Here is a 55,881-nt window from a genome sequence, read left to right on the forward strand (position 1 = left end):
ATCGCGGTGTCCGCGCTGGCGCTGGCCAACCAGTCGCAGCAGAGCGTACTGCAGCTGCTCCGCTGAGCCAGGCTCCGACCTCCAAGATTCAAGGCGGCGGGGGAAACCCTGCCGCCACCCTCGATCCCGGAGACGACCGTGCCGCGAAGGTCGTTGCTCGTCCGAACCGGCTCCGGCCTCCGGGTTAGCCGGGACGACGTCTGACCGAGTCAATTGCAAAACTCGGCCAATGGCCGACATGGCAAACAATTCTTGAAGAAAATCGTTCGTTTACGATCAATTAAGCTTTCTCGTTTATGACTGTATTGTCCTCGTTTGGACACCGAGTGGCTCCTGTCCACTCTGTTTGACGCCTCCCTGTTATCAACTTCAAAAGCCGCCGGAAACGGCGGCTCTTTTTTGTCCGCCGCATGAGCTGGAAACCATAAATCCGGTTGCCGCTGGACTCCCGTTCGCACAAGCGCAATGATTTGTTCATCATAAGCCGGCGCCTTTCAGAGCCGGCAGCGTATCAGTGGCGTGAGGGCGTTAACCATGGCGGACCGTTTGCAAAGCGAATCCGCGCTCGTTCAGTTCAGCGAGCGGCTCACCAATTCCGCGGCCTTTGGAACCCTGTTCCGGGAAGGCATGGACCTGGTCGAGGAGACCGCCGCCTATCTCGACGGTGACGGCCGCACCGAGGCCAAGGCGCTCGAACGTTCCGTCAGCCTTACTTACGCGACCGAAAGCATGCGGCTCACCACCCGCCTGATGCAGCTTGCGTCATGGCTGCTGCTGCACCGCGCGGTCAAGGAAGGCGAGATGACGCTGTCCCAAGCCAACCGCGAAAAGACCAAGGTCAAGCTGACGGCGGCCGATCCCGGCCCGGAAGACATGACCGCGAAACTGCCGCAGCAATTGCAGGATTTGATCACGCGCTCGATGAACCTGCAGTCGCGGGTGCGCCGGCTCGATGTCACCATCCACGCAACCCCGGCCGAACGCGCCCCGATCGGCAATCCCCTGGTGCCGCAGCTCAACCGGCTCAAGGCCGCGTTCGAGCAGTAAGTTCGTCTTTCGTCATTGCGAGCGAAGCGAAGCAATCCATCGGCCACAGGCAAGAATGGATTGCTTCGTCGCTTTCGCTCCTCGCAATGACGGCAAATACAACAAAAAACGCCCCGGAAAACCGGGGCGTTTTGTATTTCTGGGCCGAAAAAGGCGGGGCTAAAACCCTCAGTCCTTCTTGAGGAAGCCCGAAAACTTCTTCTGGAAGCGCGACACGCGGCCACCGCGGTCGAGCAGCTGCTGCGAGCCGCCGGTCCAGGCCGGATGCGACTTGGAGTCGATGTCGAGGTTGAGCTTGTCGCCTTCCTTGCCCCAAGTGGAGCGGGTCAGGTACTCGGTCCCGTCGGTCATTACGACCGTAATCGTATGATAATTCGGGTGAATTTCGGCTTTCATGGCATATCCTTTGGCGCGCCGGCGCCCGGCTCTAATGTCAGGAGATACGGGATTTGGCGGCTCTATAACGTAAGCGGCCGGCCAAAACAAGCTACGTATATGACCTGATTGGGAATCTCCCGCATTTGCCAGCGGGGGCCGCGGGGCCTATCTGAGGGCGGCAAAACGGGTCGGATTTCATGAGCGCAGCGGAACAGCTTGAAGACGTCGGTGGGGCCAAACCGCCGCGGCGGGATGCGCTGCTCGAGGAGGAGGCCTTCATCGAAGCCCGGCTGACCGAGTCACCGGCCAAAACCGGCGCCCGGCTGCGTCCGCTGCTGGCGCTGGCGCCCTATGTCGCGCGCTACCGGGGACGGGCTTTTCTCGCCTTTATCTCGCTCACGGTCGCGGCGATCACCACCCTGGTGGTGCCGGTGGCGGCGAGGCGCATGATCGACTTCGGCTTCAGCCCCGAAGGCATCGCCCTGATCAACAGCTATTTCAGCGTCATGATCGCCGTGGTCGCGGTGCTGGCCGGCGCCAGCGCCTCGCGGTTCTATCTGGTGATGACGATCGGCGAGCGCATCGTCGCCGATCTCAGGCGCGATGTGTTCGCGCATCTGATCTCGCTGTCGCCGGCGTTCTTCGATTCCGCCCGCTCGGGCGAACTGGTGTCGCGGCTGACCGCCGATACCACCCAGATCAAGTCCGCGGTCGGCGCCTCGGTATCGATCGCGCTGCGCAATGTGATGCTGTTCATCGGCGCCGCCACCATGATGGTGATCACCAGCCCGAAACTGTCCGGTTTCGTGCTGCTGGCGATCCCGGTCATCGTGATCCCGCTGGTGGCGTTCGGGCGCTGGGTGCGGCGGCTGTCGCGCAACGCCCAGGATACGCTGGCGGATGCGACGTCGTACGCGTCCGAACTGCTCGGGGCGATCCGGACGGTACAGGCCTTTACCGGCGAGCGGCTGGCCAATGCGCGGTTCGGCGGCGAGGTCGAGCAGGCCTATGAGGCGGCCCGGACATCGACCCGGGCACGCTCGATCCTCACGCTGATCATCATCTTCATCGTGTTCTCCAGCGTCGTCGCGATCCTGTGGGTCGGTTCGCATGATGTGCTGACCGGCGCGATCACGCCCGGCCGGCTCGGCCAGTTCGTGTTGTATGCAGCCTTCGCCGCCAGCGCGCTCGGACAGCTCAGCGAGGTTTGGGGTGAAGTTTCCGCCGCTTCCGGCGCCGCCGAACGGCTGTTCGAGATCCTGCGGGTCAAGTCGCAGATCATGGCGCCGCCGCGGCCGGTCGCATTGCCGGTGCCGGCGCGCGGCGACGTCGGGTTCGACAATGTCAGCTTCGCCTATCCGACCCGGCCCGACGTGCTGGCGGTCGACGGCGTCACCCTGTCGGTCCGCGCCGGCGAAAAGGTCGCAATCGTCGGGCCCTCAGGTGCCGGCAAGAGCACGCTGTTTCATCTGCTGCTGCGGTTCTACGATCCGGCAAGCGGCACGATCTCACTCGACGGCGTGGCGATCGGGTCAACCGATCCCGGCGAATTGCGCGCGCGCATGGCGCTGGTGCCGCAGGACTCGGTGGTGTTCGCGGCGACCGCGCGCGAAAACATCCGCTTCGGCCGGCCCGATGCCAGCGATGCCGAGGTCGAGCGCGCCGCGGACCTCGCCCATGCCTCCGAATTCCTGCGCCGGCTGCCCGGCGGCTTCGAGACCCAGCTCGGCGAGCGCGGCGTGACGCTCTCGGGCGGCCAGCGCCAGCGTATCGCGATCGCGCGCGCGATCCTGCGCGATGCGCCGCTGTTGCTGCTCGATGAAGCAACCTCGGCGCTTGATGCTGAAAGCGAAACCCTGGTGCAGACCGCGCTGGAGGAATTGATGCGTCACCGCACCACGCTGGTGATCGCGCACCGGCTTGCCACCGTATTGTCCTGCGACCGCATCATGGTGATGGACCAGGGCCGCATCGTCGAACAGGGCACGCATGCCGAGCTGGTCGCCGCCAACGGGCTCTACGCCCGGTTGGCGCGGCTGCAGTTCGAGGGGATTTGATACTCCGCTCGTCATGCCCGGACTTGATCCGGGCATCCATCCTCTGCACAAAATGTTTTTCAAAGTGATGGATTGCCGGGAGCGCAGACAAGTTTACGTAGTCTGCGCCAGGCAGACTACTAAGCCCGGCAATGACGATTGGCCGTCACGGCCGCCATGCCATCTTCAGGATCAGCCGTTTTGACGACGGGTTCACATCCTCGCCGTCATGTATAAATCCGTTGCGCTGATAGAAGCGGATCGCGCGGTCATTGTCGGCGTTGACCTTCAGCGTGACGCCGCCGGGCGACAGCCGCTTGGCTTCGTCGACGAGCGCGGTGGCGAGTGGAGAGCCCCAGTGATCGGGGCTGACCACGAGCTGGTCGAGATAGCCTTGGCTGTCGATGGTGACGAAGCCGATTTGCACCTCTGCCTGTTCCGCGACGATGATATCGGCGTTCGGTACCAGCTCGTTGCGCCAGCGCTCGCGCCACCATGTCACCCGGGCGGCGAAGTCGATCGAGGGATAGGCCAACTGCCAGGTCCGCAGCCACAGCTCGATCGCGGCGTCCTCGTCCTCGGCGCGGTAGGGGCGTAAGTGAAACGCTGCCGTCACTAGCGTTCCGTCAGCTTCAGCTCGATGCGGCGGTTGCGCTTGTAGGCCTCTTCGGTCGGCGCCGTATCCAGCGGCTGGAATTCCGCAAAGCCGGCCGCGACCAGGCGCTGTGCGGGCACGCCGAGCGAGACCAGGTATTGCACCACCGAGATGGCGCGCGCCGACGACAATTCCCAGTTCGACTTGAACAAGGGGCTGTTGATCGGCCGCACGTCGGTGTGGCCGTCGACCCGCAGCACCCAGGCGATTTCGCTCGGGATCTGCTTGTCGAGATCAATCAAAGCGGTGGCGAGCTTGTCGAGCTCGGCCTTGCCTTCGGGCAACAGCAGCGCCTGTCCGGTATCGAAGAACACTTCCGACTGGAACACGAAGCGGTCGCCCACAATGCGGATATCGGGCCGGTTGCCGAGAATGGCGCGCAGGCGGCCGAAGAATTCCGAACGGTAGCGCGACAGTTCCTGCACCCGCTGCGCCAGCGCCACGTTCAACCGCGATCCCAGATCGGCAATGCGGCCCTGGGATTCCTTGTCGCGTTTCTCGGAAGCGTCGAGCGCCTCTTCGAGGGCTGCAAGCTGGCGCCGTAGCGCGCTGATCTGCTGGTTCAGCACCTCGATCTGCGCCAGCGCCCGCGACGAAACCGTTTTTTCGGAGTCGAGCGCCTTGTTGAGTTCGGCCGCACGGCCTTCGGCGTTGCTGCCGGCGCCGGCGAGCCCGTCATAGAGTCCCTTGATGCGGTCGCGCTCGGCTTCCACCGAGGCCAGCCCGGCGCGCGCCTGCGAGAGCTGGTCATTGAGGTTGAGCCCGGAGAGTTTTTCCAGCGACAGCAGGTCGTTCAACTGCGCGATCTTGGCATTGAGCTGCTCCAGCGCCTTGTCCTTGCCGGTGACTTCCTGCGACAGGAAGAACTGCACCACCAGGAACACCGACAACAGGAACACGATCGACAGCACCAGCGTCGACAGCGCGTCGACGAATCCCGGCCAGTAGTTGAATCCGGTTTCGTTGCGGCGACTGCGGGCGAGGGCCATTCAGTGTTCTCCGGTACTTTCGTGTCCCGGACGCGGTGCAGCGTGCAACGCTGCTCCGCAGAGCCGGGACCTATCGCGATGGGCCCCGGCTCCGCAGCGCATCACTTCCGTGCTGCGCTGCGTCCGGGGCACGAAACCTTGTCTAGCTCTTCTCGGGCTGCCTTGCGATCCGCTCCAGCAGTTTCTTGATCTCGCGGTTCTGCTCGCCCTGGCCGTCGGCCCATTCGCGGATCATCTGCTGCTCGGTGCGCATATGCGCGACCAGGCCCTGAATGGCTTCGGCGAGGTTGGCCATCGCCGCCGTGGTGCTGCGGCCGCCGCCGCCTTCCTCGACCACCGCGCGCAGGCGCTCCATCGCGTGCTGCAATTCGCCGCTGACGCCGGCGGGGGCGCCTTCGCCGGAATATTCGCGCACGGTGGAGGCGAGCCAGTCCTCGAGATCGGTGTAGAAGCGATTCTGCGCCTGGCTCGACTGCAGGTCGAGAAAGCCCAGGATCAGCGAGCCGGCGAGGCCGAACAGCGAGGACGAGAACGAAATGCCCATGCCGCCGAGCGGCGCGGCGAGTCCCTCTTTCAGGGTATCGAACAGGGCGCCGGCGTCGCCGCCGACCTTCAGCCCGTCGATCACCTTGCCGACGGAGCCGACGGTCTCGATCAGGCCCCAGAAGGTGCCGAGCAGGCCGAGAAACACCAGCAAGCCCGTCATGTAGCGCGAAATATCGCGGGCCTCGTCGAGCCGGGTGGCGATCGAATCCAGCAAATGCCGCATGGTCTGCTGCGAGATCGACATCCGCCCGGTGCGTTCGCCGCCGAGGATCGCCGCCATCGGCGCCAGCAGCGTCGGGCGCTGCTCGACCGCGAGGCCGGGATCGGCAATGCGGAAATTATTGACCCAGGCGACTTCCGGATAGAGCCGGATCACCTGCCGGAACGACAGGATGATGCCGATCAGGAGCACCGCGCCGATCAGCGCGTTGAGGCCGGGGTTGGCAAAGAAGGCGGTGACGATCTGCTTGTAGAGCACGACCATGACCAGTGCGCACAGCACCAGGAACACCAGCATCCGCACCAGAAAAATCCGAGGTGAGGACAATTTGCTCAGTTCGATCTCCATTTCGGAGCGGGAGGGGGAGCCTGAGGGCATTGCGGGTGTCATCCGTTGCGAAAAGCCGCGCGTGGGCGCCAATATGGCACAGCGGGCGAGAGAAAAAAGATCGAAAGGCCTGATTTCGGGAGAGGATCACGAAACTTCACGCTGAACCCGGCTTGGTCGGCAGCGTATTTTGGACGGGTTCAACTTCCAACCGCGATATTTGGGATTTTGCATGACGGTCCTGTATTTCGGAGCGCTGGCGGCCACCGTATGAAGGCGGCGGCGTAGCCCGGGTGAAGCGAAGCGAAACCCGGGGCCAATGTGGCATTGATGCGTCCCCGGATTGCGCTGCGCTCCATCCGGGCTACGAATTCGATTCGCATTTTGGCACCTCGCAATCCTGCAGCGTGCTGCCTTCCCGCGCACGAAAGCGGCGCGTTCCTCATCAGCGGTTTTGAATTTCATTCGCACCCGCTGGGATGGAACCCGCTCACAATCCGGTGAGTCGGCAAAAGATGCTGTTCGTTTAAGGCGATAGCCTTGTGTGACATTGGGCCGCCACGAAACGTGTTGCATCGCAGCAGGCGTCTCCTATCCTGACCCCATCAACAGTGTTTCGTGGTCGTGACGACGCCCGCGAATTTGCATTCGCGTTTCAACTCGAATTTTGGGGTGCCCTTTGTCTATGTCTGGATTTCGCGCGCGATCGGCCGGCATTGCCTTGATGCTCGCTGCCATGGCGCCGTTGTTGGCCGGTTGCGACGAACCGAATGTCGCCGCCGCCGCACAACCTACCGAGCCGGACGTCAGCATCGTCACCGTCAAGCCGCAGGCCCGCGCCATGGTGCGCGAACTGCCGGGACGCATCGCGCCGACGCGGGTGTCCGACGTGCGTCCGCGGGTGTCCGGCATTGTCGTACAGCGGCTGTTCAACCAGGGCAGCGAGGTCAAAGCCGGCGATACGCTCTACAAGATCGATCCGCGGCCGTTCGAGGTCGAGGTGCAGTCGACCGAGGCGGCGCTGGCGCGCGCCAAGGCCACGCTCGAGCAGGCCACCCAGCATGCCAACCGCATCGCCACGCTGACTAGCCAGCGCGCCGCGCCCGAAGCCAAGAACGAGGAAGCGATTGCGAGCCTGCGTCAGGCCGAAGCCGACGTGGCCGGCCGCAAGGCCGACGTCGCGCGCGCCAGACTCAATCTCGATTATGCGACCATCCGCGCGCCGATCGACGGCATCGTCGGTGCGGCCCTGGTCAGCGAAGGCGCGCTGGTCGTGCAGAACGAGACCGCGAGCCTTGCGACCATCCAGCAGCTCGACCCGATCTATGCCGATTTCACCCAGTCGGTGACCGAGCTCAATCATCTGCGCCGCGCGCTCGAGAGCGGCGAACTCGATCGTATCTCGCAGGATGCCGTGAAGGTCCGCCTCGTGCTCGACGACGGCGCGCTCTATCCGCAGGTCGGCAAATTGCTGTTCTCGGATGCCAAGGTCGATGCCCATACCGGGCAGGTGACGCTGCGCGGCGAGTTTCCCAATCCGAAGCGCGAATTGCTGCCCGGCATGTATGTCCGCGTGCAGATCGAGCAGGGCATCGACAGCGACGCCATCGCGGTACCGCAGCAGGCGATCCAGCGCAACGTCGGCGGCGGCAGCGAAGTGTTCGTGGTCAAGGACGACAATCTGGTCGCGGTGCAGCCGGTGCGCACCGGTTCGATCCAGGACGGCCATTGGCTCGTCACCGAAGGCCTGAAGGCCGGCGACCGCGTCGTGGTCGAGGGTTTTCAGAAGTTCGCCGCCGGCGACAAGGTCCGGCCGCAGGCCTGGGCCGAAGCGGACGCGTCCGCCGACGTGGCGCGGGACGCCAAGCTTGCCGCGCAAGCGCTGCGGTAAATTCCAATGCCGAGTTTCTTCATCGACAGGCCGATCTTCGCCTGGGTGGTTGCGCTGTTCATCTGCCTGATCGGCGCGATCTCGATTCCGCTGCTGGCGGTGGCGCAATATCCGATCATCGCGCCGCCCTCGATCTCGATCTCGACCAGCTATCCCGGCGCGTCGCCGGAAAACCTCTACAACAGCGTCACCCGGCTGATCGAAGAGGAGCTCAACGGCGCCTCCGGCATCCTCAATTTCGAATCCACCAGCGACTCGCTGGGACAGGTCGAGATAACAGCCAACTTCGTCCCGGGCACCGAGACCGGTGCGGCGTCGGTGGAAGTGCAGAACCGCCTCAAGCGCGTCGAGGCGCGGCTGCCGCGCGCGGTGATCCAGCAGGGTATCCTGGTCGAGGAGGCCTCCAGCGCCGTGCTGCAGATCATCACGCTGCGCTCGACGGACGGCAGCCTCGACGAGATCGGCCTCGGCGATTTCATGATCCGCAACGTGCTCGGCGAAATCAGGCGCATTCCCGGCGTCGGCCGCGCCACGCTGTATTCGACCGAACGTTCGCTGAGGATCTGGGTCGATCCCGCCAAGCTGGTCGGTTACGGGCTCACTGCCGACGACGTCAACAAGGCGATCACGGCGCAGAACGCGCAAGTAGCCTCCGGCAGCGTCGGCGCCGAGCCGAGCACGGAGGATCAGAAGATTTCGGCGCTGGTGCTGGTCAAGGGACAACTGTCGTCGCCGGACGAATTCGGTGCCATCATCCTGCGCGCCAACGCCGACGGTTCGACGGTGCGGCTGCGCGACGTCGCCCGCATTGAGATCGGCGGACTGAGCTACCAGTTCAACACCCGCCTCAACGGCAAGCCGACCGCGGGCCTCTCGGTGCTGCTGTCGCCGACCGGCAACGCGCTGGCGACCGCGAGCGCGGTGGAAGCGAAGATGAAGGAGCTGTCGCGCTTCTTCCCGGCCAATATCGCCTATGAGATTCCCTACAACATCACGCCCGTGGTGAAAGCCTCGATCGAGAAGGTGTTGTCGACGCTGGTCGAAGCGGTGGTGCTGGTGTTCATCGTGATGTTCCTGTTCCTGCAGAACATCCGCTACACCATCATTCCGACCATCGTGGTGCCGGTGGCGCTGCTCGGCACCTGCGCGACGCTTTTGGTTGCCGGTTACTCCATCAATATGCTGACCATGTTCGGCATGGTGCTGGCGGTGGGTATTCTCGTCGACGACGCCATCGTCGTGGTCGAGAACGTCGAGCGCATCATGGCGGAGGAAGGCCTGCCGCCGAAGGAAGCCACCCGCAAGGCGATGTCGCAGATCTCGGGCGCCATCATCGGCATCACGCTGGTGCTGGTCGCGGTGTTCGTGCCGATGGCGTTCTTCCCGGGATCGGTGGGCATCATCTACCGCCAGTTCTCGGTGACGATGGTGGCGGCGATTGCGTTCTCCGCGCTGCTGGCGATGTCGCTGACCCCCGCCCTGTGCGCGACCCTGCTGAAGCCGGTCACGTCAGGCCACGGCCACGCGAAGAAGGGCGTGTTCGGCTGGTTCAACCGCATGCTCGACTCCAGCCGCGACGGCTATTCCCGCACCGTGAAGGCTTCGCTGAAGCGCACCGGCCGGCTGATGCTGATCTATGCCGCGCTGCTGATCGGATTGGGCTGGGCCTTCATTCGCCTGCCCGGCGGCTTCCTGCCGATCGACGACCAGGGTTTTATTACCACCGACGTGCAGACGCCGTCTGACTCCTCCTACGCCCGCACGGAAGCCGCGGTCGAGAAGGTGGAAACTTATCTTAAAGGTCGCGCCGGCGTCGAGAACGTGACGTTCCTGACCGGCTTCAGCTTCCTCGGACAAGGCGTCAACACCGCGCAGGCGTTCATCTCGCTGAAGGACTGGTCGGACCGGCCGGCCGGCGATTCGGCGGCGTCGATCGTCGCCGACATCAACCGCGACCTGTCGTCGATCCGCGACGCCAAGATCACGGCGCTGCAGCCGCCGCCGATCGACAATCTCGGCAATTCCTCCGGCTTCTCGTTCCGCCTGCAGGACCGCGGCCAGAAGGGCTATCCGGCGCTGACGGCGGCGGCCGACCGGCTGATCGCGGAGGCCAATGCGAGCCCGGTTCTGCAGAAGGTTTATATCGAAGGCCTGCCGCCGGCGCCGCAGGTCAACCTCACCATCGACCGCGAAAAGGCCGGCGCGTTCGGCGTCACCTTCGAGGACATCAACAGCACCATTTCGACCAATCTCGGTTCGAATTACGTCAACGATTTCCCAAACCGCGGCCGCATGCAGCGCGTGATCGTGCAGGCCGACCGCGCCAGCCGCATGAACGCCGACGATATCCTCAATTACAACGTCAAGAACAGCCGCGGCCAACTGGTGCCGTTCTCCGCGTTTGCCACCGTCGAGTGGCAGAAGGGGCCGACGCAGATCGGGGGCTTCAATTTCTATCCCGCGGTGCGCATCAGCGGCGAGGCCAAACCTGGCTACACCTCCGGTGATGCGATTGCCGAGATGGAGCGGCTCGCGGGAAAACTGCCGCGCGGCTTCGGCTTCGAATGGACCGGGCAGTCGCTGCAGGAAAAACTGTCGGGCTCGCAGGCGCCGTTCCTGCTCGGGCTGTCGGCGCTGGTGGTGTTCCTGTGTCTCGCCGCGCTCTATGAAAGCTGGACCATTCCGCTGGCGGTGCTGCTGGCGGTGCCGCTCGGCATCTGCGGCGCGGTGCTGGCGGCGTCGCTGCGCGGCCTGCCCAACGACGTCTATTTCACCGTCGGCCTCATCACCATCATTGGCCTGGCTGCCAAGGACGCCATCCTGATCATCGAATTCGCCAAGGATCTGCGCGCGCAAGGCAAGCCGCTGGTCGAGGCGACGGTGGAGGCGTGCACCTTGCGTTTCCGCCCGATCCTGATGACGGGCCTAGCCTTCGTGTGCGGCGTGCTGCCGATGGTGATCGCGCAAGGCGCCGGCGGCGCCAGCCAGCAGGCGCTCGGCACCAGCGTCATGGGCGGCATGATCGCGGTGGTGATCCTGGCGCTGTTGATGGTGCCGGTGTTCTTTGTCAGCGTGCAGCGCGTGCTGGCGGGGGACCGGGAGAAGGTGGCGAAAGCGGAGCCGGAGGGTCAGCCGGCGCAAGGCATCCAATAGCTTGTCATTGCCGGGCTTGACCCGGCAATCCATCCAAAAAGACTCTTATGAAGATTGATGGATGCCCGGATCAAGTCCGGGCATGACAACACCTACGGTGTTGTCACTTCCCCAGCCCCTTAATAATCTTCACCAGTTCGCCGTGGATGTACTCATTGCCGCAGATCACGTGGCCGGTCTTGAGCGGGTCGCTGGCGCCATCGACGCAACTGACGGTGCCGCCGGCTTCGCGGACCATGATCTGGCCGGCCGCCATGTCCCAGGGCTGCAGGTTGCGCTCCCAATAGCCGTCGAGACGGCCGGCGGCGACGAAGGCCATGTCGAGCGAGGCGGCGCCGAAGCGGCGGAAGCCGGCGACCTTGCTCTGCAGCGCGGCCATTTCGCGGAGCGCCAGTTCGTGGTCGCCGCGCCCGATATGCGGCAGGCCGCAGGCGATCACGCATTCATTGAGCTGGCGGCGTCCGGCGACGCGCAGCCGCTGGTCGTTGAGGAACGCGCCCTTGCCGCGTTCGGCGATGTAGAGCTCGTCGTTGGCGGGGTTGTAGATCACGCCGGCGATGATGACGCCCTCGCGCTGCAGGCCGATCGAGATCGCGAATTGCGGGATGCCGTGCAGGAAATTGGTGGTGCCGTCCAGGGGATCGACGATCCAGATATGGCTCTTGTCGGCGCCTTCGCGGTTGCCGCCTTCCTCGCCGATGAAGCCGTAGCCCGGCCGCGCCTTGGCGAGATCCTTGTAAAGCACTTCCTCGGCGCGCTTGTCGGCGAGGCTGACGAAGTTCGCCGGCCCCTTCAGCGACACCTGCAGATGTTCGATCTCGCCGAGGTCGCGCTTCAGGCCACGGCCGGCATTGCGCGCGGCTTTCACCATGACGTTGATAAGGGCTGAATGCAGCATGATGCGAGGCTTGTCGGTTGAGAGGAAACGGGCCGTGGCCGTGGGAAGTCAGGGACTGGGTGCCCTGCTGATGTGCCGCCGTCAAGGCGTCATTTACCGGTGTTGCCGATCCATTTGCGCGCGGCCCCCTGGGCCTTGGCGCGATCCTCGGCGCTGAGGCCCGCCAGCGCCTCGTCCAGTTCCGGATCGCCTTTCCCGGCGGTTTTGGCGACAATGTGCCATTTCAGGCCTTCGATCTTGTCCACCGGCGCGCCCTGGCCGTTCACCAGCACGCGGGCGAGGCGGTTCTGCGCGATCGGGCTGTTCTGCCGTGCGGCCTTGCGCAACAGCGCCACGGCGGCGGACTGGTTCTGCGGCGTGCCGGTGCCGTTGAACATCGCGATGGCATATTCGACCTCGGCGTCGACATTATCGGCCAGCGACGCCGCCTGCAGCAGGCGCACCGCCTTGTCGATGTCCTTCGGCACGCCGGTGCCCTCCTTGTAGAAGGTCGCGAGCGCGTATTGCGCTTCCGGGTTGCCGGCATCGGCGGCAACGCGCAGCAGTTCGGCGGAACGCCTGAGGTCCTGCGGCAGGGTCTGGCCGTCGATATAGAGCAGCGCCAGGTTATAGGCCGCCTTGGGCTCGCCGAGCTTGGCCGAGGAGGCCAGCAGCCTGACGGCCTGCTCGCGGTCGACCTTGCCGCCGCGGCCGGAGAGTTTCATCATCGCGAGCGCGAACATGCCCTCGCGGTCCCCCGCATCGGCCGCGCGCTGATACCATTCGGCCGCCTTGGCATAGTCGCGCTTGACGCCCATGGCGTTGGCGTAGAGCTCGCCGAGCATCGTCATCGCCTTCGGATCGTTGTTAAATTGGGCGCGCGTGGTGGCGAGATCGAATGCGGTCTTGTAGAGGCCGCGCTGATAGGCGCCGTAGACGAGGTCGACATTGGGATCGTCGAATGTCGCGGTCGGCGAAGGCGTGGGTGTCGGCGTCGCCGCCGGTTTGGCCGTCGCGGCTGGTTTCTTTGCCGCGGAAGTCGCCTTCGGCTTCGGTGCTTGTGTCGGCTTTTCCTTCTTCGCGGCAGGCGTGGTCGCCGACGGCTGGGCTGCGGGCGGCGTCAGCGAGATCTGCGCGGACGCCGTCGTCGCCACCATCGCAAGGCCCGCAACAATCGATATCGGACGCAGGAAGTTCATGTCCGGCGTTATCCCTGTCCGGTCATTTCTTTTCCAGGCGGTTGTTTCCCAAGCGCTGCGGCATGCGCCTGTTTGATCGCCTGCTCGACATCGGCCAGCGCCGCCTTGGCGCCACGCGGATCGGCCCAGATGAAATCGCCGACCAGGACAAAATCGGCGCCGGCGGATGCGAATTCGGCAGCCTCTTCGCGCGAGACGGCAAAGCCGACACAGGGCGGTTCGAACAGTTCTTCCCACCATTGTAGGCGCTCGGCAATCGCCTCGACCGAGGGCCGCTGTCCATGGCTGTCGGGCTCGCCGAACAGCACGTAGTCGGCGCCGGCTTCGCCCGCGGCCATCGAATCGTGCCGCGTCGCGAGCCCGCCGACGCCGGCGATGCGGTCGGGCTTCAGCGACGGCATCGCGTCTTCCATCGCCGCGATCCCGTTCAGATGCGCGCCGTCGGCGCCGGCCCGCGCCACCAGCTCGACATGACCCTCCAGCAGCAGCGCCGCGCCGCTGTCCTGCACGGCGGGCGCCAGCGCCTTGATGCGCGAGATCATGGTTTTCTGGTCGGTCTCGCGAAGCCGCAGCAGCACCGCGGCGACATCGGCGCCGGCAAGCAGGCCCGGCAGGCTTGCCGCCAGTTGTGACGGATCGTCCAGTTCGGGCGTCGCGAGATAGAGCCGCGGCGCCGGGCGCGGCGGAGGAGGTTTGCTGGCCAAGTCTATGCCGCCTTCTGTTCGAGGTCGGGCTTCCATTCGCCCTTGCTCGCGAGCGCATTCATCCGTGCGCGATGGACGAACGCCTGCTGGCCCGCGGCCACGTTTGCAGCCTTGCCTGCCCAGGCCTGCTGCGGCGCTGCCTGCAGCGCGCGGCCGTAGGAGAAGGTGAGCCGCCACGGCAGGCCGCCGATCCGGTTCATGGCGTCGAGATGCGCGGTGGCTTCCTGGTCGGACTGCCCGCCGGAAAGGAAGGCAATGCCGGGAACGGCGGCCGGCACGCAAGCCTTCAGCAGCCGGATAGTCTTCTGAGCGACCTCTTCGACGGAGGCTTGCGTGGAACTCTTCTTGCCGGAAATGGCCATATTGGGTTTGAGGATCATGCCTTCCAGCGCGACGCGCTGAACGCGCATTTCCTGAAAGGTCTTGTTGAGCACACGCTCGGTCACCTCATAGCAGCGGTCGATATCGTGATCGCCGTCCATCAGCACTTCCGGTTCGACGATCGGCACGATCTGGGCGGCCTGGCACAACGCCGCGTAGCGTGCGAGCGCGTGCGCGTTGACGGAAATGGCTGTCATTGTCGGAATGGTTTTTCCGATGTCGATCACGGCGCGCCATTTGGCGAACCGCGCGCCGCGTTCGTAATATTTCTTCAGGCGTTCGGCGAGCTTATCGAGGCCCGCGGTGACCAACTCGCCCGGGCAATTCGGCAAGGGTTGGGTTCCCTCGTCGACCTTGATCCCGGGAATGGCGCCGGCCTGTTCGATCAGCTTGATCAGCGGCGTGCCGTCCCTGGCGTTCTGCCAGATCGTTTCGTCATAGAGGATGACGCCGGAGATGTACCGGCTCATCGCCTCCTGCGAGCGAAACAGCATTTCACGATAGTCCCGGCGGGTTTCCTCGGTCGATTCGACCTTGATGGCGTCGAAGCGCTTCTTGATCGTGCCGGAGGATTCGTCGGCGGCGAGTATGCCCTTGCCCGGCGTTACCATGGCAAGAGCGACCGTGTTGAGGTCGGCGAGATTCATCGGGACGTTCTCCAGAGCATGCCTTGCAAACCAAAATGGGCGGTTCTCGGGCAACGGCCGAGAAAAGCTTCGCTCAGGGGCAGGCTGCTCGCGGAGATCAGCGTGATATCACGCCACCTTCGGATCGAGCTCGCCCTTGGCGTAACGCTTGGCCATGTCGGCCGTGGTCATCACCTTCTTGATCTTGCTCGCCTGACCCGCGGTGTTGAATTCCTGCAGCCGCTGCTTGCACAGCTTGGTCATCGCTTCCATCGCCGGCTTGAGATACTTGCGCGGGTCGAATTCTTCCGGATTGTCCTTCAGCACTTTACGGATCTGGCCGGTCATCGCCATACGGTTGTCGGTGTCGATGTTGATCTTGCGGACGCCGTGCTTGATGCCGCGCTGGATTTCGGAAACCGGCACGCCCCAGGTCGGCTTCATCTTGCCGCCGTTGGCGTTGATGATCTCCTGCAGGTCCTGCGGCACCGAGGACGAACCATGCATCACCAGATGCGTGTTCGGCAGCTTGCGATGGATCTCCTCGATCACGTTCATGGCGAGGATGTCGCCGTCGGGCTTGCGCGTGAACTTGTAGGCGCCGTGCGAGGTGCCCATCGCGATCGCGAGTGCGTCGACCTTGGTCTCCCTGACGAACTTCACGGCCTCGTCGGGGTTGGTCAGCAACTGGTCGTGCGACAATTTGCCTTCGGCGCCGTGGCCGTCTTCCTTGTCGCCCATGCCGGTTTCCAGCGAGCCGAGCACGCCGAGTTCGCCTTCCACCGAAATGCCGCCGAGATGAGCCATGTCGGTGACGGTCTTGGTGACGCCGACATTGTAGCTCCAGTCGGCCGGGCTCTTGCCGTCGGCCTTCAGCGAGCCGTCCATCATCACGGAGGTAAAGCCGGCCTGGATCGCGGTCATGCAGGTGTCGGGGCCGTTGCCGTGATCGAGATGCACGCAGACCGGGATCTGCGGATAGATTTCGGTGACCGCGTCCATCATGTGTTTGAGCATGATGTCGTTGGCATAGGAGCGCGCGCCGCGCGAGGCCTGGATGATGACGGGGGCATCGAGGCTGGAGGCGGCCTCCATGATGGCCAGCGCCTGCTCCATATTGTTGATGTTGAAGGCCGGCACGCCGTAATCATGCTCCGCCGCGTGGTCGAGCAATTGACGCAACGTAATCCGAGCCATCCGTATTCTCCGTTGTCTTAGCGGCGCCCTGGGCGCCGGATCCCATATGAGCTTAGCGCAGTTTTAGAACTTCGACACCGGGCAGAGGTTTCCCCTCCATCCATTCGAGAAACGCGCCGCCCGCGGTCGAAACATAGCTGAAATCATGGGCAACGCCGGCCTGGTTGAGGGCCGCGACGGTATCGCCGCCGCCGGCGACCGAAACCAGCTTTTTGGCTTTGGTCCGCTCCGCCGCATGCCTGGCCGACACCATGGTGCCGCGGTCGAATGGCGTCATCTCGAAGGCCCCGAGCGGGCCGTTCCATACCAGCGTCGCGGCGTCGTCGATCGCGGCGTGAATCCGTGCGATCGATTGCGGGCCGACGTCGAGGATCATGCCGTCGGCCGGGATCGCGTCGAGCCCATAGGCGTGGGACGGCGAGTTGGCCGCGAAATGATACGCGACCACGGCGTCTACGGGGAGGATGATGGCGCAGTTCGCGGCTTCCGCCTTTTCCATGATCCGCAGCGCGGTCGCGGCGAGGTCCTTTTCCGCCAGCGACTTGCCGACGCCGACGCCCTGCGCGTGCAGGAAGGTATTGGCCATGCCGCCGCCGATCACCAGCGCATCGACCTTGCTGACGAGGTTTTCCAAGAGATCGATCTTGGTCGAGACCTTGGCGCCGCCGATGATCGCGATGACAGGCTTGGTCGGCGCTTCCAGCGCCTTGCCGAGGGCGTCGAGTTCGGCCTGCATGGTGCGGCCGGCATAGGCCGGCAGCTTGTGGCCGAGGCCTTCGGTCGTGGCGTGGGCCCGGTGCGCGGCCGAGAAGGCGTCGTTGACCCAGATGTCGCCGAGTTTTGCCAACTCGGCCACGAAGGCGGGGTCGTTCTTCTCTTCCTCTTTATGGAAACGGGTGTTTTCCAGGCACAGGATGTCGCCATCCTTCATCGCGGCCACGGCCGTGGCGGCGGGCTCGCCGATGCAGTCGTCGGCAAAGGCGACCGGCTTCTTGATCACCAGCGAGAGCGCGGCGGCGACGGGTTTCAGCGAGTCCTTGGCGTCGCGTCCCTTCGGACGGCCGAAATGCGCGAGCAGGATGACCTTGCCGCCCTTGCCGGAAATCTCGGTGATGGTCGGCACGACGCGTTCGAGCCGGGTCGCATCGCTGACGCGGCCGTTTTCCATGGGCACGTTGAGGTCGACGCGCAGCAGTACGCGCTTGCCCCTTACGTCGACGTCATCGAGGGTGCGGAATGATTTTGTCATAGGCGCTCTCTTGTCCCGGGCGCATAGCGGCGCGAAGTGCCGCTGTGCAGAACCGGGACCTACGCTGGAATGGGTCCCGGCTCAGCGGCGCAGCGCAAGCGCGCTGCACCGCGTCCGGGACACGAGACTTAGAGCAGCTTCCCCATCGCCACGGCGGTGTCGCCCATGCGGTTGGAGAAACCCCATTCGTTGTCGTACCAGGACATCACCCGCACCAGCGTGCCGTTCTGCACCTTGGTCTGGTCCACATGGTACGTGGACGAGTGGGGATCGTGGTTGAAGTCGATCGAGACGTTGGGCGCGGTGGTGTAGCCGAGGATGCCCTTCAGCTCCTGCTCGGAGGCGCGCTTCATCGCTTCGTTGATTTCCTTCACGTCGGTCGCGCGCTTGGCGACGATCTTGAGGTCGACCACGGAGACGTTCGGGGTCGGCACGCGGATCGCGACGCCGTCGAGCTTGCCCAGAAGTTCGGGGAGCACCAGGCCGATCGCCTTGGCCGCACCGGTGGAGGTCGGGATCATCGACAGCGCAGCCGCCCGGCCGCGATAGAGATCGCTGTGCAGGGTGTCGAGCGTCGGCTGGTCACCGGTATAGGCGTGGATCGTGGTCATGAAGCCGGTCTCGATGCCGACGGTGTCGTTCAGCACCTTGGCGATCGGGGCCAGGCAGTTGGTGGTGCAGGAACCGTTGGAGACGACCAGATGTTCCTTGGTCAGCTTGTCGTGGTTGACGCCGTAGACGATGGTTGCGTCGGCGCCGTCAGAGGGGGCGGAAACCAGCACGCGCTTGGCGCCGGCGGTCAGATGGGCCGTCGCCTTGGCCTTGGCGCTGAAGATGCCGGTGCATTCCATCGCGATGTCGACGCCGAGTTCCTTCCAGGGCAGCTTCGACGGATCGCGCTCGGCGGAAACCTTGATCTTGCCATTGCCGACGTCGATCGAGTCGCCATCGACGGTCACGGTGCCGGGAAAACGGCCATGCACGGAGTCGAAGCGCAACAGATGGGCGTTGGTCTCGACCGGGCCGAGATCGTTGATCCCGACCACTTCGATATCCCTGCGGCCGGATTCCGCGATGGCTCGCAAGATGTTGCGGCCGATGCGGCCAAACCCATTGATCGCGACCCGAATTGCCATGCGTGTTCTCCCTTAATAGCTGGCGCCGTCCCCGCGGACAGTTTCCAGAAAGGAAACATTCCACGAGGGGCTTACGGCGGATCGCCCGGTTCTGCCGGGCGAGAACGGTCAAGATGGGAACTTAGGTAGCCCTTTTTCCCAATAATCTCAACCGTCAGCCCAAGCGCTTCAGGGCAGCGTTAACCGCAGCCTCAGCGGTAATTCCGAAGTGCTTGTAAAGGTCCTTGGCGGGGGCGCTGGCGCCGAAACCGTGCATGCCTATGAATTCGCCATCCTTGCCGATCACGGCATCCCAGCCCCAGCGTATCGCGGCCTCGATCGCGATCTTCACCGGCGCGTTGCCGATGATGGCTTTCTGGCGGTCCGCCGGCTGCGCCAGCAGCAGTTCGAGCGCGGGCACCGAGACCACCCGCGACGCGATGCCGCGTTCCGCCAACTGCTTCTGGGCGGCCACCGCGATCTCGACCTCGGAGCCGGAAGCGAACAGCGACACTTTCGCTTCGCCCTGCGCCGCGACCAGCTCATAGGCGCCATGGCTGCAGGGATTGTCCGCCGGTGCCGAGGTGCGCAACTGCGGCAGGTTCTGTCGGGTCAGCGCCAGCACGGTCGGGCCGTCGGTACGATTGAGCGCCAGCTCCCAGCACTCCGTGACCTCGACGGCGTCGCAGGGCCGGAACACGCGCATGTTGGGGATAGCCCGCAGCGCGGAGAGATGTTCGACCGGCTGATGCGTCGGTCCGTCTTCGCCGAGCCCGATCGAATCGTGGGTCATGACGTAGACGACGCCGGTGCCCATCAGCGCCGCGAGCCGCATTGCCGGCCGCGCATAGTCCGTGAATACCAGGAAGGTCGCGCCGTTAGGCGCAAAGCCGCCATGCAGGAAGATGCCGTTCATGGCCGCGCACATGCCGTGCTCGCGGATGCCGTAATGGATGAAGCGGCCCTTCGGCGTCTTGGCGGAAAATGCGGTCGCCGATTTCGCCTTGTTGTTATTGGAGCCGGTGAGATCGGCGGAGCCGGCGAGGAATTCCATCGGCATCGCAGCGGCGATGGCCTCGATCGCGGATTCCGATGATTTGCGGGTGGCGATATTTTCCGGCTTCTCCAGCAGCCCCTTCTTGTGGGCCTTGAGTGCCTTTGCCAGCGAGGCCGGGCGCTCATGCCGCAGCCGCCGTTCGAATTCGGCGCGCTTGCGGTTGCCGAGTTCTGCGAAACGGCCTTCCCAGGCCTTGCGCTCGGCGACGCCGCGCGAGCCTGCTTCGCGCCAGGCTTTCAGCACATCCTCGGGCACCGAGAACGGCTCGAGCGAAATGCCGAGATTTTCCTTGGCGCCCTTGAGCTCTTCGGCGCCGAGCGCCTCGCCATGGGCTTTCGCGGTGCCGGCGCGCGTCGGCGCGCCGAAGCCGATCGTGGTCTTGCAGGCGATCAGCGACGGCTTGCTGGATTTCTGCGCGCGGGTGATCGCGGCCGCAATCGCCTTCTGATCATGCCCGTCGATCAGTTCGGCGGCCCAGCCGGCGGACTTGAAACGCTTCACCTGGTCGACCGAGTCGGCAATCGAGGTCGGGCCGTCGATCGAGATGCCGTTGTCGTCGTACAGCACGATCATCTTGTTGAGCTTCCAGTGCCCGGCCATCGCGATCGCTTCCTGCGATACGCCTTCCATCAGGTCGCCGTCGGAGACGAGCACATAGGTGTGGTGACCGACCACCTTTTTGCCGAACTCGGCGGCCAGCATCTTTTCCGCCAGCGCCATGCCGACCGCGGTCGCGATGCCCTGGCCGAGCGGACCGGTGGTGGTCTCGATGCCCTTGGTGTGGAAGTTTTCGGGGTGACCCGGCGTCAGCGAGCCGAGCTGGCGGAAATGCTTGATCTGGTCGAGCGTCATGTCCTTGTTGCCGGTCAGATACAGCAAGGCATAGAGCAGCATCGAGCCGTGTCCGGCCGACAGCACGAATCGGTCGCGGTCCGGCCAGTTCGGCTCGGCGGCGTCGAATTTGAGGAACTGGGTGAACAGCACGGTGGCGACGTCGGCGGCGCCCATCGGCAAACCGGGATGGCCTGACTTCGCCTTCTCGACGGCGTCCATGGCAAGGCCACGGATCGCATTGGCCATACGGGTATGATCGACCTGCGTCATGATGAAAATCCGCTTGAAATGAGGAGGTTGGTGACGATCCGCCCGCCGGCGAATTGCAGCGAAAGTATGCCCTGCGGCACTGAAACTTACGGCTGGATAGCACCTCAATCCCGTGAGTCCAAGGCTAAGGCAACGCCGTTTCGGTCCGAAAAGTTGCTTAGCGGTGCATAGCTTCGCGTCGGCGTTGCGCTGGCCTCGCTTGCCACGTAAATTTCACCGTCTAACCGCTTGCCGAACCGCTGATTTTGCTGTGCGGCTGGCCGATCGAAGGTGCGTGCTGTCTCTCATGAGCGATCGTCCTGCCAACGGGCCCGGCCAAGCCGAGCCGGTCTTTGCCGACATCGACGCCGCGACACGGCGGTTGATGGTGGCGCTCGACGCCCTGGAGGCCGCGGCCGAACGGCGGCGCGACGCGGACCGTGACGAGAACGAACTGGCGAGCCGGATCCAGGCGCTCGGCACCGACCGGTCGCGGCTCGCCGACGAACTCGACGGCTCGCTGGTGAAGACGCGGCGGCTGGAGCGCACCAACCGCGAGATCGCCGAGCGGCTGGATGCCGCGATCGGCTCCATCCGTGCGGTGCTGGATGCCGACGCCGGAGAGATCGAATGAGCCACATCAACGTCACCATCAACGGCCGGCAGTACCGCATGGCCTGCGAGGAAGGGCAGGAGGTGCGGCTGCTCAAGCTCGCCGAAAGCCTGGAATCCCGTGTCGAAGAGCTGCGCGGCAAGTTCGGCGAGATCGGCGATGCGCGCCTCACGGTGATGGCGGCGCTGACCGTATGCGACGAACTGCTCGACGCCAACCAGCGCATGCGGGCGCTGGAAGAAGAACTCGAGAACCTGCGCAGCGTTCGGGTTGCTGCCACCGATCGCGCCCGGGTCACGCAGATCGCGGTCGCCAACGCGCTCAATGCCGCGGCCGACCGGATCGAAAAGACCACCCAGGTGCTGAACCGCACCATCGGCGGCGGCGTCGCGATCGGGTGACGACGCGGCCTCTTGCTTACCCTCCCCTGGAGGGGTCCGAGACGAGCGAAGCTCGCTCGTGGGTCGACGCGAAGCGGCGGGGTGGGGTGAAGGTCTCTCGTTTCGAACAGTGTCCAAGTTGAGAGACCGTCACCCCACCCCGTCTCGCATTTCGCTACGCTTCATGCGAGCCGACCCACGAGCGAGCTCCGCTCGTCTCGGACCCCTCCAGGGGAGGGTGCAAATGCACGCACCAGTTGATCGCGCTCGCAGCCGTGTACAGCCGCCCCTTACCGCTGGCGGAGTCGGCCCATAATGCCTACATTGGCGGGGCGAAGCTGCGTCGTTCGTCAGGAGCCATAATCCCCGGGGCCTTATCGATCCTTTAGGGAACTGTCCCTGGCCGGGTCCGTGGACCCGGTCACATGGTGCCCACCTACTTTCGTAGGGAACTCCGGGATCGAGTGCTTCAACGGCGATCGCGGCCTCGCACTTTTGTTTTTGTTGTTGCAACGTGTGCCATACCCCCGCGCACGTCAGTACGCCGCGGCGTCTCGGTCGAATCACTGAAGTCTCTGGAATACTGGGTCCCCCGCTCCCGTGCGCAGTTGCGCACTCCCGTGCGCAGTTCGCACAGAGCGGGTGATGACGGCGGAAGGATGCTGCATGACGACAACCCTTTCGAAGGCCGATCTTCGCGCCGCCGCGCTCGCCAGGCGCGATGCTTTGAGCGACGAGCAGCGCGCCGCTGCGGCGCAGGCCATGGCCAAACGCGCTCTGCCGTTCGAGATCGCCCCAGGGGCCGTCGTTTCCGGATATTCACCGATCCGCAACGAGATCGACCCGACGCCGTTGATGCGACATCTCGCCGGGCTGGGCGCGAAGCTGGCGCTGCCGGTGGTGCTGGCGCGCGGCAAGTCGCTGGCCTTTCGGGCGTGGTCGCCCGACGACCGGCTGATGCTCGGGGCGCTCGGCATTCCCGAGCCGTCGCCGGCGGCGGCCGAGGTCATCCCCGATATCATGCTGGTGCCGCTGGCGGCCTTCGACCGCCAGGGTCACCGGATCGGCTATGGCGCCGGGCACTACGACTTCACGCTCGCGCATCTGCGCAAGGCGAAGGTCATCACGGCGATCGGTACCGCCTTTGCGGTGCAGGAAATAAAGGCGGTTCCGGCGCTGCCGCACGACGTGGCGCTGGATTATGTGCTAACGGAAAAGAAAGTGTTCGATTTCCGGAGCTGAACTTTGCGTATTCTGTTTATCGGTGACGTCGTCGGCAAGACCGGCCGCACCGCAATATCCGAACATCTGCCGGGCATGGTCAAGGATTGGTCGCTCGATCTTGTCATCATCAATGGCGAGAACTCCGCCGGCGGTTTCGGCATCACCGAGGCGATCTACCAGGAATTCATCGACGCCGGCGCCGATGCGATCACGCTCGGCAACCATGCCTGGAATCAGAAGGAGGCGCTGGTGTTCATCGAGCGCGCGCCGCGCCTGATCCGGCCGTTGAATTTTCCGCGCCATACGCCCGGCCGCGGCTCGGCATTGATCGACACCAAGAACGGCAAGCGTGCGCTGGTCATCAACGCCATGGGCCGCGTCTTCATGGAGCCCTTGAACGATCCCTTCAACGCGGTGGGCAAGGAGCTCGATGCCTGTCCGCTGCGCGAGGCCGCCGACGCCATCGTGGTCGATTTCCACGGCGAGGCGACCAGCGAAAAGCAGGGCATGGGATTTTTCTGCGACGGCCGCGCCAGCCTCGTGGTCGGAACCCATACCCATGTCCCGACCGCCGATCACCAGGTGCTGCCCGGCGGCACCGCCTATATGAGCGACGCCGGCATGACCGGCGACTACGACTCGATCATCGGCATGCAGAAGGATGAGCCGTTGCATCGTTTTACCACCGGCATCCCTTCGGGCCGGTTCGAACCGGCCTTCGGTGTCGCCACCCTCTCCGGCGTCGCGGTCGAAACCGACGATGCGACCGGACTGGCGCTGCGGATCGCGCCGGTGCGGGCGGGCGGCAGGCTGGAGCCGGCGGTGCCGGCATTCTGGGCGGCATAGACTAGCCTCGCCGCCGAGGGTTGTGCTTTGATGCGAGGACCGGTTGAGAGGCGGCATTCTTGGCGAGCGAGCGCGTGCAACGGCGGCTGGCGGCGGTTCTGGCAGCGGACGTTGCCGGCTATAGCCGCCTCATGGGCCGGGACGAAGAGGGCACGCTGGCCAGCCTGAAGACTTTCAGGCGGAGCTTGATCGATCCCGCCCTGGCCCGCCATCAGGGGCGCATTGTCAAGACCACCGGCGACGGCTTGCTGGTCGAGTTCGCCAGCGCCGTGGATGCCGTGCGCTGCGCGGTGGAAGTCCAGCGCGCCATGCACGAAAAAAACGGCAAAGTATCGCAGGATATTAGAATCGAATTCCGCATCGGCATTCACGTCGGCGACATCATCATCGACGACGACGACATTTTCGGCGATGGCGTCAACATCGCCGCGCGTCTCGAAGGCATCGCGGAGCCCGGCGGCATCTGCATCTCCGACGACGCGCAGCGGCAGGTTCGCGGTAAGGTCGACACCGTCTTCGACGACATGGGTTCGCAAAACCTGAAGAATATCGCCGAGCCGATGCGCACCTGGCGCGCGCGGCTTGATGCTAACGCTCCTTCGAAGGCGCCGGCCGACGCTGTTCAACCGCTCGCGCTTCCCGACAAGCCCTCCATCGCCGTCCTGCCCTTCCAGAACATGAGCGGCGATCCGGAACAGGAATATTTTGCCGACGGCATGGTCGAGGACATCATCACCGCGCTGTCGCGTTTCAAGTCGCTGTTTGTGATCGCCCGAAACTCCAGCTTCACCTACAAAGGCAAGGCCGTCGATATCAAGCAGGTCGGGCGCGAGCTTGGCGTGCGCTATGTACTGGAAGGAAGCGTCAGGAAAGCGGGAAATCGCGTGCGCATCACCGGCCAGCTGATCGAGGCCGCGACCGGCCGGCATCTATGGGCGGACAAATTCGACGGCGCACTTGAGGACGTATTCGGTCTTCAGGACCAGGTCACCACCAGCGTCGTGGGCTTGATCGCTCCGACGCTTGAGCAGGCCGAGATCGAGCGGGCGAAACAAAAGCCCACCGACAGGCTGGACAGCTACGATTTCTATCTGCGCGGCAAGGCGCTGGCGAACAGAATGTCATCGCTGGCCGAGGCGCGCGAATTTTTTAGAAAGGCTTTTGAACAAGACCCGGAATTTGGCGCCGCGTATGCCATGGCTGCCTGGACATTGCTGATGCAACAATCGATCCATGGTATGCCTCTAACGATTGAAATGCGGACAGAGGCAATTCGGCTTGCCCATTTGGGCTCAAAAGTGGGAAGCGGTGACGCTTTTGTCCTCGCCAGATCGGGTCATGTTCTGACCTACCTCGGTCACGAATATGATCGGGGCACATCGATGGTGGAGCAGGCGGTCACGCTCAACCCCAATCTCGCTGTCGCTTGGTACTGCCGGGGCTGGGTCTCGCTCATGTGCGGCGAAGCGGAACACGCGGTCGAAAGTTTCGAGCGAATGATCAGGTTGAGTCCGCTCGACCCGTTGCGGGTTGGCGCCTGGAACGGAAGTTCATTCGCGTTGTTTCAGCTGGGCCGTTATGAAGAAGGCTGTGTGTCGGCGACGAAATCGGTTCAATTTGGCGCCAATGTGCATACGCTTGGAGCCTACATCATGAACGCGGTTCGTACCGGTCGTGCTGTGGAGGCAAGCGAAGCGGTTGCGCAATTGTTGAAACTGCAGCCCGGCTTTCGCGCTTCGTACGTCAGCGAGGCCTTCCCGGTCCGCTGGCCCGAGCGGCGGGCTGAAATAGAAGCAGCGCTGCGCGAGGCGGGGCTACCGGACTAGGCATGTCGACTTCAGCGCAGCACGACTGCGCCGAGCCGGTCCATTCTACTTTGCATGGGGTTGTTTTCGCGATTTTGTGTCCAGGCCCTGTGATTCACCGCCGATAGCGCGCCGAAGACGCGCGTGAACGCGCTGGCGGAGGCGCCGGGCCGCGTCCGGGACACACGAGATCGTCAGTGCTTCGCGCTTGCGGCGAATCGAAATTCAACTCCAACCCGTCATGCTCTAGCCTGCGACAGTTTGTCGTGCTTTGATGTGGCCGAGAGTGCAACTCGACCCCGGGAACCCTTTGGCTATCAAGCACGTAGAGCGTCGGTTGGCGGCGGTGGTGGCGGCGGATGTCGCCGGCTACAGCCGTTTGATGGGTAACGACGAAGAGCGGACGCTGGCGGCGCTGAAGGGCGTACGGGCGACGCTGGTCGATCCGGTCATCGCCGATCATCGCGGCCGCATCGTCAAGACCTCCGGCGACGGGATGCTGGTCGAGTTCGCCAGCGCCGTCGATGCGGCGCGGTGCGCGGTCGAGGTCCAGCGCGGCATGGCGGCGCAGAACGCCACCGTGCCCCGTGAGCTCAGAATCGAATTCCGCATCGGCATTCACGTCGGCGACATCATCATCGACGACAACGATATTTTCGGCGACGGCGTCAACATCGCTGCACGCCTCGAAGGGATGGCCGAACCCGGCGGCATCTGCATCTCCGACGACGCGCACCGGCAGATCCGCGGCAAGGTCGATATCGACTTCGGCGACCTCGGTTCGCAAGCCCTGAAGAACATCGCCGAACCGATGCGCGTCTGGCAGGTTCGGGTTGGCGGCGAGCCCGCGTCCGCGCCGCCGCGAAGTGCTGCGCCGGATGTCGCCAGAATTCCGGAACAGCCGTCGAGCGCGCTTCCGCCGCTGCCCGACAAGCCATCGATCGCGGTGCTGCCGTTCGAGAACATGAGCGGCGATCGCGAGCAGGAATATTTCGCCGACGGCATGGTCGAGGAGATCATTACCGCGCTGTCGCGGTTCAAGTCGCTGTTCGTGATTGCGCGTAATTCGAGCTTTGCCTACAAGGGCAAGGCCGTCGACATCAAGCAGGTCGGCCGCGAACTCGGCGTGCGCTACATTCTCGAGGGCAGCGTCCGCAAGGTCGGCCAGAAGGTTCGTATCAGCGGTCAGTTGATTGAGGCGGCGACCGGCAACCATATTTGGGCCGACCGCTTCGACGGCGACCTCGCGGATGTGTTCGGTTTGCAGGACCAGGTCGCGACCAGCGTGGTCGGATTGATCGCGCCGCGCCTGGAGCAGGCCGAGATCGAACGGGCGCGACGCAAGCCGACCGAGAAGCTCGACAGCTACGATTTCTATTTGCGGGGTGCTTCGCTGCTGCACCAGTGGTCGTCGCTGAAGGATGCGCAGGCGTTCTTCGAAAAGGCGATCGAGCACGATCCGGAGCATGCGGCGGCTCATGCCATGGTCGGCTGGATGTGGATGGCGCGACAGGCCATCAACGGCCAGCCGCTCGATGCCGCGCAACGGACCGAAGCTATCCGGCATGCGCGGCTGGCCGCGCGGCTCGCCGACGAGGACGCGTTCGTGCTGGCGACGTCCGGTCATGTGATGGCCTATCTCGCCCACGAATACGACCTCGGCGTCAGCATGATCGAGCAGGCGGTCGGCCTCAATCCGAACCTTGCCATCGTCTGGTTTTCGCGCGGCTGGGTCGCGCTGATGTGCGACGAGACCGAGCGCGCGATCGAGAGTTTTGACCGCATGATCCGGTTGAGCCCGCTCGATCCGTTGCGCATCAGCGCCTGGAACGGCACGTCACATGCCTTCTTCTCGCTGGCGCGCTACGAGGAGGGCTGCGCCGCGGCGTTGAAATCGATCCAGTTCAATGTCAACGCGCATTCGCTGGGGGCCTTCATTATCAATGCCGTGCGCGCCGGACGTCCCGGCGAGACCCAGAAGGCGGTCGGCCGTCTCTTGAAGATTGCGCCGGGCTTCCGCACCTCGCATGTGACCGAGGCCTATCCGGTGCGCCGTGCCCACCGCCGCGACGAAATCGCCGCCGCGCTCCGCGACGCCGGTCTGCCGGACTAGCTCACCCGTCGACTACTCCGACGTCTGCTTGCGCAAGTCAGCGACGTCCTGCGCCGTCAGCTTCGAGCCCTTGCTGCCGAAACGCGCGGTGACGTAATTGGCGACAGCGGCAATCTCGTCGTCGGAATAGGCGTTGCCGAACGCCGGCATCGACAGCGCGCCTTCGGGCGTGTCGCGCCTGGTTCCGGAGATCACGATCTGCGCCACGTTGGTGGCGCCGGGGTCGTTCACCGCCCACGCGCCGGTCAGCGTCGCCGTCGGCGAGATCGCGCTTTCGCCGGTCCAGCCATGGCAACTGACGCAGGCGCCCTGGAACACCATCTTGCCGCGGGCCTCCTGCGAGCCGTCCTTGTGCGAAGCGGAGGCCGGCGGTGCCAGGGTCGCCGGCAGATCGCTGGACGCGACCGGCGGTACGCTGCGCAGATAGGTCACGATGGCGCGGATGTCTTCCGGCGTCATCCGGCTCAAGCTGTGGTCGACCGCTTCGCCCATCGGCCCTGACGCGGTGCCATGGCCCGCGGCATGTCCGATCGAGAGATAGGAAATCAGGTCGTCGTCACGCCAGCCGCCGACGCCGGTCGCCTTGTCCGAGGAGATATTGAAGGCGCGCCAGCCCGCGGTGATCGCGCCGGCGAATTTCTTGCGGTTGTTGAGCGCGAAGGCAAGATTTCTCGGCGTGTGACATTCGCCGCAATGGGCGAGCGCTTCGGCGAGATAGGCGCCTCTGTTCCATTCCGGGCTCTTCGATGTATCCGGCTCGTATCGCGTGTCCGGATTGAACACCGCGGACCAGAACATCATCGCCCAGCGCTGGTTGAACGGAAACGCCAGCGTGTTGGCGGGGGGCGTCGCGCGCACCGGCGGCAGGCTGAACAGATAGGCCTTGATCGCCAGCGCATCGGCATCGCTGATATAGGTGTAGGACGTATAGGGCATCGCCGGATAAAGCCGCGCGCCGTCGTGCCTGACGCCGCGCTGAACCGCGTTGAGGAAATCCTTGTCGCTGTAATTGCCGATGCCGGTTTCCTTGTCCGGCGTGATGTTGGTCGAATAGAGCGTGCCGAACGGCAGCTTGAAGCCGAGGCCGCCGGCATATTCCTTGCCGCCCTGCGTGGTGTGGCAGACCATGCAGTCCGCCGCCTTCGCCAGATACTCGCCGCGCTCCACAGGGCTGGCCTGCGCGAGCGCCTTGGGAACGCCGGTCGGATCGGGTCCCTTGAAGTCCGACAGCGACTCGCGTGGACCGCCGGCGAACGCCATGGGGTCGGGGCCGCGGATGACCCAGACGGCGATCAGCCCCGCCGCCACCACGATGCCGACGATGATGATGAGAATACGACGCGCGTGCGGGCTCATGCTTTTTTCCCCGCCGCCAGCAGGGAACGGTCGATCGGCAACCTGCGCAAGGCGACGCCGGTTGCGGCATAGATCGCGTTGCGCAGCGCCGGCGGTCCCGCTGTCGTACCGGTCTCGCCGATTCCGCCGGGCATTTCGCCGCTCTTGACCACATGCACCTGGATTTTGGGCGTTTGATCGATCCGCAGCATCCGGTAGTCGTGGAAGTTCGATTGCTGGACGCGGCCCTTGTCGATGGTGATCTCGCCATAGAGTGCGGCGGTGAGGCCGAAGATCAGTCCGCCCTCGACCTGGGCCATGATGGTGTCGGGGTTGACGGCAATGCCGGTATCCACCACCGAGGTCACGCGGCGCAGCTTGATCTCACCCTGCTCGTCGACTTCCGCTTCCACCACCGTGGCGATGAAACTTCCGAAAGACGGTTGCAGACACACGCCGCGCCCGACCCGCGCCGGCAGCGGCTGGCCCCAATTGGCTTTTTCCGCGGCGAGGTCGAGTACCGACAGGAACCGCGGCTGGTTGGCCAGCATCCCGCGACGAAATTCAACGGGGTCTTTGCCCGCCTTGCGCGCCAGTTCGTCCATGAAGCATTCGGCGGCAAACACATTGTTGTTGGGGCCGACCCCGCGCCAGAATCCGGTCGGCACCCCCGGCGCTTCGGCCCGCACATATTCGACGTGGAAATTCGGGATGTCGTAGGGCACGTCGACTGCGCTATCGATCGCGTCGATGTCGATGCCCTTCTGGAACGCCGGCGGCAGCCAGCGCGCAATGATTGCGGCGCCGGAGATCTTGTATTTCCAGCCGACGATCTTGCCGCCGGACAGGCTTGCAGCAATCGTGTCGCGATAGACCGGGCGGTAAACGTCGTGCTGGATGTCTTCCTCGCGCGTCCACACGACTTTTACCGGCCCGTCGACCTGCTTGGCGATGCGAACGGCCGCGACCACCATGTCGGGCTCGAGCTTGCGGCCGAAGCCGCCGCCCAGCAGGTGATTGTTGACGATCACCTTCTCGACCGGCAGCCCGGCCGCCTTCGCGGCCTCCGACTGTACGCGCGCCATGATCTGCGTCCCGGTCCAGATTTCGCAGGAATCCGGCTTGCAATGCACCGTAGCGTTCAGCGGCTCCATCGTGGCATGGGCGAGAAACGGCAACTCGAACGAAGCCTCGAATTTTTCACCGGTCGCGAGGCTCTTGGCGATATCGCCGGTGGATTTGGCGACCACGCCGTCCTTTTCGCTGGCCGCGCGCAGGTCGTCCCAGACTGCCTTCGAATTGATCCTGGCGTTGGGGCCCTCGTTCCACTCGATCTTGAGCGCATCGAGGCCCTTCTTGGCCGCCCACATGTGATCGCCGACCACGGCGACGAGATCGTCGAGCACCACGATCTTCTGCACGCCGGGAATCTTCTTCGCAGCACTGTCGTCGACCTTGCCGACCTCGCCGCCGAACACAGGGCATTGCGCCAGGGTTGCGAACTTCATGTCCGGCAGCATCGCGTCGATGCCGTAGATCGCCTTGCCATTGACCTTGTCTGGCGTGTCGAGCCGCTTGAACGGTTGGCCGATGTAGACGAAATCCTTGGGGTCCTTGGGCTGTATATCCTTGGGCGGCGTCAGGTTACCCGCGGCCTGCGCCAGCGCGCCATAGGAAAGGGTCCGCCCGCTCGCCTTGTGCGTCACCACACCCTTCGATGTGGTGCAGCTTGCCGGATCGACTTCCCATTGCGCCGCTGCCGCCTGCACCAGCATGGCGCGCGCGCTGGCACCTGCCGCGCGAAGCGGCTTCCAGAAAGCCCGGACCGACGTGGAGCCGCCGGTCGCCTGAATGATGAAGATGGGATTGCCGTAAAGCTTCTCGTTCGCCGGCGCGTGTTGCAGCTTCACTTGCGACCAATCGGCGTCGAGCTCTTCGGCCAGAATCATCGAAATGGCGGTGTAGATTCCCTGGCCCATTTCGACCTGCGGCATCACCAGCGTGGTCGCGCCGTCCGCGTCGATCCGGATAAAGGCGTTGGGCGCGAATTTGCCGTCGGTCACGTCAGGTGGCTGTACCGGCTCGTTGACGGCGGCGCGCAGCGGCAGATGGAAGGCGAGCAGGAAGCCGCCGGCCAGTCCGCTGCTCAGCAGCGCGCGGCGCGAAACGCCATCGGAGGTCTTTCTCGCGGCTGTTTTCTCTGATGAGTTCATGGCGCGCTCCTACGACTGGCGTCCGGTCGCGGCTTGCTTGATGGCTTCGCGAATGCGCACATAAGTGCCGCAGCGGCAGATATTTCCGGCCATTGCAGCGTCGATGTCGGAATCGTCGGGATTAGGCGTGGCGGCAAGCAGCGCCGCGGCCGACATGATCTGGCCGGACTGGCAATAGCCGCACTGGATCACTTCGAGATCGAGCCAGGCCTTTTGCACCTTCGCCCCGGCGGGCGACGCGCCGACACCTTCGATGGTGGTCACCGGGCGATCGCGCACCGCGCCGACCGGCAGCACGCAGGAGCGTACCGGTTTGCCGTCGATATGCACCGTGCAGGCGCCGCATTGGGCGATGCCGCAGCCGAATTTGGTGCCGGTCAATCCGAGGATGTCGCGCAGCACCCAGAGCAGGGGCATGTCGGCGGGGGCGTCAAAAGATTTTGGTTCGCCATTAATGGTCAGCGTGGTTGCCATATGCACCCCCAGAGATTCGACGGTCGCGGGCAGCGGACACGTTGGCGGAGTGCGAGAAACATACCCCACAGCAACGAACTAGGAAGCGGAAACATTCCTGGCAATGCCGATCTGCATGGTCGAAGCGCCAGACGATGCGCATCACGAAATCGTGCGGAACCGACTGCATCGGTTTTGGGCTGATTGAAATCCCCAAGGTGACGGAATTGTAGCCCGTTTCACGCCAACTGCGTCGGCTTTGCCGGGTGCGCCGTCTTCGGATGGTGGTCGTGCAGGTACGAAGCCAAATGGTTTCTAATCGTGACGTCCCCGACCACCGCGGTTTCGAAGAGGTTTTCCTGCACGTCGCGAGGCAGGTACGGCCACAATGCGAGCGCGGCCTTGCCCAACAGGCGTTCGAACTCGAGAGTTGAGTTATTCATCATTTTGGGCCACCGGTTCAGAACGGATTCTTGCAGGGGGAAAATCGGACTTGCCGCCCTTATTCCGGCTCGCGGTGAACAAACTCGCGATGAATCTCTCTCCCGTTTTCGTTGACAACCAATATCTCGAGGTCCTGGTCGTCCCGCAGGCTGTTGTTGCGGAAGTCCTGCGCGATCTCCTTGCAGTGACTGATCGCTTCGGCATTGGTGTTGAACTCAATGCCGACGCGGTCTCGCATCGGGACGCCGTCTTTCATGTCGAAAAAGAATTTTCGCATGGTTAATGCCCGGTTTCGCGGATGTCGGCCAATCTAGTGTGTCCCCTTAGGAATCATGCGTCCGCCTTGAACCGCGTGAGTGACGGCACTTTGTGGGCGGCCTTTGATGGTGCGTAGCGGCTCCAGCCAGGCCTCCGTCACCACACTTTCGATGATGTGCACCTGAACTCTTCGGCAGATCGGGCAAGTAAACGTTCGCAAGTCCCGCCCCGTACTGCTCGGCTCAATCGCCGAAAGTTTCATGGGAGAACCGCAAGCGGTGCATTGCGGGCCCTGGTTTTGTCTTTCGAGCATGGAAGTTTCCTCAATGCGGTGCTCTGAGTTCGCCAGCCAGCCATCCGACCGCTTTCGACTTGAAGGGGTCCGATGCAATGACGCTGATCTCCACGCGATCGCACTTCGGGCATTCGAACAACCGGTGCTCGAAGCCTATGGGCCCCGGCGACACGCGTTCCAGCATCATCCGCGTCTGGCAACGGATACAGCGAGGGCGCTCAATAGCGGTCAGAAACTGTTGGGATGAAGTCATGAGGCTTCCCTGTACCAGGCGGGAGCGTTCCAGAACTCTCAGTCACCGGGTAGATGCCGCAGCGGGCCGGTGATCCCACCAGATTGCCCCTGCCGCTTTCCTCCCGTCTGTTCGATTTTGCTCATCTTCCAAAAATTAGTCAGTTGGCGCGTCTCCCAGATAGCGAAAGGCCCCAGCGTCGGGGGAGATCGCTGGGGCCATCACACACGCATCGAACGCCTATGGGTAGAGCGTTCGACACGGCCAAGTCGTCCCGGCGGCAATCGTTCGCGGCGAGCGGCCGGCAATTTCAAAAAAGCCGCTTCTGATTTCATGACCGTCCATCAATCACGGAAGCATGCGAGCGGCCCGCTTCGGTGCCGTCTGAATCAGGACCTGAAAATTTCTATTTCGTGGTCAAAATTGACCAGCGTCGGAAGTCGGGATGTGCTGGCATTCGCGGTGGATGGGACGCCCACGAGGACGCGCTCCGTTCGCAAAGATCGGCCCCAGCGGGAAGCCAGCCCCCAGGCTGGGGCCGTTCTCTTGGTGCCGCTTGTCACGGTTCGCGCTTGATCTCTGGTTTGTCGTACAAGACCGCGTTCAACAGAGAACTGTTGACTTCAATTTTTCCGTTGTAGCTGATGAAGCCAAGCTTGCGGAATTTGTTCATGAAGAAGCTGACGCGGGACCGGGTCGTGCCGATCATTTCTGCCAGGGTTTCCTGGCTGATATTGGGAATGATGGGTTGAGGACTCCCCTCCTTGCCGAAATTCGCCAACAGAAGCAGCAGGCGAGCTAGCCGCTTTTCGCTGGAATTGAACAGCTGGTCGATCAGATCTTCTTCAATCCGGCTGTTGCGGGTCAACAAGTAGGCCATGAACATCTCGGAAAACTTCGGCTGATCGTGGAGCACTGCAAGCATCGCCGTCTTCGTGATGGCGGTAACCAGACTGTTTTCCATCGCGGTCGTGGTGGCGATGCGCACCGAATGACCGTTCATGCAGCCTTCGCCAAAGAACTGGCCGGGTCCAAAAATCCCGACGACGGCTTCCTTGCCTTGTTCGGATATGACGACGACCTTGACCCGGCCCTTTTGAATGTAAAAGATCGTTTCCGCCGCGTCTCCTTGCGAGAAAACGATCTGGTCCTTGTGAAATTCAAGGATGGTTTTCCCGTCGCCCACGATGGCGAGAAACGCCTTGGGATCAAAAGCAGCCTGGGTACTGTTATTTGCCATTTCCGGTCTGGTCCCGCGCACTGGGACTTCTACCTTGGCCATCGATGGCCCAGGCGGTCCGGGATAAATGCCGCTGACGCGGCCTTACTTGATGCCATCCACGGTATGGATAGCGAGCCAATCCCTGTCCCTGGTTAGCGAGCGCATCGAGGCCGCAATCTGCCGGTGCTTGTTACGGGCCGGCCCAAGTGGGATCGAACGCGCGTATTTTATGATGACCCGGCGGAGTTCGTAAAGCTCAACCATCGTGTAGCGGCGCTCTTCCACGGGCAGGCGATTGGCAGAGGGCATGATGCCTTACCCTTTGGAGAGGCGGGCGTCAAAACTCTCGGTTGCCGGTGGATGCCGGAAGCGCCCCGGTGATGGACCTTTGTGCCGCATTGCAACACCATCGCGCTGGTCAAAATTGCTCACATTCCAAAATGTTATCCGGATCATTTGGGTCGGCTTTGGTATGCAGCCGTTATGTCCCGTTGGGCGGTAGTTCACGTGTGCGGGCAGACGTAAATCAGGACTGCCGGAAGCCCATGCGGAAGGCGCCCCAATGGCGGCCGCGCACGCGGATCGGCGAGGAGAGGTCCTTCATCAGTACGAAATTGCCGCCGCCCATGTCGCGCCGGTAGGTCTGCAGCAGGAACGACCTGGTGCTCGCAGCCACCTTCTTGACGGCGCGATCGCTGAACAGACGACGGTTGCGGCAGTTCGCATTGTTCCAGACCGGGTCGGCGCCTTGTGGATGACGATAGTTCGGATTGTGGGTCGGAAGATAGCCGCCCCGGGCCCAGGCGACGCAAAACACGATGCGCGGATCGTGCTTCTGAACCGGGTCCTGGATCGCGGGCAGAATGCGGTCGGTGAGGGCGGTGTAGTCGGTCAGATATTGCTTCGGGTCGGTGCCCGGTATCTCGCGATATTTCTCGTCCATCAATTGATCGACCGTGATCTCGCCGCGCTGCACGGCATCGTCGAACGCGGCCGAGATCTGCCTGGCGGTTTCGATCACGACCCGGATCAGCGGCGCATCCGACGTCTCGACGCCGCTGTCGGCGATCAGTGCGATCAGTCCCTCGGAGTTTTCGAGCAGCTTGGCGACCCGGTCATCGGCACGCCGGAGGTCGGTCGACGACAGATCGACGCTCTTGGCGAGATGGCCGAGTTCGTCGATCACGCGGTCGCAATGCGCGAGATTGGAGGTCGCCGCCTTGGTGACGCCGTCGATCTCGCGACCAACCGCGGTAAAGCCGTCCTGCACGCGGGCGATGATGCTTTGGATCCGCGCGGCGCCTTCGCCGGCGTTCTTGGCCCGAGCCGAGGCGTCGCCGCTCTCGCCGATCAGGTTGCTGACCTGGCCGTCGAGCCCGCGCACGGTATCGCCGATCAGCTGCGTCGCCTGCCGGGTCGCTTCGGCGAGATTCTTCACTTCGCTGGCGACGACCGCAAAGCCGCGTCCGGCGGCGCCGGCGCGCGCGGCCTCGATGGTCGCATTCAGGGCCAGCAGGTTGGTTTGCCGCGCAATCGCCTCGATCGATCCCGAGACTTTTGCGACCTCGGACAGAGCGGAGCCGACCGAGCCCAGCCGGTGTTCGATGCGGCCGACGGCTTCGATCAGTTCGGCGATATGCTGGACCGCGGTCTCGACGACGCTGCGCGATTGCGTGATTTCGCCGACGGCAGCGGTAGTCGCCGCCTGCACCGCCTGCGAGGCACCGGCAATGCCGTGATTGGCGGATACCATCGTCTCGGCGGTTTTCTGCAACTGGCCGAACCGATCGGATTGGCCGGAAACCCGGGAGGCTACTTCCTGCAGGTTGCCGGCGACGTCGGCGAGCTCGACGCCGAGGCCGCCGATCCGGTTGGCGAGTTGATCGACCAGCCGGTCGCTGGCCGACGGCGTCGCCGCGGCGGGATTTGGTTCTGCGGATTGAGCTGCCGGCATCACGGCATCTCCTCGGTTGAAGTCCGGGTCACAGTCTGTACGCGGTGCGGAAGGCGCCCCAATGGCGGCCCTTGACGCGGATCGGAACGTCGATCTCGCGCATCATGACGGTTTTGCCGTTGCCCATGTCGCGGGCATAGCTCTGAACCAAGTAGGCGCGCTGGTTGCGGCCTGCGGCAAGGCCCGCCGCATCGTTGAAGATGCGCCGGTTGCGGCTGTTGGCGGTGTTCCAGGTGACATCGCCCGGCCGCTGCGGGTGGGAATAGATCTTGTTGTGGACCGGCAGATAGCCGTTGCGATCGATCGTCGCGCAGAACGCCATGCGCGGATCCTTGGCCAGGCAGGCTTCCTGGAACGCCGGCAACGCACGGTCGGCCCAGTCCAGAATTTTTGTTCGGTGCTGGACCGGATTGGTGCCCGGGATTTCCACATAGTCGGTATCGAACATGTCCTCGATCGAGATCGCGCCGCTGGCGACGCCGTTCTCGAATATCCTGGTCAGCGCAACGCCGGCCTCCATGGCGCGGGTGACGAACTCGGTGTTCTCGTCGTGGATCGCCCACAGCGCGTCTTCGATCGCTTCCTTCAAGGCCACATCCGGCCGCTCGAACTGCGCCAGTACGCCGGCCTTGGTGCGCTCGCCGATGCGGATCCTGCAGGCGCCGACGTTCTGCAGCGTGGCGGCAACGGTTTCGTGTCGCGTCAGCCGTTCCGCATCCGGACCGCTGATCAGAATGCCTTCGTTCGAAATCTCGTAGACCGGTGCGGTGACGTTGCCGCGCGAGGTCGTGATTTCGATCTGCAGGCTGCAGGGCAGCTTTTCGTGCTTGCGGCGATCGGTGCCCTCGTTCTGGCGCAGCAGCACGGCGCAGCGCGACTTGAGCTTCTGCGCGAACATCGTGACGGCCTGGCCTGCCTTGGCGACGCTTTCGCCATGCGCCTCGGCTTCCTTGGTGACGTTGCCGATCTCGCTCGCGCTGTCGCCGACCGAGACGATGAAGCGCGAGGTGGAGGCGGCGTTGTCGGACATCTCGCCGGTGGTCTGGCTCTGCTCGGCCACCGCGCCGTTGACGGTCTCGAACACCGGGCGGATCGCCTCGATCGCCTGCGAAATGCGCTGCACGGCATCGGCCGAGCCGGTGGCGTCGCGCTGCAGCGCCTCGATCTTCTTGGTGATTTCCTCGGTGGCATTCTGGGTCTGTACCGCCAGCGCCTTCACCTCGGTGGCGACGACGGCGAAACCGCGGCCGGCCTCGCCCGCGCGCGCGGCCTCGATGGTGGAGTTGAGCGCCAGCAGCGTGGTTTGCCGCGCGATCTGCGCGATCAGGTTGACCACGTTGCCGATCGCGGCCGAAGATTCCCGCAAGCGTTCCACATTGGCGCTGGCTTCGCGGGCGGCAGCGCTGGCCTGGTCGGCGAGCTTGCCGGCGTCGCGCACCTGCGAACCGATACCCTCAGCCGATTGGGTGAACTTGTCGGCGACCTGCGAAAAGGTCGTGGCCGTGTTCTGCGCGGCGCTGGTGTGGCCGGTCAGCGCGTCGGTGCGTTGACGGATGGTGGAAAGGGTCGCGGCCGTCGCCTCGGCCCCGCCGGCCACCGAATTGGCGGCGCGTTCGAGCTGGCGGATCATGCCGCCGAGTTCGAGCTCCAGCAGTTCAAGGATTTCCCTGGCCGAATCGCGTTCGGCCGCGGCCGTCTCGGCCACGGCGGCGGCTACCGGAACCACCGCAGAATCGTTGGGTTCGGCGGCAGGCGCAGCCGCTTTGGGCACTCGCTTTCCGAACAAACCGAACGCCATGGGGGCTCATAGAAGTTGAGGATGGGTGGGATATCCTCTCATCCGAGCATGAAGTCATGGTTAACAACTGCCTCATATTCCGGCAGACGGTACCGGTTCCCTTGGCGGAACCTTGGGCAAATCTTTGATTTTGGCCGGTCGCCGGCCTATAAGGCCGCGCTTTCACCAAAAATCCCCTCGGGACGAATCCAAGAGACCCTCGCATGGCCGGCCATTCCCAATTCAAGAACATCATGCACCGCAAGGGCAAGCAGGACGCCCAGAAGTCGAAGGTGTTCGGCAAGCTGGCGCGGGAAATCACCGTGGCCGCCAAACTGGGCACCCCGGACCCGGCCATGAATCCGCGGCTGCGCGCGGCCATTATCGCGGCGCGCCAGGAAAACATGCCGAAGGACAATATCGAGCGCGCGGTGAAGAAGGCGACCGGCGGCGACAGCGAGAGCTACGACGAAATCCGCTACGAGGGTTATGGGCCCGGCGGCGTCGCCGTGATCGTCGAGGCGCTGACCGACAACCGCAACCGCTCAGCTTCCGATATCCGCACCTACTTCACCAAATCCGGCGGCAATCTCGGCGAAACCGGCTCGGTCGCCTTCATGTTCGATCGCACCGGCATCATCGAATATGACGCCAAGGTCGCGTCCGACGACGCGATGCTGGACGCCGCGATCGAGGCCGGCGCCGACGACGTGATCTCCAGCGAGAGCGGCCATGAGATCTATGCCTCGCAGGAGACCTTCCGCGAGGTGGCCAAGGCGCTGGAAGCGAAGTTCGGCGAAGCCCGCAAGGCGGCGCTGACCTGGAAGCCGCAGAACACCATCGCGGTCGAGGACGAGGTCGGCGAGAAGCTCATGAAGCTGATGGACCTGTTGAACGAGCACGACGACGTCCAGAACGTCTACGCCAACTTCGAGATTTCGGACGCGCTGGTCGCCAAGATGGGTGGTTAATTTGTCGTCCCCGCGAACGCGGGGAGGTGGATTCACACTCGAAGTGCAACACTTGGGCAAAGGTCTCAGCCGGGGTCCTGAAGTCAAGGCATTTGCGCGGGGTGTTGTTGTAGGCGGCAACGAGACTGCGAAATCGGCTGTTTGAGAGTGTTGCGAGGTCGGTTTTGCGGGGCATGAAGCGGCGCATCCTGCCGATGGCGTTCTCGATGCCGCCCTTTTGCCAGGGGGCGTAGGGATCGCAGAAGAAGGTCTCGATCGCCAGGCTGCGCAACGCGAGGTGACGAGCGAACTCGGTGCCGTTGTCGAAGGTCACGGTCTGACGAAGCGGTTGCGGCATGGAGCCGAACAGGTTGACGAGATGGCGGGCGACGCCGTGAGCCGCCTTGTTGGCCAGCCGGATCGCCAGCAAGAGGCGGGACTTGCGCTCATGCACGGTCAGGATGGCCTGCCCGTATTTTGAGAACATCATCAGGTCGGCTTCCCAGTGACCGCAGGTCTGGCGAGTGGAGACCTCGATCGGCCGTTTTGCCACCGGAACACGGCCTTCAATGAAGTTTGGCGAGCCTCCGCCCTTCCTGCCCCGGCAGCCGCGCTTGCTTTTGCCACGGGGCAGATAGTGCCGCCAACGGTAGTCTCTGGTGCGGGCAAGCTGGGCGTAGATGAAGCGATAGATGCTCTCATAGGAGATCACCTTGCGCCGCTGCTCGTGCTTGAGCCGGCCGGCGATCTGCTCGGGCGACCATCCGCTCGCGAGCCGCTCAAGGACGGCGGCTCGCAAGCTCTCATCGCGTTCCAGGCGCGAGCCCTTCCAGCGCCGCGCTTTGGTCTGCTGCTGGGCGTAGCCGGGTTTGTACCCCACCTGGGCGCCGCGATTGCGCTTCAGTTCCCGAGAAATCGTTGATGGCGAGCGATCCAGAGCTGCCGCGATTTGCCGGACCGAGCTGCCATTGGCAGAAAGCCGGGCAATCTCGCATCGATCTTCCAGCGAAAGCTGTCCGTAACTCCGCCCCATGGCAACACCTCCAATCGGAAGTGTTGCACTTCGTTTGTGAACTCAGGGGACCCATACCGCGTGATCTTTCGATTGTAGCGCGGTGGCAGAGACCTTTCGTCCAATAACCGCCGGCGGCTATGGGTCCCCCTGCGTTCGTGTTTGGTCCCGGAAGATTGGTTGGACGGAATCGGTGTAGAACGAGGCGTGGCCTTTATCAGGGAGCGCCTCGAGTCATGGAACTGAACCTGCACGCCAATGCTACGACGACGCCAAAGACGCGCGGCTACATCCAGCGCAGCAGGAAATCAGTCGTCCAATTGGCCGCGGAACTCGGGGTTAGCGAGACCACCATTCGTCGCTGGCGCGGACGAACGACGGTCGCGGACCGCTCGCATCAGCCGCGCAACCTGACGACCAGCCTGTCGGCTGTGGAAGAGAGGGCGGTTTGCGAGCTGCGGACGTCGCTGCAATTGCCGCTGGATGACATCGTCGAGGTGATGCAGCGCTGCATTAATGCCAAGCTATCCCGCAGCGCCATCCACCGCTGTCTGCAGCGAAATGGGATTAGTCGGCGTCCCAAGCCGGACAAGCCAAAGGCCGGCGTCTTCGAGACCGCCAGTGTTGGGTTCATCCATATCGACCTCAAGCATCTGCCGGCCCTGCAGCGTCGCACGAGTTATGCCTTTGTCGCCATCGATCGCGCCACTCGCTACGTCTATGTCGAGATCCACTCCAGGCGGGACAGCGAGACTGCGGCCGGCTTCCTCCAGCGCTTCCTGGCCCACTTCCCGCATGATGTTCACACCATCCTGACCGACAATGGCGCCGAGTTCACCGACCGCTTCGCCGTCGACAAGAAGAACAAGCCGCCCGGTCGGCCTTCCGGCAGTCATCCCTTTGATCGGCTCTGCAAGCAACACGGCATCGACCATCGCCTGACCAAGCCCTACCACCCGCAGACCAACGGTTTGGTCGAGCGCTTCAATCGCCGCATCGCCGAAGCCATCGGCCGCGAGGAAAAGCGCGGCAGCGCCCGCCGCACATTCGCCGACCATGCCGATCGCGACGCCTTCCTCGGCAAGTTCGTCCACGATTACAATCGAACCCGCCTCAAATGCCTTGGATACAAGGCCCCCATCCAGGCCCTCACCAATCTTCCGGGACCAAACACGTTCGCAGGGACGACGATGCACCTCAGCGCTCCGGCAGGGGATGACCACTTTGTTTATGTTTCGTTCACGATGGTCTGGCGTTATCACTACGTCATGACGTCACCCCCGATTCGCCAACCCGTCCGGATCATCGGCATCGACCCCGGCCTGCGCCGCACCGGCTGGGGCGTGATCGAGACCGAGGGCAATCGTCTGGTCTTTATCGGGTGCGGTTCGGTGGAGCCGCCGGACCATCTGCCGCTCGCCAGCCGCCTCCTGGCGATCCATGAGGGGCTCGCCGCCGTGCTCGGCGATTTCAGGCCGGCGGAGGCCGCGGTCGAGCAGACGTTTGTGAACAAGGACGGGGTTGCTACCCTGAAGCTCGGCCAGGCGCGCGGGGTCGCGATGCTGGCGCCGGCGATGTTCGGCATCGAGGTCGCGGAATATGCACCGAACCAGGTCAAGAAGACCGTGGTCGGCGCCGGACATGCCGACAAGAACCAGATCGCCGTGATGCTGAAAATCCTGCTGCCGAAGGCCGAGCCGAAATCGGCCGACGCCGCCGACGCGCTGGCAATCGCGATCACGCACGCCCATCACCGCGCCAGCACCGCGCTGCGGCTGAAGGTGGCGAACCTATGATCGGCAAACTCAAGGGCCTGATCGACAGCTACGGCGAGGATTACGTGATCCTCGACGTCGGCGGCGTCGGCTATCAGGTGCACTGCTCGTCGCGCACGCTGCAGGCGCTGCCTGCGCCCGGCGAGGCCGCGATACTGTCGATCGAAACCTATGTGCGCGAGGACCAGATCAAACTGTTCGGCTTTCGCAGCGACGTCGAACGCGAATGGTTTCGCCTCCTGCAGACCGTGCAGGGTGTCGGCGCCAAAGTGGCGCTGGCGGTGCTCTCGACACTGCCGCCGGCCGAACTCGCCAACGCGATTGCGCTACGCGACAAGGCCGCGGTGAGCCGCACGCCCGGCGTCGGGCCGAAGGTGGCCGAACGCATTGTTACTGAGTTGAAGGACAAGGCGCCTCAATTCGCCACCGTCGACCCGGCGCTGGTCCATCTGTCCGGCGCCATCGACAATGACCGCGCGCCGCGCCCGGTGACGGATGCGATCTCGGCGCTGGTCAATCTCGGCTACGGCCAGCCGCAGGCGGCGGCCGCCATCGCGCAGGCCTCGCGCAGCGCCGGTGAACACGCCGAGACCGCGCAACTGATCCGCCTGGGCCTGAAGGAACTGTCGAAGTGAGGTTCGTCGCTAGACATGGAGGCGATCCGGCCCTCTTTACCTCGCCCCGCTCGCGGGGAGAGGTCGGATTGCGAAGCAATCCGGGTGAGGGGGACTCTCCGCGAGTCCAGCCCTGCCGAGAGCCCCCTCACCCCAACCCTCTCCCCGCAAGCGGGGAGAGGAAGTCTCATGCTAGCATTGCCGCATGAACACGCCCTCCCGCATTGTTACCCCTGAGCGCCGTTCCGACGATGTTGGCGACACCGCGCTGCGGCCGCAACTGCTGTCGGAATTCGTCGGACAAGCGCAGGCGCGCAAGAATCTCTCGATCTTCATCGAGGCGGCGCGCAAGCGGAATGAGGCGCTGGATCACGTGCTGTTCGTCGGTCCGCCCGGTTTGGGCAAGACCACGCTGGCGCAGATCGTCGCGCGCGAGCTCGGTGTCGGCTTTCGCGCCACCTCGGGTCCCGTCATTGCGAAAGCCGGCGATCTCGCGGCGCTGCTGACCAATCTTGAAGAGCGCGATGTGCTGTTCATCGACGAAATCCATCGCCTCAGCCCGGCGGTGGAGGAAGTGCTCTATCCCGCGATGGAGGATTTTCAGCTCGATCTCATCATTGGCGAGGGGCCGGCGGCGCGGTCGGTCAAGATTGATCTCGCCAAGTTCACGCTGGTCGGCGCGACGACGCGCGCAGGGCTGCTGACCAATCCGCTGCGCGACCGTTTTGGCATTCCGGTGCGGCTGAATTTCTACACCGAGGAAGAACTCGAAAGAATCGTCACCCGCGGTGCCCGTGTGCTCAATATCGGCATGTCGCCGGATGGCGCCAACGAGATCGCGCGCCGCGCCCGCGGTACGCCGCGCATCGCCGGGCGGCTGTTGCGGCGGGTGCGCGATTTCGCCTCCGCGGCGGATGCCAGTTCGATCGACCGCGCCATCGCCGACCACGCGCTGAGCGCGCTGGAAGTCGATTCCGCCGGCCTCGATGCGATGGACCGCCGCTATCTCACGACGATTGCGATGAACTATGGCGGCGGACCGGTTGGCGTCGAGACCATGGCGGCGGCGCTCTCGGAGCCGCGCGACGCCATCGAGGACATCATCGAGCCGTTCCTGATCCAGTGCGGCTACCTGCAGCGCACGCCGCGCGGCCGGCTGTTGACCTCGCACGCGTTCAAGCATCTCGGCCTCGCCGAGCCCGCGCGCGATCCGGCGCAGTTCGGATTGTTCGGCGGTGGCGAAGACGACGCGTAGCCGTCGATATTCATTGCTTCGAACCGGATCGTCGTAACCATGCACTAACGGCAAATGCTGAAGTCGCCGGCGCTCGCTCGCGCGGCCGGCCGTCTTGCCGTGGAGTGCAGCCGTATGGGGACGACCGAAGATGCCAAGGTGCTCGCGACCATCGCAGCGGTGCCGGAGCTGGGTACGCCCGACGAGACCGATGTTTTCCTCAACGCGATGCCGATCGCCGACCTGGCATCGATGTGGTGCGTGCTGCAGCGGTTGAGCCGCCGCGACCAGACCGGCGGCGTCTGGGCGGCAAAGCTTTATTTCGATCATCTGCCCCACGCGCAGCCGGATCGTGCGCTCGATCTCGCGCTCGAAGTGCTGCGCGCCGAGACCGACAAGCCGACGGTGATGCAGCTCAACGACAAGTTCATGCTGTCGCTGCTCTATGCGCAGGGCGCCGAGGTGATCGATCGTATCGAAGCCGAGGCAACGGACAATGAGAGGCTGCGATGGCTGCTCGGTGGTATCTACTTCGGCCCGGACGAGCCGTTTCAGGACCGCATCAGTGCGATCGCCGACGCCGAAAGCTGGCAGGCTGACGACGCGGCGCGCCGCCGGCCAAAGCAGCCGCTCGATGCCCGCGCGATGTCGGTGCCGGAACTCGCGCGGGCCTGGGTCGAGCAGTATTCGAAGTCCGATCGCGACCGCGACGACAACTTCTTCGCCATGATGGATTACGAGCGCGACCTGCGCGAGGAAGATCCAAACCGGGCGATCGATCTCATTATCGAGATTCTCCGGCTCGAGACCAATCCGGCACTGCTGTCGCTGCTGGCGGCCGGTCCGCTGGAAGATGTTATCAGCATGGAGACCATCGACCGCATCGAGCGCGAGGCCTTCGCCAACAAGCGCTTCCACGATCTCTTGGGCGGCGTCTGGTACTACCGCGCTTCGGATGAGCTGAAGGCGCGGCTCGATGCGCTGGTCGGCGATAACAAGCGGTGACGTTAACACATTAACCTTTGGTCACGTGCCCCTGCTGACGATTTGGCAAGCCCACCGCAATTCCGGCTCAATCCGCCACGATCCTTGCTCGGCATCACGAGTGTCACATGTTCTCACGCCGTCATTTCCTGAAATTCATGGGTGGGTTGGGCGCGCTTGGCGTCTCGACCACCGCTTACGGGTTTTCTGAACCCGTCGTGCGGCTCGGCGTCACGCGGTACGACCTTACGCCGCCGCGATGGCCGACGGGATTCCAGCTCAAGATCGCGGCGATCGCCGACCTTCATGCCTGCGATCCCTGGATGTCGATCGATCGCATCCACGGCATTGTCGAGCGCACCAACGCGCTGAACGCCGACATCATCGTGCTGCTCGGCGACTACGTTGCCGGTCACCGCCATGTCACGCGGCTGATTCCGGCCGGCGAATGGGCGCCGGTGTTGGCCGGGTTGAAGGCGCCGCTCGGTGTGCACGCGATTCTCGGCAATCACGACTGGTGGGAAGACAAGACCGTGCAGCAGCAAGGGCAGGGGCCGACCAACGCCCGCCGTGCCCTCGAAGCGGCCGGCATTCCGGTTTACGAAAACGATGCAAAGCGCCTCGCCAAGGACGGCCAGCCGTTCTGGCTCGCCGGTCTCGGCGATCAACTCGCCTATGTGCCGGCGCGCCGGTTCAGGCCGGTGCGCCGCATCGGCGTCGACGATCTCGGCGCGACGCTGGCGAAGGTGACCGACGACGCGCCGCTGGTTCTTCTGGCGCACGAGCCCGATGTGGCCCATCGCGTGTCGTCCCGGGTCGCGCTGCAACTGTCCGGGCATACCCATGGCGGTCAGGTGCGGATGCTCGGCTGGTCGCCGATTGTGCCGACGCGCTACCGCAAGCTGGTCTATGGCCATGCGCGCATGAACTGCGACGTCATCGTTTCCGGCGGTCTCGGCTGCAGCATCATGCCGTTCCGCCTCGGCGTCCCGCCGGAGATCGTGCTGGTGACGCTGGGCCGGGCCGGGGTGGCGTAATCTTCGATCTGGAGGCATGGAATTCTGCATCAAATGATGTTATATTTGGTGCAGAGGGCCACCCCATGAGAACGACCATTGCCATCGACGACGAATTGTTTGCCAAGGCGCAGGAGTTTGCCGGCGTGACGGAGAAGTCTGCCGTCATCCGCGAAGCGTTGAAGGCCTTCGTTGAGCGCGAGGCCGCACGCCGGCTCGCGCGGATGGGAGGGACGCAGCCGAGCGCCAAGGCGCCACCGCGCCGCCGCTTCAAATAATGATACTGGCTGATACATCGATCTGGATCGATCATTTTCGCCGGAGCGATTTGCAGTTGGCCCAGTTGCTCGAACGTGGCGATGTTGCCATGCATCCATTCGTAATTGGCGAATTGCTGCTTGGCCGCGTGCCTAGGATCGCAGAAATGATCGGTGACCTCAATACGCTACCGAAGGCGACGGTGGCGAGCCCCGAAGAGGTGCTGTCGTTCATTGTTGCGCGAAGACTACCGGGCGCGGGCATCGGCTATGTCGATGCTCACCTGTTGGCTGCTGCCGCGCTGACGCCCGAGACGTTGGTCTGGACGCGCGACAAGCGTCTGCTGGCTGCGGCACAGTCGCTGTCTCTCGCCGCCGAAATTCGTGAGTAACCCTATGCCTTCTCTCGACGGCGAGATCCGTGACGGCCGCCATCACATGCAGGTCCGCGTCTATTACGAGGACACCGATTTTTCCGGCATCGTCTATCACGCCAATTACCTGCGCTTCATGGAGCGCGGGCGCACCAATCACCTGCGGCTGATGGGCGCCGACCAGCACGCGCTGTTTGCCGAGGCGCAGGCGGAGACGCCGGGCTTCGCCTTCGTGGTACGCTCGATGCAGCTCGATTTCCTGCGGCCGGCGCGGATGGACGATCTGCTCGACGTGGTGACATGGCCGGTCGCGGTCAAGGGCGCCTCGATCACGCTGGCGCAGGAGGTGCGGCGCGGCAGCGAGGTGCTGGTGACGGCGCAGGTGCGCGTCGCCTTTATCTGCGAGGGGCGCGCGAAGCCGATTCCGAAATCCCTGCGGCAGATGATGAAGGCCGATTTGACCTAGCTATCGGGCGATAGGTAAACCGCCATCGACTCCGCGGCGCACGGCGATAGATTGGCGGCCTCAATCCACCTCCGAGGTCACCATGTCGCGCCCACCGCTGCCGCCCTTTACGAGAGAGACCGCCGCGCAAAAGGCGCGCATGGCCGAAGACGCCTGGAATTCACACGACCCGGTGCGGGTGTCGCTGGCCTATACCGAGGACAGCCGCTGGCGTAACCGCTCGGAAGTGTTTCAGGGCCGCGACGCGATCGTCACTTTCCTCACCCGCAAGTGGGAGAAGGAGCACGACTACCGCCTGATCAAGGATCTCTGGGCTTTCGACGGCAACCGCATCGCGGTGCGGTTCCAGTATGAATGGCATGACGGCGCCGGGCAGTGGTATCGCTCCTACGGCAACGAGCAGTGGGAGTTCGACGAGCATGGCCTGATGCGCCGCCGCGAAGCCTCGATCAACGACATCGCGATCACCGAGCAGGACCGCCGCTTTCACTGGGCCGCGCCGGGGCCGCGTCCGGCCGATGTGCCGGGATTGGGCGAGAGTCCGTTTTAAGAAGCTGCGATTTCAGGTCGCCGTTCCCCGGATGCTGCGCAGCGCGAAGCGGTGCGCTGCTGATCCGGGGTCCATCTATTTGGCAAAGAGTGGGTCCCGGCTCTGCGGTGCAACGCCAAGGGGCGCTGCACCGCGTCCGGGACACGAGCGCCCCTTACGCCGCCGCCTTGTGCCGCGCGAGTTCGGCCTTGTAGAGCTCGAACTCCTCGGCGACCGCCTTGGCGATGCTGGGGCGGGTGCGCAGCCTTTCGTGATAGGCTTTCACGGCCGGCCACTTCGCCAGTTCGATCGGCGGCGTTGCCATCGTCCAGTTGATGACGGTGACGAGATAGGCGTCCGCAACGCTGAAATGGTCGAGCAGGAATTCGCGGCCCTTCAGGTAGTTCTCGAGATAGTCGAGCCGTGAAAGGCCCTTGCTCAGCACATGGGCCTTCATCTCCGGCGGCGCGGTCTTGTCGAGGATCGGAACGAACAGGCCCTTGTGCAGTTCGGTACCGATGAAGCACAGCCATTGATGCAGCTTGCTGCGCTCCATGCCGGGGCCGGTGGCGATACCGGCCTGCGGAAAGCTGTCGGCGACATATTGCAGGATCGCCGCGTTCTCGGTCAGCACCAGCCCGTCGTCGGTGCGCACCGTTGGCACCAGCCCGAGCGGGTTCACTTTGCGGAAATCCGAGCCGTCGTTCTGCACGACCTTGGTCTTGGGATCGACCTCGAGATAGTTGGCGGAAGCGCCGGCTTCATACAGCGCAATGCGGGTCGCCAGCGAGCAGGCGAGCGGCGAGAAATAGAGATCCATGAATGCCTCCTTGGCAGGTTCCTTGATCGTTCCTTGGGGTAGTTGATCAACCGCGCCGGAACAAAAACGGCGGGGATTGATTTTTATACTGTTCCGCATAATATAAGTCAGGTCAAGGAATTTTTTGCGAAATGGTACAAAAAAGTAAAAAGCCGCCCGTGACGCGGATCGACGACCCCACAGCACCCAAGCGCCGCGGTCGTCCGCGCGCCTACCAGCCTGAAATCGCGCTCGGCAAGGCGCTCGATCTGTTTCGCAAGGATGGCTTTGCCGCGACGTCGCTCGACGATCTCTCGGCCGCGACCGGCATGAACCGGCCGAGCCTCTATGGGGCCTTTGGCGACAAGCGCGAGCTCTATATCAAGAGCTACCGGCGCTATCGCGAGGATGCCCGCGCGGCGATGCAGGACATCTTCCGCGGCGAATTGCCGATCCGCCGGCGGCTTGAGCGCATCTATGCGGTGGCGCTCGATATCTACCTGTCCGGCGAAGCCGGCCCGCGCGGCTGCTTCACGGTGATGACGGCGGCGTCGGAAGCGGTGGCCGATCCCGATATCCGCGCCATGGTGCTGGAAGGCTTCGCCGAACTCGACAAGGCCTTCGCCACCTGTTTCCGGCTTGCGAAAGAGAAGGGCGAGTTGACCGCGGGCGCCGATCCCGCGGTGCTGGCGCAACTGGCCTCGGCCACCATCCACACCATCGCCATTCGCGCCCGCGCCCGCGTGCCGCGTGGGGAGCTGGAAGCGATCGTGACGGGGGCGATCGACGTGATGGTGGGGAAGAACTAGCTCCGCCTCGACGTGCGGCCGCAAAAAATACTCAGATCGATTTGTCGGCGCGCGGTCTCCCCGTTCGTCCCCGGGACGTGGTTCACGAGGAAAGAGAGACATAATGGGAAAAGTAAGGGTTTCCGCCTTCTCGGTATCGCTGGATGGATTTGCGGCGGGTCCGGGTCAGGACCTGCAACATCCGTTCGGTGTCGGCGCCGATGCAGTGCCCGCCTGGCTTCGTCAAACGAAAATGTTTCACGACATGATCGGCCAGCCGGGTGGGACTACCGGCATCGACGACGACGTCGCCCGCAGCTCGATGGAAAATATCGGCGCCTGGATCATGGGCCGCAACATGTTCGGCCCGATCCGCGGCCCGTGGCCCGATGAATCCTGGAAGGGCTGGTGGGGACCCAATCCGCCATATCACGTTCCGGTGTTCGTGCTGACGCACCATGCGCGCCCGCCGATCGAGATGGAGGGCGGCACGGTGTTCCACTTCGTGACCGATGGAATCGAGTCAGCGCTGGCGCGGGCAAAGCAAGTCGCGGGGGCAAGGGACATCCGGATCGGCGGCGGTGCTTCGGTGATCCGGCAATATCTGCAGGCGCGCCTGATCGATGAAGTTCGCCTGGCCGTCGCCCCGGTGTTTGTCGGCGCGGGAGAGAACCTGTTTTCCGGGCTCAATCTGCCCGATCTCGGCTATGCCTGCGTCGAGAGCACCGCGGGCGCGAATGCCACGCATGTCCGCGCCGTGCGGCAGTCGTCGTAGCGCGGCAAAATTGTGTCGTCCCGGTCTCGCCGGGACGGCTGGCGCCGCGCTGGCGTTCCCGATCCCCAGGCGGTATAATTTCCGAACACTTGGCGGGTGCGCGGATGTCGGTTTTCTCAAGCAGATTGGCTCTTGCAGTTGGATTGGCAGCGCTCGGCCTGGGCGGACCAATCGCGCATGCCCAAGGCACGTCGGTGCCCTACTATTGGGCCTCGGGCTGGTCATCGGGCTTTGGCGGCAACCTCGGCGCCGATCAGGGCTCGAACGCGAATATAAATGGCGATCCTGCGGGCTTCGCCAACAACGCCGCCGGCCCCGGCGCGTTTATGCAGCGCTACAGTTTTTCCAGCAGCAATTTCCTCAATAACGAACGCGGCGGTTTGGGCTCCAGTGGGCTGGGCCTGACCGGCCTGAACCAGACCGCGGCGTTCGGCTCCTCGTTCACTTACGACGGCGTGCAGGTCGGCTACAATTTCAAGAACTCGCCTGTCTCGGTCTTCGCCGGGTTCGACACGGCAAAATACAATCCCGGCCTCGGCGCCAATCCATTCTCGCCGTTCGACACTTCGTCAAACGCAACACCCGGTTATACCGCGCGGGCGGGAGTCGAATTCAAGCCGACGTCGAACCTCAGCCTGTCGCTCGGCGCGAGCTTCACGCAAGCGGGCAGCGACAACAGCGCGGTGGTGCTGCCCGGCGCTTCGCCGTTTGGCGTCCGCCGCTGAGGAGTGCGGAATCCGGTGTATCCGAATTCCCGGCGTGTTATCATCAGGCAATAAACAATAAGTCCGAGGAACCGCTCATGGCCAACTGCATCGTTGTCGTTCAGTTTGATTTGCCCAAGCGCACGGAAGAACAGGCAGTGAAAGGCGGCGCTTCCACCGCGCCGATCTATCGCGGCCTCGCCAACAAAGGGTTGATCCGCAAGGACTACCTGAACGGCGAAAGCGGCACTGGCGGCGTGTATCTCTGGGACAGCCGCGAGTCGGCGGAAGCCTGGTTTACCGAGGAGCGCATCGCGGAATTGACCCAGCGCTTCGGCGTTCGGCCGCGCCTCACCTGGTACGACACCCACGTGACCGTCGATAATCTGAAGGACGAGACGCGTGTCAACGGCAAGGCGATCGAGATGGCAGCCACGTGAAACGTCGCGGGTTGTGACGCAGGTAACGAAATCCAGCATGAGGAGCCGCCGCTAGGCGGCTTTTCTTTTGCCCGGCTCCAGCGCTATCGGCTTCTCGCAGTACGATTTGACGCAATCCGTTCCGCCAGCTTTGCTGCTATGGATACTTGGCGCAGCAGGTTGATCGGGCGATCCCCGGTCGGTTGCTGCGGTGCGCAAAAAAAACAAAATTTGGGGAGGGCACTATCGTGATCCATCGGCTTCTGAGAAGCGCGTTTACAGGTTTGGGCCTTTTGCTGGTCGCGCCTTTGACGCAGGCCCACGCGCAATCGCCCGCCAAGACGGTGACGCTGGTGGTTCCCTATGCCGCCGGTGGCGGCACGGATACTGTTGCGCGTCTGATCGGCGAGCGGATGTCGCGCACGCTCGGCCAGGCCGTCATCGTCGAGAATCAAGTCGGTGGCGGCAGCACACTCGCCAACGATCGTGTTGCCCGCTCGGCGCCCGACGGGACCACCGTCCTGATCAACCACGTCGCGCTGCTGGCGGCGCCCAGCCTGTTCAACAATCTGCGCTACGATACGAAGACGGCGTTCGAGCCGGTCGGCCTCGTCAACAACGCGCCGATGGTTCTGATCGGCCGCAAGTCGATACCCGGTGCCACACCGCAGGATTTCGTGGCCTGGATCAAGACGCAGCGCGACAAGGCGAACTTTGCACACGGGGGGATCGGAACCAACAGTCACCTGTGCGCCGTCATGATGGGCAATGTTCTTGGCTTCACGCCGACCATCGTGGCCTATCGCGGATCGGGTCCGGCGATCGGAGATCTGCTGGCGGGGCAGATCGATCTGCTATGGGATCAAGTCACCAATGCGCTGCCGCAGATTCAGGCCGGAACGCTTCACGGCATCGCCATCACGTCGCCAGAGCGGCTTGAACAGTTGAAGGACGTGCCGACCACGGCCGAACTCGGCATGCCCGAAGTCAGTTATTCGATGTGGCATGGGCTCTATGTCGCAAAGGGCACGCCGAGGGAGACCGTCGTCGCGCTGAATTCGGCGCTCCGCAAGGCGCTGTCCGACCCGGAACTAGTGGAGAAGCTGAAGCAGCTCGGAACACTGCCATTCCCTGACAACGAGTTGACGCCTGAGGCCCACGCGCGTTTGTTCGCCGCTGACCTGCCACGGGTGGCAAAGCTCGTTGAAAGCTCGGGAATCATGGCGAGCGAAGCGAAGTAAGGGCGGCCTTAAGTTGCGGAGCGGAGTCTGATTCAAAAGTAGGGCAGTAAAATCGGGCTAAGCACCTCACCTGTCATGCCCGGGCTTGTCCCGGGCATCCACGTCTTAGCTGTGTCGGCCGACGAAAAACGTGGATGGCCGGGACAAGCCCGGCCATGACGGAAAATGTCTGGCTTTGATCGGGTCGGAAAGGGGTCTGAAAAGCGCTTGTCGGCTTTTCGATCAGACTTTGAGGCGACCGCTAATACCCTCGCTTGCGATCCACCACGTTCTCCAGCGCGCCGCCGGCTTCAAACCGTTCGATCTGCTGTGCGACGTATTTCGAGATTTCGTCGGGATCGGTATCGGCCGCATTGTGCGGCGTCAGCACCACTTTTGGGTGGGTCCAGAACCGGCTGTCTGATGGCAACGGTTCGGTGGCGTAGACGTCGAGCGACGCGCCGCCGAGGGTGCCGTCGTCGAGACACTGCAAAATATCTGCCTCGTTCTGCAGGCTGCCGCGGCCGGCATTGATCAGCACTGGCGCGCCCATCGGGCTCGTGCGATTCAGTTGGGCGAAGAGATCGCGGTTGAGCACGTGCCGGGTGTCAGGCGTCAGCGGCAGCAGGCAGACCAGGATGTCGGTACGGCGGAGGAACGGCTGCAGTTGTTGCGCGCCGGCGAAGCAATCGATGCCGTCGATCTGTCGCGGGCTCCGGCTCCAGCCCGCGACGCGAAAGCCGATGTGCCGGAGCATTTTCGCGGCATGGGCACCCAGTGTGCCGAGCCCCATGACGCCGACCGAGATCGCGCCGGCGGCCCATTGCGATTTCGGCGCCCAGCGTTTGGCGCGCTGCGACTCCCGCAAGTAAGGTTCCTGCCGGTGATGCATCAGCACGTGCAGCACGACGTACTCCGTCATGCGTTCGGTGAGATCGTCGACCGCGACGCGCACCAGCGGCACGTCGGGTAGCGACTTGTCCGCCATCAGGGCATCGACGCCGGCACCGAGATTGAAGATGACGCGCAGATTGGGGAACGCGGCGAGTTCCCCCGGATGCGGTTTCCAGACCGCGGCATAGTGCACCTCGGCCGGATCGAACGCCGCGTCCGGCAACTGCAGCACGCGCCGCCCCCCGCAGACCTCGTCGAACCGGTTCTTCCACCGCTGCGGCGACCAGTTTTCGGTCCCGCCATGCACCAGCAGAGCGAGCGCACCCTTGTTCATTGCCATTCCCTGTTCTTCGCCTTCTTCGCTGTCCCGTCGTCAGCGTGACCTGTATCACATAACGCATTGGACCAATTCCATAGTCTCATTTCATCAAACAACGGGAGACTTCACATGCGCAAACTGATCCTGATTTCCGCTTTCGCGCTCGCCTCGGTTTCCGCCTCGGTTTCGGCGCGGGCCGGCGACCGCAGCCTGATCCTCGCGGCCAACGACGCTCCGGCAGCCACGACCACGGCCCCCGCGGAAGCCAAGCCGGAAGTCACCACCGATACCGCCAAGCCGGAAGCGACGAAGAAGCAGGCTTCGAAGCCCCAGAAGACCCACGCTCGCCACACCTATGAGGGCGACGAGGCGAAGGCCCGCCGGATTGCCGCGCGGTATGGCGTCTACTGGTAATAGTTCTCCAATGTCGCGGTGATGTCAGGGCTGGCGCCGACGTGCCGGAACCATCACGACATTTGGCCCACGCCAGGTCGAGGCCGTCACATGAAAACGTTCAAGAACGTGATTTTCATTCTCTGTGTGTGCAGTCTTTGTTCCAAGGCGGTTATGCACACTTACCGCCACTTCAATCCGGCTCCAGTTGTGGCGGTCGGTCCCTGAAATTTCTTCCATACCCCTGTCGGCTGCGGGCATACTCGTTCGTCATCAAGACAACGGAGATGCCTGACCGTCATGCTGTACGCCATCCTTTGCTATCACGACGAAGACCATGTGGGGTCCTGGACCAAGGAACAGGACGCCGCCGTCATGCAGAAGCTCACCGTCGTGCAGGATAAGTTGACCCAACAGGGCCGGCTCGGCCCGGTGGCGCGGCTGTTGCCGACCACGGCGGCGACGACCTTGCGCAAGGAAGATCCGCCTGTGGTCCTCGACGGTCCGTTTGCCGAGACCAAGGAACAGTTGCTCGGCTTTTACGTCATCGACTGCAAGAACCTCGACGAGGCGCTCGACGTCGCCCGCGATCTCGGCAAGGCCAATCCGGGCGGCGCCTACGAGATCCGCCCGGTCGGCATGTTCACGCCGGGGAGTGTCCGGACGTGACCGACACCGCCTGGATCGACGGCGCGCTGACGTCGGCACGTCCCCAGGCGGTCGGCGCGCTGCTGCGCTATTTCCGCAATCTCGATACCGCGGAGGAAGCGTTCCAGAACGCCTGCCTGCGCGCGCTGAAAAGCTGGCCGCAGAACGGCCCGCCGCGCGATCCGGCGGCGTGGCTGATCATGGTCGGGCGTAACGTTGCGATCGACGATATCAGGCGCGCCAAAAAGCAGACGCCGCTGCCCGAGGACGAGGCGATCTCCGATCTCGACGACGCCGAGGAAGAGCTGGCCGAACGGCTCGACGGCTCGCACTACCGCGACGATATCCTGCGGCTGCTGTTCATCTGCTGCCATCCCGAACTGCCGGCGACGCAGCAGATCGCGCTGGCGCTACGCATCGTCTCGGGCCTGACGGTGAAGCAGATCGCGCGCGCCTTCCTGGTCTCGGAAGCCGCGATGGAGCAACGCATCACGCGGGCCAAAGCGCGGGTCGCCGATGCCAATGTGCCGTTCGAAACACCAGATGCGGTGGCGCGGAGCGAACGGCTGGCGGCGGTCGCCGCGATGATTTATCTGATCTTCAACGAGGGCTATTCGGCCAGCGGCGACACCGCCGAAATCCGCAAGCCGCTGTGCGAGGAAGCGATACGTTTGGCGCGGCTGCTGCTGCGGCTGTTCCAGAGCGAGCCCGAGATCATGGGGCTGACAGCGCTGTTGTTGCTGCAGCACGCCCGTGCCGACGCAAGGTTCGATAGCGATGGCGCGGTAATCCTGCTCGACGATCAGGACCGCGCGCTGTGGAACCAGAAGATGATCGCCGAGGGGGTGGCGCTGATCGACAAGGCGATGCGTCATCGCCGCAGCGGGCCCTATCAGATCCAGGCCGCGATATCGGCACTGCATGCACGCGCCGCCAAGCCTGAAGAGACCGACTGGACCCAGATCGACCTGCTCTACGGCGCGCTCGAAATCATGCAGCCGTCGCCGGTGGTCACCTTGAACCGCGCGGTCGCGGTTTCCAAGGTGCGGGGCGCGGGAGCCGCGCTCGAGATGATCGAGCCGCTGGCGTCGCGGCTGTCGAACTATTTTCATTTCTTCGGCGTGCGCGGCGCCTTCCTGATGCAGCTCGGGCGCAACGACGAGGCGGCCATCGCCTTCGACCGCGCCATCGCGCTCGCCAACACCTCGGCGGAAGCCGCCCATATCCGCATGCACCTCGACCGCCTGCAGCGCGACAGTTCACCGCGCGGCGTGAAGGCGGGGAAGTAGGATCACGGTCTATCAGATCGTCATGCCCGGGCTTGACCCGGGCACCCACGTCTTTCTTCGCTGCCGATCCAAAGACGTGGATGGCCGGGCATAGGCGAGCGGAAGCGACGCCGTCCTTCGGACGGCTATGCCCGGCCATGACGAAGTAGAAAAATAATCATCCCCCTGTCGGAATCCTCCCCCGTCGTTCGTCTAGTAGACGAGCAGCCATTTTGGACAAGGGGAGCAAGCCATGACCACGATCACAGCAACCATGCCGGTCTCGAAGCCAGCGCGCTGGGTCGGCCGTATCCTCAGCGGTCTGGTCATCGTGTTCCTGATGCTCGACGGCGCCATCAAACTGGTGCCGTGGCCGGTCGTCACCGACACCATGGACAAGATGGGCTATGGCTCCAGCGAAACGCTGGCGCGCAGCCTTGGGGTCATCACCATCGTCTGCACCGTGCTCTATTCGATTCCGCCGACCTCGATCCTCGGTGCGATCCTGCTGACCGGCTATCTCGGCGGCGCGATGGCATCGCATGTCAG

53 protein-coding genes, 1 other RNA gene and 2 pseudogenes (2 of these 56 cut by a window edge) are annotated in these 55,881 nt (G+C 63.9%); 32 read left to right on the forward strand and 24 right to left on the reverse strand.

Going from position 1 to position 55,881, the window contains the following annotated elements; all coding sequences use genetic code 11:
* Both BLR13_RS22120 and BLR13_RS22125 read left to right on the forward strand, forming a co-directional pair.
* On the forward strand, nt 1-66 hold the 3' end of the coding sequence (locus tag BLR13_RS22120; protein ID WP_074819571.1) for a DUF1522 domain-containing protein. It extends 1,542 nt beyond the left edge of the window; the window shows 66 of its 1,608 coding nt (coding positions 1,543-1,608); the start codon falls outside the window, past its left edge; it ends in the stop codon at nt 64-66.
* A 468-nt stretch (nt 67-534) separates the two neighbouring features.
* A complete protein-coding gene (locus BLR13_RS22125) occupies nt 535-1,047 on the forward strand; it encodes a DUF1465 family protein (protein WP_074819570.1) in 513 nt (170 codons plus the stop codon).
* A gap of 168 nt (nt 1,048-1,215) precedes the next feature.
* Here the strand turns inward: BLR13_RS22125 and rpmE are convergent, their stop codons facing one another.
* Entirely contained in the window at nt 1,216-1,443 is a 228-nt protein-coding gene (rpmE, locus tag BLR13_RS22130; RefSeq protein ID WP_074819568.1) for a 50S ribosomal protein L31, read from the reverse strand.
* A 179-nt stretch (nt 1,444-1,622) separates the two neighbouring features.
* Here rpmE and BLR13_RS22135 point away from each other — a divergent pair, with 179 nt between their 5' ends.
* Nucleotides 1,623-3,482 carry an ABC transporter ATP-binding protein/permease gene (locus BLR13_RS22135; protein ID WP_074819566.1) on the forward strand — a complete coding sequence of 620 codons (1,860 nt, stop codon included), beginning with the start codon at nt 1,623-1,625 and terminating at the stop codon, nt 3,480-3,482.
* 145 nt (nt 3,483-3,627) lie between these two features.
* Here BLR13_RS22135 and BLR13_RS22140 read toward each other — a convergent pair whose 3' ends face one another.
* The 3 genes from BLR13_RS22140 to BLR13_RS22150 form a co-directional block, all read right to left on the reverse strand.
* Nucleotides 3,628-4,077: a GNAT family N-acetyltransferase gene (locus tag BLR13_RS22140; RefSeq protein WP_074819564.1), complete on the reverse strand. Its 450-nt coding sequence runs from the start codon at nt 4,075-4,077 to the stop codon at nt 3,628-3,630.
* Nucleotides 4,077-5,105 (reverse strand): peptidoglycan -binding protein, encoded by a 1,029-nt coding sequence (locus BLR13_RS22145; RefSeq protein WP_074819562.1) that lies wholly within the window; start codon nt 5,103-5,105, stop codon nt 4,077-4,079. The genes BLR13_RS22140 and BLR13_RS22145 overlap by 1 nt, the downstream gene beginning before the upstream one ends.
* 142 nt (nt 5,106-5,247) lie before the next feature.
* Nucleotides 5,248-6,249, reverse strand: a complete 1,002-nt coding sequence (locus BLR13_RS22150; protein WP_074819560.1) for a flagellar motor protein MotA — start codon at nt 6,247-6,249, stop codon at nt 5,248-5,250.
* Nucleotides 6,250-6,883: 634 nt separating this feature from the next.
* On the opposite strand from BLR13_RS22150, the gene BLR13_RS22155 reads away from it, so the two are divergent.
* Both BLR13_RS22155 and BLR13_RS22160 read left to right on the forward strand, forming a co-directional pair.
* Complete coding sequence (locus BLR13_RS22155; RefSeq protein ID WP_091976657.1) at nt 6,884-8,089, forward strand: efflux RND transporter periplasmic adaptor subunit; 1,206 nt, start codon at nt 6,884-6,886, stop codon at nt 8,087-8,089.
* A 6-nt stretch (nt 8,090-8,095) separates the two neighbouring features.
* Nucleotides 8,096-11,242 carry an efflux RND transporter permease subunit gene (locus BLR13_RS22160; RefSeq protein ID WP_074819559.1) on the forward strand — a complete coding sequence of 1,049 codons (3,147 nt, stop codon included), beginning with the start codon at nt 8,096-8,098 and terminating at the stop codon, nt 11,240-11,242.
* Between the two features lie 103 nt (nt 11,243-11,345).
* Here the strand turns inward: BLR13_RS22160 and BLR13_RS22165 are convergent, their stop codons facing one another.
* The 8 genes from BLR13_RS22165 to tkt all read right to left on the reverse strand — a co-directional run bounded on the left by BLR13_RS22165 (nt 11,346) and on the right by tkt (nt 20,751).
* A complete protein-coding gene (locus BLR13_RS22165; RefSeq protein WP_074819557.1) occupies nt 11,346-12,140 on the reverse strand; it encodes an inositol monophosphatase family protein in 795 nt (264 codons plus the stop codon).
* 89 nt (nt 12,141-12,229) lie between these two features.
* On the reverse strand, nt 12,230-13,318 hold the full coding sequence (locus BLR13_RS22170; protein ID WP_074819555.1) for a tetratricopeptide repeat protein: 1,089 nt from the start codon (nt 13,316-13,318) through the stop codon (nt 12,230-12,232).
* Nucleotides 13,319-13,326: 8 nt separating this feature from the next.
* Entirely contained in the window at nt 13,327-14,022 is a 696-nt protein-coding gene (locus tag BLR13_RS22175; RefSeq protein ID WP_074819552.1) for a thiamine phosphate synthase, read from the reverse strand.
* A 2-nt stretch (nt 14,023-14,024) separates the two neighbouring features.
* Nucleotides 14,025-15,050 (reverse strand): class I fructose-bisphosphate aldolase, encoded by a 1,026-nt coding sequence (locus tag BLR13_RS22180; RefSeq protein ID WP_074819550.1) that lies wholly within the window; start codon nt 15,048-15,050, stop codon nt 14,025-14,027.
* Nucleotides 15,051-15,158: 108 nt separating this feature from the next.
* A complete protein-coding gene (fba, locus tag BLR13_RS22185) occupies nt 15,159-16,226 on the reverse strand; it encodes a class II fructose-bisphosphate aldolase (protein WP_074819547.1) in 1,068 nt (355 codons plus the stop codon).
* 52 nt (nt 16,227-16,278) lie between these two features.
* A complete protein-coding gene (locus tag BLR13_RS22190; protein ID WP_074819545.1) occupies nt 16,279-17,475 on the reverse strand; it encodes a phosphoglycerate kinase in 1,197 nt (398 codons plus the stop codon).
* A gap of 128 nt (nt 17,476-17,603) precedes the next feature.
* Complete coding sequence (gene gap / locus BLR13_RS22195) at nt 17,604-18,611, reverse strand: type I glyceraldehyde-3-phosphate dehydrogenase (protein ID WP_074819544.1); 1,008 nt, start codon at nt 18,609-18,611, stop codon at nt 17,604-17,606.
* A gap of 154 nt (nt 18,612-18,765) precedes the next feature.
* Nucleotides 18,766-20,751 (reverse strand): transketolase, encoded by a 1,986-nt coding sequence (tkt, locus tag BLR13_RS22200; protein WP_074819542.1) that lies wholly within the window; start codon nt 20,749-20,751, stop codon nt 18,766-18,768.
* Nucleotides 20,752-21,037: 286 nt separating this feature from the next.
* On the opposite strand from tkt, the gene BLR13_RS22205 reads away from it, so the two are divergent.
* The 7 genes from BLR13_RS22205 (at nt 21,038) to BLR13_RS22235 (ending at nt 27,711) form a co-directional block, all read left to right on the forward strand.
* Complete coding sequence (locus BLR13_RS22205; protein ID WP_074819540.1) at nt 21,038-21,364, forward strand: DUF4164 domain-containing protein; 327 nt, start codon at nt 21,038-21,040, stop codon at nt 21,362-21,364.
* The gene (locus BLR13_RS22210) at nt 21,361-21,744 is read left to right on the forward strand and encodes a cell division protein ZapA (protein WP_074819538.1); all 384 of its coding nucleotides are present in this window, start codon (nt 21,361-21,363) and stop codon (nt 21,742-21,744) included. The genes BLR13_RS22205 and BLR13_RS22210 overlap by 4 nt, the downstream gene beginning before the upstream one ends.
* Nucleotides 21,745-22,055: 311 nt before the next feature.
* Nucleotides 22,056-22,215: non-coding RNA, 6S RNA (gene ssrS, locus BLR13_RS22215), on the forward strand.
* A 174-nt stretch (nt 22,216-22,389) separates the two neighbouring features.
* Complete coding sequence (locus tag BLR13_RS22220; RefSeq protein ID WP_074819537.1) at nt 22,390-22,965, forward strand: 5-formyltetrahydrofolate cyclo-ligase; 576 nt, start codon at nt 22,390-22,392, stop codon at nt 22,963-22,965.
* Nucleotides 22,966-22,968: 3 nt separating this feature from the next.
* Nucleotides 22,969-23,793, forward strand: coding sequence for a TIGR00282 family metallophosphoesterase (locus tag BLR13_RS22225; RefSeq protein WP_074819535.1), 825 nt, complete (start codon nt 22,969-22,971; stop codon nt 23,791-23,793).
* Between the two features lie 59 nt (nt 23,794-23,852).
* Nucleotides 23,853-25,619 carry an adenylate/guanylate cyclase domain-containing protein gene (locus BLR13_RS22230; RefSeq protein WP_244524913.1) on the forward strand — a complete coding sequence of 589 codons (1,767 nt, stop codon included), beginning with the start codon at nt 23,853-23,855 and terminating at the stop codon, nt 25,617-25,619.
* 289 nt (nt 25,620-25,908) lie between these two features.
* Entirely contained in the window at nt 25,909-27,711 is a 1,803-nt protein-coding gene (locus tag BLR13_RS22235) for an adenylate/guanylate cyclase domain-containing protein (protein ID WP_244524914.1), read from the forward strand.
* Between the two features lie 12 nt (nt 27,712-27,723).
* On the opposite strand, the gene BLR13_RS22240 is transcribed toward BLR13_RS22235, so the two are convergent.
* From BLR13_RS22240 to BLR13_RS22285, 9 genes are all read right to left on the reverse strand, one after another.
* Entirely contained in the window at nt 27,724-29,067 is a 1,344-nt protein-coding gene (locus BLR13_RS22240) for a c-type cytochrome (RefSeq protein WP_074819532.1), read from the reverse strand.
* Nucleotides 29,064-31,259, reverse strand: coding sequence for a xanthine dehydrogenase family protein molybdopterin-binding subunit (locus tag BLR13_RS22245; protein ID WP_074819531.1), 2,196 nt, complete (start codon nt 31,257-31,259; stop codon nt 29,064-29,066). The genes BLR13_RS22240 and BLR13_RS22245 overlap by 4 nt, the downstream gene beginning before the upstream one ends.
* 9 nt (nt 31,260-31,268) lie before the next feature.
* Nucleotides 31,269-31,733: a (2Fe-2S)-binding protein gene (locus BLR13_RS22250; protein ID WP_074819529.1), complete on the reverse strand. Its 465-nt coding sequence runs from the start codon at nt 31,731-31,733 to the stop codon at nt 31,269-31,271.
* A gap of 218 nt (nt 31,734-31,951) precedes the next feature.
* Nucleotides 31,952-32,158, reverse strand: coding sequence for a hypothetical protein (locus BLR13_RS22255; protein ID WP_349517536.1), 207 nt, complete (start codon nt 32,156-32,158; stop codon nt 31,952-31,954).
* 56 nt (nt 32,159-32,214) lie between these two features.
* Nucleotides 32,215-32,433, reverse strand: coding sequence for a DUF6894 family protein (locus tag BLR13_RS22260; protein WP_074819527.1), 219 nt, complete (start codon nt 32,431-32,433; stop codon nt 32,215-32,217).
* A 1,067-nt stretch (nt 32,434-33,500) separates the two neighbouring features.
* Complete coding sequence (locus tag BLR13_RS22270; RefSeq protein ID WP_074819524.1) at nt 33,501-34,181, reverse strand: Crp/Fnr family transcriptional regulator; 681 nt, start codon at nt 34,179-34,181, stop codon at nt 33,501-33,503.
* Nucleotides 34,182-34,265: 84 nt separating this feature from the next.
* Complete coding sequence (locus tag BLR13_RS22275; protein WP_074819522.1) at nt 34,266-34,472, reverse strand: hypothetical protein; 207 nt, start codon at nt 34,470-34,472, stop codon at nt 34,266-34,268.
* A 217-nt stretch (nt 34,473-34,689) separates the two neighbouring features.
* Nucleotides 34,690-36,117, reverse strand: a complete 1,428-nt coding sequence (locus BLR13_RS22280; protein ID WP_074819520.1) for a methyl-accepting chemotaxis protein — start codon at nt 36,115-36,117, stop codon at nt 34,690-34,692.
* 28 nt (nt 36,118-36,145) lie between these two features.
* Nucleotides 36,146-37,915, reverse strand: coding sequence for a methyl-accepting chemotaxis protein (locus BLR13_RS22285; RefSeq protein WP_074819519.1), 1,770 nt, complete (start codon nt 37,913-37,915; stop codon nt 36,146-36,148).
* A gap of 203 nt (nt 37,916-38,118) precedes the next feature.
* Between BLR13_RS22285 and BLR13_RS22290 the strand changes: the two genes are divergently transcribed.
* On the forward strand, nt 38,119-38,865 hold the full coding sequence (locus tag BLR13_RS22290) for a YebC/PmpR family DNA-binding transcriptional regulator (protein WP_074819517.1): 747 nt from the start codon (nt 38,119-38,121) through the stop codon (nt 38,863-38,865).
* A 25-nt stretch (nt 38,866-38,890) separates the two neighbouring features.
* Here the strand turns inward: BLR13_RS22290 and BLR13_RS22295 are convergent.
* Nucleotides 38,891-39,877 (reverse strand): annotated as a pseudogene (locus BLR13_RS22295) (IS30 family transposase); the annotation flags it as partial.
* A 215-nt stretch (nt 39,878-40,092) separates the two neighbouring features.
* On the opposite strand from BLR13_RS22295, the pseudogene BLR13_RS41785 reads away from it, so the two are divergent.
* The 10 genes and pseudogenes from BLR13_RS41785 to BLR13_RS22340 form a co-directional block, all read left to right on the forward strand.
* Nucleotides 40,093-40,992, forward strand: a pseudogene (locus BLR13_RS41785) (IS481 family transposase); the annotation flags it as partial.
* Between the two features lie 132 nt (nt 40,993-41,124).
* Nucleotides 41,125-41,652 (forward strand): crossover junction endodeoxyribonuclease RuvC, encoded by a 528-nt coding sequence (gene ruvC / locus BLR13_RS41790; protein ID WP_074831224.1) that lies wholly within the window; start codon nt 41,125-41,127, stop codon nt 41,650-41,652.
* On the forward strand, nt 41,649-42,266 hold the full coding sequence (gene ruvA, locus BLR13_RS22305; RefSeq protein ID WP_074819515.1) for a Holliday junction branch migration protein RuvA: 618 nt from the start codon (nt 41,649-41,651) through the stop codon (nt 42,264-42,266). The genes ruvC and ruvA overlap by 4 nt, the downstream gene beginning before the upstream one ends.
* A 184-nt stretch (nt 42,267-42,450) precedes the next feature.
* Nucleotides 42,451-43,500, forward strand: a complete 1,050-nt coding sequence (ruvB, locus tag BLR13_RS22310; protein ID WP_074819514.1) for a Holliday junction branch migration DNA helicase RuvB — start codon at nt 42,451-42,453, stop codon at nt 43,498-43,500.
* Between the two features lie 114 nt (nt 43,501-43,614).
* A complete protein-coding gene (locus tag BLR13_RS22315) occupies nt 43,615-44,484 on the forward strand; it encodes a DUF6869 domain-containing protein (RefSeq protein ID WP_074831222.1) in 870 nt (289 codons plus the stop codon).
* A gap of 107 nt (nt 44,485-44,591) precedes the next feature.
* Nucleotides 44,592-45,500 (forward strand): metallophosphoesterase, encoded by a 909-nt coding sequence (locus BLR13_RS22320; RefSeq protein WP_074819513.1) that lies wholly within the window; start codon nt 44,592-44,594, stop codon nt 45,498-45,500.
* 65 nt (nt 45,501-45,565) lie between these two features.
* Entirely contained in the window at nt 45,566-45,757 is a 192-nt protein-coding gene (locus tag BLR13_RS22325) for a type II toxin-antitoxin system VapB family antitoxin (RefSeq protein ID WP_074819511.1), read from the forward strand.
* Nucleotides 45,757-46,128, forward strand: a complete 372-nt coding sequence (locus BLR13_RS22330) for a type II toxin-antitoxin system VapC family toxin (protein ID WP_074819509.1) — start codon at nt 45,757-45,759, stop codon at nt 46,126-46,128. The genes BLR13_RS22325 and BLR13_RS22330 overlap by 1 nt, the downstream gene beginning before the upstream one ends.
* A 4-nt stretch (nt 46,129-46,132) precedes the next feature.
* Nucleotides 46,133-46,576, forward strand: coding sequence for a tol-pal system-associated acyl-CoA thioesterase (ybgC, locus tag BLR13_RS22335; RefSeq protein WP_074819507.1), 444 nt, complete (start codon nt 46,133-46,135; stop codon nt 46,574-46,576).
* A gap of 82 nt (nt 46,577-46,658) precedes the next feature.
* The gene (locus BLR13_RS22340; RefSeq protein WP_074819505.1) at nt 46,659-47,126 is read left to right on the forward strand and encodes a DUF1348 family protein; all 468 of its coding nucleotides are present in this window, start codon (nt 46,659-46,661) and stop codon (nt 47,124-47,126) included.
* A 154-nt stretch (nt 47,127-47,280) separates the two neighbouring features.
* Here BLR13_RS22340 and BLR13_RS22345 read toward each other — a convergent pair whose 3' ends face one another.
* Entirely contained in the window at nt 47,281-47,925 is a 645-nt protein-coding gene (locus BLR13_RS22345; RefSeq protein ID WP_074819503.1) for a glutathione binding-like protein, read from the reverse strand.
* A 131-nt stretch (nt 47,926-48,056) separates the two neighbouring features.
* Between BLR13_RS22345 and BLR13_RS22350 the strand changes: the two genes are divergently transcribed.
* The 5 genes from BLR13_RS22350 (at nt 48,057) to BLR13_RS22370 (ending at nt 51,831) form a co-directional block, all read left to right on the forward strand.
* Nucleotides 48,057-48,713, forward strand: coding sequence for a TetR/AcrR family transcriptional regulator (locus tag BLR13_RS22350; RefSeq protein ID WP_074819501.1), 657 nt, complete (start codon nt 48,057-48,059; stop codon nt 48,711-48,713).
* Nucleotides 48,714-48,816: 103 nt separating this feature from the next.
* Entirely contained in the window at nt 48,817-49,467 is a 651-nt protein-coding gene (locus BLR13_RS22355) for a dihydrofolate reductase family protein (protein ID WP_074819499.1), read from the forward strand.
* Between the two features lie 104 nt (nt 49,468-49,571).
* Nucleotides 49,572-50,192, forward strand: coding sequence for a hypothetical protein (locus tag BLR13_RS22360; RefSeq protein ID WP_074819498.1), 621 nt, complete (start codon nt 49,572-49,574; stop codon nt 50,190-50,192).
* 77 nt (nt 50,193-50,269) lie between these two features.
* Nucleotides 50,270-50,611 (forward strand): hypothetical protein, encoded by a 342-nt coding sequence (locus tag BLR13_RS22365; RefSeq protein WP_074819496.1) that lies wholly within the window; start codon nt 50,270-50,272, stop codon nt 50,609-50,611.
* Nucleotides 50,612-50,838: 227 nt separating this feature from the next.
* Nucleotides 50,839-51,831 carry a Bug family tripartite tricarboxylate transporter substrate binding protein gene (locus BLR13_RS22370; protein WP_143039699.1) on the forward strand — a complete coding sequence of 331 codons (993 nt, stop codon included), beginning with the start codon at nt 50,839-50,841 and terminating at the stop codon, nt 51,829-51,831.
* 241 nt (nt 51,832-52,072) lie between these two features.
* Here the strand turns inward: BLR13_RS22370 and BLR13_RS22375 are convergent, their stop codons facing one another.
* Nucleotides 52,073-53,038, reverse strand: coding sequence for a 2-hydroxyacid dehydrogenase (locus BLR13_RS22375; RefSeq protein WP_074819494.1), 966 nt, complete (start codon nt 53,036-53,038; stop codon nt 52,073-52,075).
* 114 nt (nt 53,039-53,152) lie between these two features.
* On the opposite strand from BLR13_RS22375, the gene BLR13_RS22380 reads away from it, so the two are divergent.
* The 4 genes from BLR13_RS22380 to BLR13_RS22395 form a co-directional block, all read left to right on the forward strand.
* Nucleotides 53,153-53,437 carry a hypothetical protein gene (locus tag BLR13_RS22380; RefSeq protein WP_074819493.1) on the forward strand — a complete coding sequence of 95 codons (285 nt, stop codon included), beginning with the start codon at nt 53,153-53,155 and terminating at the stop codon, nt 53,435-53,437.
* A gap of 279 nt (nt 53,438-53,716) precedes the next feature.
* Nucleotides 53,717-54,085 carry a YciI family protein gene (locus BLR13_RS22385; RefSeq protein ID WP_074819491.1) on the forward strand — a complete coding sequence of 123 codons (369 nt, stop codon included), beginning with the start codon at nt 53,717-53,719 and terminating at the stop codon, nt 54,083-54,085.
* On the forward strand, nt 54,082-55,353 hold the full coding sequence (locus tag BLR13_RS22390) for an RNA polymerase sigma factor (protein WP_074819489.1): 1,272 nt from the start codon (nt 54,082-54,084) through the stop codon (nt 55,351-55,353). The genes BLR13_RS22385 and BLR13_RS22390 overlap by 4 nt, the downstream gene beginning before the upstream one ends.
* Nucleotides 55,354-55,585: 232 nt before the next feature.
* Nucleotides 55,586-55,881, forward strand: partial view of a DoxX family protein gene (locus BLR13_RS22395; RefSeq protein ID WP_074819487.1) — the 5' portion only. 118 nt of this gene lie beyond the right edge of the window; 296 of the gene's 414 nt are visible here — the first part of the coding sequence; the start codon lies at nt 55,586-55,588; its stop codon lies beyond the right edge, outside the window.

The organism is Bradyrhizobium ottawaense (assembly GCF_900099825.1).
Taxonomy (GTDB): Bacteria; Pseudomonadota; Alphaproteobacteria; order Rhizobiales; family Xanthobacteraceae; genus Bradyrhizobium; species Bradyrhizobium ottawaense_A.

What these genes read in the sequence shown, in the direction of transcription:
- BLR13_RS22135 (WP_074819566.1), top strand. Translation starts at nt 1,623, where the DNA reads ATGAGCGCAGCGGAACAGCTTGAAGACGTCGGTGGGGCCAAACCGCCG.
- BLR13_RS22275 (WP_074819522.1), bottom strand. Translation starts at nt 34,472, where the DNA reads ATGCCCTCTGCCAATCGCCTGCCCGTGGAAGAGCGCCGCTACACGATG.
- BLR13_RS22290 (WP_074819517.1), top strand. Translation starts at nt 38,119, where the DNA reads ATGGCCGGCCATTCCCAATTCAAGAACATCATGCACCGCAAGGGCAAG.
- BLR13_RS22365 (WP_074819496.1), top strand. Translation starts at nt 50,270, where the DNA reads ATGGCCAACTGCATCGTTGTCGTTCAGTTTGATTTGCCCAAGCGCACG.
- BLR13_RS22180 (WP_074819550.1), bottom strand. Translation starts at nt 15,050, where the DNA reads ATGAATCTCGCCGACCTCAACACGGTCGCTCTTGCCATGGTAACGCCG.
- BLR13_RS22270 (WP_074819524.1), bottom strand. Translation starts at nt 34,181, where the DNA reads ATGGCAAATAACAGTACCCAGGCTGCTTTTGATCCCAAGGCGTTTCTC.
- BLR13_RS22315 (WP_074831222.1), top strand. Translation starts at nt 43,615, where the DNA reads ATGGGGACGACCGAAGATGCCAAGGTGCTCGCGACCATCGCAGCGGTG.
- BLR13_RS22380 (WP_074819493.1), top strand. Translation starts at nt 53,153, where the DNA reads ATGCGCAAACTGATCCTGATTTCCGCTTTCGCGCTCGCCTCGGTTTCC.
- BLR13_RS22375 (WP_074819494.1), bottom strand. Translation starts at nt 53,038, where the DNA reads ATGAACAAGGGTGCGCTCGCTCTGCTGGTGCATGGCGGGACCGAAAAC.
- BLR13_RS22285 (WP_074819519.1), bottom strand. Translation starts at nt 37,915, where the DNA reads ATGGCGTTCGGTTTGTTCGGAAAGCGAGTGCCCAAAGCGGCTGCGCCT.
- BLR13_RS22125 (WP_074819570.1), top strand. Translation starts at nt 535, where the DNA reads ATGGCGGACCGTTTGCAAAGCGAATCCGCGCTCGTTCAGTTCAGCGAG.
- BLR13_RS22150 (WP_074819560.1), bottom strand. Translation starts at nt 6,249, where the DNA reads ATGCCCTCAGGCTCCCCCTCCCGCTCCGAAATGGAGATCGAACTGAGC.
- BLR13_RS22145 (WP_074819562.1), bottom strand. Translation starts at nt 5,105, where the DNA reads ATGGCCCTCGCCCGCAGTCGCCGCAACGAAACCGGATTCAACTACTGG.
- BLR13_RS22255 (WP_349517536.1), bottom strand. Translation starts at nt 32,158, where the DNA reads ATGATGAATAACTCAACTCTCGAGTTCGAACGCCTGTTGGGCAAGGCC.
- gap (WP_074819544.1), bottom strand. Translation starts at nt 18,611, where the DNA reads ATGGCAATTCGGGTCGCGATCAATGGGTTTGGCCGCATCGGCCGCAAC.
- BLR13_RS22170 (WP_074819555.1), bottom strand. Translation starts at nt 13,318, where the DNA reads ATGAACTTCCTGCGTCCGATATCGATTGTTGCGGGCCTTGCGATGGTG.
- ybgC (WP_074819507.1), top strand. Translation starts at nt 46,133, where the DNA reads ATGCCTTCTCTCGACGGCGAGATCCGTGACGGCCGCCATCACATGCAG.
- ruvB (WP_074819514.1), top strand. Translation starts at nt 42,451, where the DNA reads ATGAACACGCCCTCCCGCATTGTTACCCCTGAGCGCCGTTCCGACGAT.
- BLR13_RS22155 (WP_091976657.1), top strand. Translation starts at nt 6,884, where the DNA reads ATGTCTGGATTTCGCGCGCGATCGGCCGGCATTGCCTTGATGCTCGCT.
- BLR13_RS22210 (WP_074819538.1), top strand. Translation starts at nt 21,361, where the DNA reads ATGAGCCACATCAACGTCACCATCAACGGCCGGCAGTACCGCATGGCC.
- BLR13_RS22320 (WP_074819513.1), top strand. Translation starts at nt 44,592, where the DNA reads ATGTTCTCACGCCGTCATTTCCTGAAATTCATGGGTGGGTTGGGCGCG.
- BLR13_RS22250 (WP_074819529.1), bottom strand. Translation starts at nt 31,733, where the DNA reads ATGGCAACCACGCTGACCATTAATGGCGAACCAAAATCTTTTGACGCC.
- tkt (WP_074819542.1), bottom strand. Translation starts at nt 20,751, where the DNA reads ATGACGCAGGTCGATCATACCCGTATGGCCAATGCGATCCGTGGCCTT.
- BLR13_RS22160 (WP_074819559.1), top strand. Translation starts at nt 8,096, where the DNA reads ATGCCGAGTTTCTTCATCGACAGGCCGATCTTCGCCTGGGTGGTTGCG.
- fba (WP_074819547.1), bottom strand. Translation starts at nt 16,226, where the DNA reads ATGGCTCGGATTACGTTGCGTCAATTGCTCGACCACGCGGCGGAGCAT.
- BLR13_RS22260 (WP_074819527.1), bottom strand. Translation starts at nt 32,433, where the DNA reads ATGCGAAAATTCTTTTTCGACATGAAAGACGGCGTCCCGATGCGAGAC.
- BLR13_RS22355 (WP_074819499.1), top strand. Translation starts at nt 48,817, where the DNA reads ATGGGAAAAGTAAGGGTTTCCGCCTTCTCGGTATCGCTGGATGGATTT.
- ruvC (WP_074831224.1), top strand. Translation starts at nt 41,125, where the DNA reads ATGACGTCACCCCCGATTCGCCAACCCGTCCGGATCATCGGCATCGAC.
- BLR13_RS22325 (WP_074819511.1), top strand. Translation starts at nt 45,566, where the DNA reads ATGAGAACGACCATTGCCATCGACGACGAATTGTTTGCCAAGGCGCAG.
- BLR13_RS22345 (WP_074819503.1), bottom strand. Translation starts at nt 47,925, where the DNA reads ATGGATCTCTATTTCTCGCCGCTCGCCTGCTCGCTGGCGACCCGCATT.
- BLR13_RS22360 (WP_074819498.1), top strand. Translation starts at nt 49,572, where the DNA reads ATGTCGGTTTTCTCAAGCAGATTGGCTCTTGCAGTTGGATTGGCAGCG.
- BLR13_RS22385 (WP_074819491.1), top strand. Translation starts at nt 53,717, where the DNA reads ATGCTGTACGCCATCCTTTGCTATCACGACGAAGACCATGTGGGGTCC.
- BLR13_RS22190 (WP_074819545.1), bottom strand. Translation starts at nt 17,475, where the DNA reads ATGACAAAATCATTCCGCACCCTCGATGACGTCGACGTAAGGGGCAAG.
- BLR13_RS22330 (WP_074819509.1), top strand. Translation starts at nt 45,757, where the DNA reads ATGATACTGGCTGATACATCGATCTGGATCGATCATTTTCGCCGGAGC.
- BLR13_RS22220 (WP_074819537.1), top strand. Translation starts at nt 22,390, where the DNA reads ATGACGACAACCCTTTCGAAGGCCGATCTTCGCGCCGCCGCGCTCGCC.
- BLR13_RS22240 (WP_074819532.1), bottom strand. Translation starts at nt 29,067, where the DNA reads ATGAGCCCGCACGCGCGTCGTATTCTCATCATCATCGTCGGCATCGTG.
- BLR13_RS22165 (WP_074819557.1), bottom strand. Translation starts at nt 12,140, where the DNA reads ATGCTGCATTCAGCCCTTATCAACGTCATGGTGAAAGCCGCGCGCAAT.
- BLR13_RS22205 (WP_074819540.1), top strand. Translation starts at nt 21,038, where the DNA reads ATGAGCGATCGTCCTGCCAACGGGCCCGGCCAAGCCGAGCCGGTCTTT.
- BLR13_RS22350 (WP_074819501.1), top strand. Translation starts at nt 48,057, where the DNA reads ATGGTACAAAAAAGTAAAAAGCCGCCCGTGACGCGGATCGACGACCCC.
- rpmE (WP_074819568.1), bottom strand. Translation starts at nt 1,443, where the DNA reads ATGAAAGCCGAAATTCACCCGAATTATCATACGATTACGGTCGTAATG.
- BLR13_RS22280 (WP_074819520.1), bottom strand. Translation starts at nt 36,117, where the DNA reads ATGCCGGCAGCTCAATCCGCAGAACCAAATCCCGCCGCGGCGACGCCG.
- BLR13_RS22245 (WP_074819531.1), bottom strand. Translation starts at nt 31,259, where the DNA reads ATGAACTCATCAGAGAAAACAGCCGCGAGAAAGACCTCCGATGGCGTT.
- ruvA (WP_074819515.1), top strand. Translation starts at nt 41,649, where the DNA reads ATGATCGGCAAACTCAAGGGCCTGATCGACAGCTACGGCGAGGATTAC.
- BLR13_RS22340 (WP_074819505.1), top strand. Translation starts at nt 46,659, where the DNA reads ATGTCGCGCCCACCGCTGCCGCCCTTTACGAGAGAGACCGCCGCGCAA.